Source organism: Pseudoalteromonas rubra, from assembly GCF_000967655.1.
GTDB lineage: Bacteria > Pseudomonadota > Gammaproteobacteria > Enterobacterales > Alteromonadaceae > Pseudoalteromonas > Pseudoalteromonas rubra_A.
Genome location: NZ_JXYA01000007.1, coordinates 1 through 57,671, shown reverse-complemented (window position 1 = coordinate 57,671; position 57,671 = coordinate 1). Strand labels below are relative to the sequence as shown.

Here is a 57,671-nt window from a genome sequence, read left to right as displayed (position 1 = left end):
GGCTGTATGACTGGCCTGTCCTGGTCGACAACTACATTTTTTATGCGGTCATCATGTGGTTTCCCGAAGCGATGCTGAACGGAATGGCCATTACCTTGCTGATCACTTACCGACCTCACTGGGTCAAAACCTTTTATGATAGGGATTACTTAGATAAATGACGCTGCATTATCGCTGCCCCATTTGCTCAGCACCTTTGACTGAACACAATAAAACACTGCATTGTGAGCATAACCATCAGTTTGATGTGGCCAAAGAAGGCTATGTTAACCTGCTGCCCGTCCAGTTTAAAAAGTCTCGCCAGCCAGGCGACAATCTGGATATGGTGCAGGCCCGTCGGGCCTTTTTCGCTACCGACCACTACCAGTTTTTACAATCTCACCTGGCTCAGGCCATTGCCGCTTTGCCCTGTCATGCGGTCATTGATATGGGCTGTGGAGAAGGCTTTTATACGCAGGCTATTGCCAATTCACTGCCCGCAACAAGCCAGGTGTTCGGTGTCGATATTTCAAAACCAGCTATCCGCTACGCGGCAAAACGCTACCCGCAGGTCCACTTTAGTGTGGCTTCTATTAAAGACACGCCCTTTGTTGCCGCTCAGGCAGATGTACTGCTAAGTGTGTTTGCTCCGGTATTTGCCGATGAAATGGCGCGCTTGCTCAAACCGCAAGGCCAGTTGTTGGTTGTAAGCCCGGGTCCCAGACATTTATATGAGCTGAAAACCCATATTTACGATGAAGTACGACTTCATGACGCCCCGGATTGCCCGCAAGGTTTTGTCGAAGCAGAGCAAACCCACCTTGAGCAGACCCAGCAGGTGCCCACCGACGTCATCAAGCACTTGATCAAAATGACGCCTTTTGCATGGAAGTTTAAAGAAAGTCACTACGAGGCACTAGACCAGGCCAGCCATCATGAAGTGACCTTTTCTTTTCTGATCACGCGCTACCAAAAAGCCTGAGCTGCTTGCCTACCGCGCGTAGCGAATAAAAGAAAACCTCTGATTTATCAGAGGTTTTCTTTTGCAAATGCTTTGTCCATTTTTTCAAACATATCTTTGAGCAATTTAGCCAGCTCACGATACTTAGGATCCCGGGAGGCATCGGCCTGATAGCCATTGGCCACCATTTTGTGATAGAGCTCTTTGTACCAGCTATTGAGGGCTGGATTAAGACGAGTGTCCGCCCGCTTTCCGAGCCATAGCAGGCCCTGCACTGGCAAAGACAAGAAGAATAAAGCGATGGTGATAGCCTGGGGTAAGTACGCCATTCCCAAGTACGTTGTTTGGACAAAAACCGAAATAATCGCCAACGCAGGCATCATCTGAAGGGCAAATTCAGTCGCTTTGATCACTCTGAATTCGGGAAATAACAGCGTCAATTCCTTGCGCATTGGCCACTCTTTGGCGTACTGACGTCCAAGTTGCACTTGTGAAATAAGACTTTTCTGCATCATAACTCCCGGGTGCAAGGGCAAATTGTTTACTCATTTATTATTGACCAAAATCGGCAACGGACAACTTACATTTAGTCCATTGAAGAACACCAGGCAACACCATTAACGCGTTGCTTACCTGCTATCAGCCAGCAGCCGTTTTGTGATCAATAAAACACTCAATAAAATACGATAAACCAATCGAGACGGCCTAACGTTTCTCAAAAAAATCGGGTAAAATTAACTTTATACTCGTCAATTACACCTTAGTCTAATATGTAGCTAAATGCGCCTTTTCATTTAGCTTAATACGCAATAACAGTTATTGTCAAAACGGATAGTCATTATGTCATCTACCCATGTTCTGGTACTCAATTGTGGCAGCTCCAGCCTCAAATTCGCAATCATAGACCCAAACACCGCTCAGGAACACCTGTCTGGGCTTGCTGAACGCCTTGGCGAAAGCAATCCTCAGATCAAATACAAGCACCAAGGTCAAAAGCACACCGTCGCGCTTAATGCCGGTGAAGCCCACCAGATTGCCATCGACAAACTGGTCGAGCTGGTTAAATCCCTTGGCCTGGACAAAGAGCTGGTTGCAGTCGGTCACCGCGTAGTGCATGGGGGTGAACACTTCACACAATCGGTCCTGATAGATGACACAGTACACCAGGCCATTGTCAAAACCGCTGACCTGGCACCGCTACACAACCCGGCCAACCTGCTTGGCATAGACGCCGCCACAAAGGCCTTTAGTCACTTGCCTCAGGTTGCGGTATTCGACACCGCCTTCCATCAAAGCATGTCGCCTACTGCGTATCTATATGCACTGCCCTACGAGCTGTACAAATCTCATGGGATCCGCCGTTATGGCTTCCATGGCACCAGTCACTATTTTGTATCGACTCAGGCTATCAAAGCATTAGGCCTTGAGCAAAAAAGTTCTCGCATTATTACCGCGCATCTCGGTAACGGCTGCTCTGTTTGTGCAATCAAAGATGGTAAGTCGGTCGATACCAGTATGGGACTGACGCCACTGGAAGGCCTGATCATGGGCACTCGCAGCGGTGATATCGATCCGGGCCTGTTCTCCTACCTGGTTAACCAACTGGGTTATAGCGTAGAGCAAGTTGATACTTTACTGAATAAGCAAAGTGGTTTGCAGGGGATCAGTGAGCTGTCGAATGACTGCCGTACCATCGAAGAAGCCGCCGCAGACGGACACCCGCAGGCAACCTTAGCGCTGGACATGTTCTGTTATCGCCTGGCTAAGCAAATTGCCAGCTTTGCCGTGCCTCTGGGTGGCGTGGATGCGCTGGTATTTACTGGTGGCATTGGCGAAAACTCAGATGTTATCCGCGCAAAAGTGGTTGAGCAACTTAGCTTTTTGGGTATGGAGATTGATGCGCAGGCAAACCTGGATGCCCGTTTTGGTAAAGAGGGAGAAATTACCCGCTCAGGTAACACGACCAAAGCACTGGTGATCCCGACCAACGAAGAATGGGTCATCGCCCATGATGCCGCGCAACTGGCACAGGAGCAATAAGCTATGAGCCGTCGTATTATGTTGATCCCCATCTCAACCGGCGTAGGCTTAACGTCCGTGTCGGTTGGCCTGGTGCGCGCGCTGGAGCAAAAAGCCGTTGCGGTTAATTTTTTCAAACCCATCGCACAGCCTCGCAAAGAAGATACCGGCCCGGAGAAATCAACCCTAGTCGTACAGCAAGGCTCATCCATTTCACCGCCGACGCCTTTTGAGCTGAGCTATGCGGAGCAAATGATAGGCGATGGCAAAGGCGATGATTTGCTCGAAGAAATTGTCGAACGGTTTGAAAGCGCCATCAATCCGGGTGAAGTGGCCATCATCGAAGGCATGGTGCCAACGCGCCGTCAGCCTTATGCTGGGCGTGTTAACCGGGAAATCGCTCAAACACTGGGTGCGGATATTGTGTTTGTGCTGACCCCGGGCAACGATAGCAATGATCAGCTCGAAGATCGTCTGGAAATTGCCGCCGGTAACTATGGGGGTGTTGACCATGCGCGGGTATTGGGCTGTATCTTTAACAAGGTCAATGCACCGCTTGATGAAGATGGTCGCGCACGTGCCGATCTGGTCGATCAACACGAGCCGGAACAACTGGAAAACGAACTCAACCGATTGGCCTCTTTGCCTATCTTCCGCAAGCATCCATTTATGTTACTGGGCGCCATTCCCTGGGATTTTGATCTGGTTGCGCCGCGTGTAGTTGACCTGAGTAACTATCTGGGCGCGGAAGTGATCAATGCCGGAGACATGGCACACCGTCGTTTAAGACGGGTCACCTTTTGTGCCAGAACCGTGTCAAATATCCTGAACCATTTTACGCCCGGCGCCCTGCTCGTCACGCCAGGCGATCGCTCCGATATTCTGGTTGCGGGCTGCCTGAGTGCCATGAACGGCACTAAGCTAGGCGCGATTTTGCTCACCGGCGGTTTTAAACCCGAAGCCAAGATCATGGAGCTGTGCGAGCAAGCGATGGCAACTGGCCTGCCGATTTTGGCAACCACAGCAGATACCTGGCGAACCTCTTTGTTGCTGCACAACTTCAACATGGAAGTACCAGCAGACGACGAACAACGTATCGACAAAGTCAAACAGCATAACGCCGATCATATTGACGCCGACTGGTTAGACTCGCTAGCTCAGGGCGTAGCAAAAACGCGCAAGTTATCACCTCCGGCATTTCGTTATTTGCTGACCGATTCTGCGCGTAAAGCCAACAAAACCATTGTACTGCCAGAGGGCAACGAACCTCGTACGATTAAAGCCGCAGCCATTTGTGGCGAGCGAGGCATTGCCAAAACCGTGCTGCTGGGAGAGCGCGAAGAAATCGAACGTATTGCCGCCCAACAAGGTGTGGAGCTTAACGACAACGTCACTATCCTCGACCCCCATGAAGAGGTTGAAAAGTACATAGCGCCTATGGTTGAGCTGCGTAAAAACAAAGGTCTGACCGAAGTCGTCGCGGCAGAGCAATTGCAGGACAACGTCGTGCTGGGCACTATGATGCTGGCCGAAGATAAAGTAGACGGTCTGGTGTCCGGTGCTGTCAACACGACCGCCAACACCATTCGCCCGCCGCTTCAGCTGATAAAAACAGCGCCGGATTCCTCTTTGGTCAGTTCGGTGTTCTTTATGCTGCTGCCCGATCAGGTGCTGGTATATGGCGACTGTGCCATTAACCCAGATCCAACTGCTGAGCAGCTGGCCGATATCGCGATTCAATCTGCTGAATCAGCCGCTGCATTTGGTATTGAGCCGAAAGTGGCGATGATCAGCTACAGCACCGGCACATCGGGCCAGGGGGCTGACGTTGATAAAGTCCGCGAAGCGACGCGCATTGCGCAAGAAAAGCGCCCGGATCTGGATATTGACGGACCACTGCAATACGACGCCGCCATCATGGAAAATGTTGCACGTAAAAAGGCGCCAAACAGTAAAGTGGCTGGTAAAGCAACAGTGTTTGTATTCCCGGACCTCAATACCGGCAACACCACCTATAAAGCGGTTCAGCGAAGCGCCGATCTGATCAGTATCGGGCCTATGCTGCAAGGTATGCGCAAGCCTGTTAACGACCTCAGCCGCGGTGCACTGGTTGATGATATTGTCTATACCATCGCACTGACAGCTATCCAGGCAGGACAAAACGACCAGTAATCAACCAGGCTTATCTGTCGCCCAATACGGGAAGCACGCACGCTTCCCGTATTACAACTTAGCAGAGTGTGCAGCCAACGGAAAAAGGTTTATTTTGACCATGCTTGGCTATACTATGAAAGAGTCACAAGTGTCAGGACTCGGATATGTCGAAGCAAACATTGCAGGTATTGCCGCACAATTTTACCATCCATAGTCTGGATAGTGATCAGGCTGTGCCCGCAGCAGTGATGTCTGCCGAGATATTTTTTATTGCAAAAACCTCCGAAGAACTTTCAATTGTCTGCCCAAGCGACCTCAAGTTTGACAGTTTCGCCACCGAGCCACATTGGCGCGCATTGGAGGTGATTGGGCCGCTGGGTTTTTCGCTGACCGGTATTATGGCCAATATTTCTGGCGTGCTGGCCGCAGCGAATGTGTCTATTTTTTCTATTTCCACCTACGACACTGACTATATTTTGGTTAAAGAAGCACAACTTCCTGATGCCATTAAAGCACTCAAAAAAGACGGATACTTGTTTGTCTGATGCACTTATCACAGCAGATTAATTACGCACCGATTGCGCAAATTGCCAATCCCATTATGCACATTGCCAGTCCCTTTACCGGCAAAGTACACCCCCTGAGCCAGCACCCGGAGCCTTTGTTTGCCAGCGGCATGCTGGGGCCAGGCGTCTGTGTGAAATTAAATACCGCGATGATGCTGGCTCCCTGCCCGGCCAGGGTTGAAAAAATCAGCCAGCAGGGCTGCGAATTTATACTGCGGGCAAAATCCGGGCTGTTAATGCTGCTCCACCTGCTATTGCCAACTGAATATCGCAAAACCGAGCACCTCATCCAGCACAGTTATGGTAAAAAGCAGGTCGCGATGAACGACGTCTTATGTTATTTCGATGTGCCGGGCGATATTGAGATCCTGGGTACCCTGATACTGCTTAATGCAGATAAGCTGGGACCCTGTTACTATCCATTGAATCAAGTCACTGCGGGCAAAGATCCGCTTATTACACTATCCAGGGCATGTAATTTATGACCACTATTATGTACGGTATCAGCAACTGCGATACCATTAAAAAAGCCAAGAAATTCCTCGAACAACACGACATCAGCTATACCTTTCATGACTACCGCAAAGACGGGCTGGACGCGCAAATGCTGGCCGAGTTTGTCGAAGCGCTGGGCTGGGAAAATGTACTGAACAAACGCGGCACAACGTACCGGGCACTGAGTGATGAGGACAAGCAAAACCTTGACGCAGACAGTGCGCAAAAGCACATGTTAGCTGCACCGGCAATGATCAAGCGCCCTATTTTGCTGCATGCAGGCCAGTATCACCTGGGCTTTAAAGCACCGCAATATCAGGATATTTTCTCGCTATGAGTGAGACTCACAGTGAAGTAGTGGCGCTCGCAAGAGCGCTCATTCAGCGCCCTTCGGTGACACCTGAAGACGCCGGATGTCAGGCCATGATCAACGCGCGCCTGAGTGCGCTGGGGTTTAACGTCGAAGAGCACTTCTTTGTTGACACCCTCAACACCTGGGCACGCAAAGGCAGTGAAGGCCCGCATTTTTGCTTTGCCGGTCACACCGATGTGGTGCCCGTCGGTAACGAGCGAGACTGGCGTTATCCACCATTTTCAGGTGAGATACACGACGGCATGTTGCATGGCCGGGGTGCAGCCGACATGAAAGGTTCTCTGGCTGCCATGGTAGTAGCCACTGAGCGTTTTATCGCGCGTTTTCCAAATCACAAAGGCTCGATCAGTTTTTTGATCACCTCAGATGAAGAAGGCCCATTTATCAACGGCACCACTAAAGTGGTTGATTTACTTGAAGCCAGAGATGAAAAAATAGACATGTGTCTGGTGGGCGAGCCCTCATCGCGGGACAGCCTGGGTGATGTAGTTAAAAATGGACGCCGTGGTTCACTGACCGGGCACCTGACCATCAAGGGTATCCAGGGCCATGTTGCCTACCCCCACCTGGCCAGAAACCCAATCCACCAGAGCACGCCGGCACTGACCGAGCTCAGTACAACACAATGGGACCAGGGTAACGCGTTTTTCCCTGCCACCAGCTTCCAGATCTCAAATATCCATGGCGGTACCGGTGCTGGCAATGTGATCCCAGGCAGCCTGGATGTTCAGTTTAACTTCCGCTTTAGTACCGAAGTAACCGCTGAGCAGTTAAAAGTTCGTGTCTGTGAGATACTCGACAAGCATGGTCTGGATTATGACTTACACTGGACACTCAACGGCCTGCCGTTTTTAACCGAGCCCGGGCCGTTATTAAATGTGACTCTGGATGCCATCAAAACGGTGACGGGCATTGATGCCAACCCGGAGACAACCGGCGGCACCTCTGACGGGCGATTTATCGCACAAACCGGCTGTAAGGTGATCGAACTGGGGCCAGTGAATGCCACTATCCACCAGGTGAATGAATGCGTAAGCACAGAATCACTCGACCAGCTTGCTGAAATCTACGAACTGATTTTGGAAAAGTTGCTTACATGAGCCAACTCAGCACACTTGCATCCCAGGCCAGTGGCCTCTGTGACAGCCATTTAGTCCCATTTGGGGGCTATGCGGTTCACCGCGCCATCCAGCGTGATCTCAGTGCGCTGAGTGAGGCCGCTGAGCGAGCCGGGTTTAGTTTCAGCATAGCCTCGGCCCATCGCGACTTTCATCGTCAGTGCCTGATTTGGAATAACAAGTTTCTGGGGGTGCGCCCGGTGTTAAACGCTCAGAATGAAGCTGTAGACTTATCTGTGCTGACACCAGAGGCCTGTGTGCACGCAATTATGCTCTACTCAGCCCTGCCCGGTGCTAGCCGTCATCACTTTGGTACCGACCTGGATGTTTATGCCCGCAATTGCCTGCCAGATGGACAACATTTGCAGCTCGAACCCTGGGAGTATGAGCAAGGCGGACCTTTTGCTGAGTTTAATGCCTGGCTGAGTGAGCACCTTGGCGAATTTGGTTTTTTTCGGCCCTACCAGCGCTATCAGGGCGGTGTTGCCGCCGAGCCCTGGCATATCAGCCATAGGCTCTGTGCAATAAAAATGATGGAAGCGGTTTCGGTGGAAACGCTGGCTGCCGTGATCCGCAGTCATGACGTGGCAGCCAAACACACTATTTTGCAAATGTTGCCGACGCTTTACAGCCAGTACATCGACAACATTTGTGAGTAAGTCAGCAATAGGCGCTCCCTATTGCTGCCGGTAATGTTCAAAAAACCGCTGCATCCTGGCCATGGCGGGTTCCAGTTCATCCATGTGGGGTAAAAATACCAGTCGGAAATGATCCGGCTGAGGCCAGTTAAACGCCCTGCCATGCACCAGCAGTATTTTCTCTTCGCGCAACAAGTCCAGCATCATACGCTCATCGTTTTTTACATTGAAATGTTGCGTATCTATTTTGGCAAATGCGTACAATGCACCCATAGGTTTAACACAGGATACACCCTGCATATCATTCAGCCCCTGCCATGCAATCTGACGTTGCTCATACAAGCGCCCGCCAGGCTCGATTAGAGCATCGATAGACTGTACGCCACCCAATGCCTGCTGGATAGCAAACTGTGCCGGAACGTTAGCGCATAAACGCATAGACGCCAGCATGTTCAGGCCATCAATGAGATCTTTCATCGCCGCCACTTTGCCGCTGAGCACCATCCAGCCCATCCGCAAACCAGCTGCGCGATACGTTTTGGCAAGCCCGTTAAAGGTGATCACAGGTAAGTCGTCACATAAAGACGCAATTGACCAGTGTACGGCTCCATCGTAGAGGATCTTTTCATAGATTTCATCGCTGAGCAGCAACAGGTTGTGCTCTCTGGCAATGTCGATCAGCCCCTCCAGCAGCGCTTTGCTATACACGGCTCCGGTCGGATTGTTGGGATTGATTAGTACCAGAGCCCGGGTGTTAGGGGTAATTTTGGCACGAATATCGGCTAAGTCAGGAAACCAGTCGGCCGCTTCATCACATAAGTAATGAACCGGTTTACCACCTGACAACTTAACCGATGCCGTCCATAAGGGGTAATCCGGGGCCGGGATCAATACCTCATCACCGTCGTTAAGCAGCGCCTGCGTGACCATCTGGATAAGCTCGCTAACGCCATTACCAATGAAGATGTTATCTACACTGATATTTGGCAGGTTTTTCTGCTGGTAATGCTGATACACAGCGACCCGGGCAGAATATAGCCCTTTTGAATCACAATAGCCCTGAGCATCCGACAGATTGCGAATGATGTCTCGGTGCATATCTTCAGGCATATCAAAGCCAAATGCAGCCGGGTTGCCAATGTTAAGTTTGAGGACCTTAGTGCCCTCATCTTCCATTTTCTTTGCCTGTGATAACACAGGACCGCGAATATCGTAGCACACCCCGTTGAGTTTGCTGCTTTTAGTAATTTTTATCATTATTTCTCCCTATTCAGGCCACTAGAATAACGCTCCAGCGACAGGAAGAAAAGCAGATTCCGAACAGAGAATGAAAGGAAGATTTTAGAAAAGAGTAACACTGAGGGCGCCACAGAAATGTAACGCCTGCAAAGCGAAAAACAGCTCATAACACGCTGAGCTGTATTGAACAATTACACTTGCAAACGAATACCAACCTACGCGTTGGCCATCAGCCATTGTTGCAGCTTAGCAGTAGAGCCAATCACTTGCTGAGATAAACTGCCCAACGCGTCTTTAGCAGCGTTAACATCACCCTGAAGCAACAACATTTCTACTTCACGGGCACTATCGGACAAACTCATCGCACCAAACTGGGCCGCATTCGACTTAAGACTATGCGCGTTGCGCGTCGCCGCCTCCAGATCAACCGGCAAAGACTCTCTTACTTCGCGCTCCAACCGCTCGAACTCGCTGATGCAAAATACCAGGGTGTCTGAAAATTGCTCACCTAACAGGGACTGCATCGTATCCAGGCAAGCTTCATCAATCGTTACATTCATATTAGTCCTTTCACTATATTGGCTAACAAACCCACCAACAGCCTCACTTACAGTTAATGCTAGCTAAGAGGGCCCTAAACTGCAAACTATGATATGATCTGTGACAGAAAAAACAGTAAAATAATGCGATGAAACGTCCCCTTTGCAATCACTGCCAGTTTCCTGAGCAGACTTGTGTCTGCAAGTTCCTTGGCAAGCCGCTCAAAAACCACTGCAAGATACTGGTGTTACAGCACCCCAGTGAAGTCAAAGTCGCTAAGAATACGGTTCGCCTGTTATCACTGCAACTTAGTAACCTTGAGGTCGTTGTCGGTGAGTCTGAAGCCGATTTTGCGCAAGTGCGCGAGCAACTTCAGTCAGTTCAATGCGCACTGCTTTACCCTTCTGAAAACGCTATGGCGCTCTCTCCCTCCCAGGAACAAGCAAATCGGCCAATCATAGAGACCTTGGTGGTACTGGATGGCACCTGGAAAAAAGTGCACAAAATGCTGATGCTCAACCCCTGGCTGATGACACTGCCCCATGTCTCATTCGCTCAACTGCCTGAAAATCAGTACCATATACGCAAAGCAGAGCAAGCCTTTAGCCTCTCAACACTGGAAGCAACCGCACACTTTTTACATCTGTATGAGCAAGTCTCACCCGCACCACTTTATCAGGCGCTGGCCGGCATGATTGAACAACAAACCAGGCAGATGCCTGAGCATGTAAAACAAAGGTACTTACGTGACGAATAATCGGTCGAATAATCGATTAAAGCGGCAGTTTTTTCGTGACGGGCCGGATTATCGCTTTGGCGACCAGGCCAGCTTTGATGAGATCAAAGCCACCTTTGGCTTCAAGACCATTACCTTAGGTGCCTGGGTCAATAAAGACGAGCAACACATAGCCGCAAACTTACTCTACGATGCGCTGGCCGACCTCACCCAACTCCTGTCACTGCCCCCTTTTGCAATTGGCCTCAGAGGCACTTTAAATTTAGCTTTTGGCAGTGGCGGACAGGCCGGCGTGCAGGCGCATTACGACAGCAACAGGCGCACTCTGGCAATGGCAAAAAATGCAGGGGGTGGTGCTCTTGCACACGAGTGGTGGCATGCTTTCGATCATTACATTGCCAGGCACATGTTCAGTGAAGTGGGAGCACACGACTTTGCATCGGCGCTGTGGCTCGTGCAACCGCCGTTGCTGAGCCACCCGCTTAATCAACAGCTTGATGATCTCTTTCGCATTTTGTTTCTGGATAGCAGCACACAGGAGCCGAGTGATTATTTCAAACGTGCCGCGTTACTGGATAAGGCGCGTGGCAGTCAGTATTACGCCCGGCCTCAGGAGCTCACTGCTCGTGCTTTTGAATGGGTCATAGCCAGCCAGCCTCAGATCCGCAATGCTTTTTTAGTGGATGATGTACTCGGCTCGGAACTCCAACATCAGGGCGGCTTTCCCGATGCAGCGATTGCAGCAGCAACCGTAGACTCGACTATAAACTACTTTCAGATGCTAGGTGCTGCGTTATATCGTCAAGCGCAATAAACTGCGCTAACCAGTCCTGATACTGGGCAAATGGCAAGGGCCGGGAAATATAAAAGCCCTGACCAATATCACAGCCAAAGGCCTGCAACATCTGATAACAGTGCACACTTTCAACCCCCTCGGCAACCACCATTGACCCCAGGCTGTGCGCCATATCACAGGTGGCCTTACAGATCGTCTGATTGGTTGCAGAGCTGGCTATATTCATCACAAAGCTTTTATCAATTTTTATCTCATCAACACCCAGCTGACTGAGATAAGCCAATGATGAGTAGCCGGTACCAAAGTCGTCAATGGCCATTTTAACGCCCAGGCGCTTAAAGCCATCAATGATCTCATTGAGATCCGCCTCATTGGCTAAAGTCGCAGATTCAGTGATTTCCAGCATCAGTTGCGAAGGCGCCAGATTAAGTTGGCTGATCAGGGTGATCAGTTGCACCGCCAACTCCTTTCTGCCAATGTCTTTACCTGATACATTCAGTGATAACACGTGCTGTGGATAGAGACGACACAACTCAGCCTGGGCAGATAGCGCCTGCTCCACAACCCAATCCGTTATCTCAGGGATCATGCCCGACGCTTCAGCAATGGGGATAAATTCATCGGGCGGTATTACGCCTAATTCTGGATGATGCCAGCGCAACAACACCTCTGCACCGAACACTTCTCCCTGTTGCAGCTTGACCTGAGGCTGAAAATACAAGGTAAACTGGTTTTGTGATATCGCATACTTCAACGACGATGCCACTTTGATCCTTCGCTCCAAAGACAAGGAGTCGTTATGATCGAATAGCTGCCACTTTTGAGTACCAAGCGGGCGTGCCGATATTGCCTGTAAAGCGCGCTGCATCAGCGCTTCTGTGGATTGTGCATGAATAGGATTACTCGCCACACCAATTTCGAGCTGATCGACCAGCAGCTCGCCTTTAAAGTTTACACCCTCTTCAAAAATGGAGGCCAACAAACAGGCATATTGCTCTACCTGGCTCAGCTCAAGTTTACCACGCAGTATAATGGCAAACAGGGCGTCATCTAATCGGTAAATTTGGGTCTTACTGTTTGGCTCAGCCGCAATCGTCACCCGGCCATAGGTATCCAGTTGAAACTGCACTTTTTTTAACAAAGATTTCAACTGCATAGCCGCATAATCCCAGCCCATGTTCAGCCTGATCACCGTCAGTACTTTAGGTCGGAACATAATCAAAGTATGGTGCTGATGGGTGCTATGCAGACCGTCTAAGGCCTTTTGTAGCATGTGCCGGTTAGGCAGCCCTGTTTCTTTATCATGATTGGCATAGCGAAGGAGTAGCAGTTTTTTCTGTCTCTCATGCCAGTAAACATAGTAACCGAGCAGCAATATATGGCCCGTCAACAAAGCATGATTAAGCACATAGTAATATGAACTGGCAAACACACCTAACTGCCCCAACATCAAGATCACCAGCAAAATCAGCGCAGGCATAAAAGCCAACGCCAGTAATCGGGCTTCGTATTGATATTGTCTAGGCTGCATCCACAGTAAGTACGCGACATAGGCCGTAACCACCAACCCGGCCATCACCTGAAACAATAACTGATAGCTGGCATGCAATGGTGCACTGACACACACAACCAGCAACAAGGCCCACAATAATCGCCACACATAGTGCTTATGCTGTTCATTCAGCCGTTTTTGTGCGACAAAATAATGGAAGAAGCATAAAGCACACGCCAATGACAGCAAGAAAAACTGGCTACTGTACGTCGCCAGTGCACCACTCAACACAGCAGGGAATAGCATTGTATTGATACCACTTTGTGCACCACTGATAAAAGCAACTAACAATACGTATACCGCGAGCGCCAATAACCCCGGCCTGAATTGGGAAACTGCCATCACCAACAGAAACAATGCCAAAAAGTAAATGCTGCCCGCTTCAACACCAAATAAAAAGACTCGGCGACTAAAGCGTTGCGCAAAATCGGATTCATTCGCTGCACTTATCAAGAGCCACTGAGGGTGGCTCCCTTGCGCCTGAATATAAAGCTGCGCGCTGTGTTCACTTCTTGGCACTTTAACATGTGGTAATACTGCCTGAGCTGGCGATACCAGCTCTTTGGCAGGCGCAACCAATGTGTATTGAATTAGCTTATCGTTGCGTTCCAGGTAGAATTTAAGGACGCCCTGAATGGGCTGAGTGTAAATCACTTGCTCGTGTTGTACGTCAGGGGGAATGTCAATCCGTACCCAGGTTGAGATCCCGCGTTGCAGCTTGACGCTCTGCTCTGCTTCTGTCATTTGTGCTGTTATCTGACGGACCTCAGCCAGGCTCAGCTGATTGGTTGCATCATTATAAGCTTTAAGTGACATTACCGCCTGCTCGCCTGCCAACAACGCATCAGCACGAGCATGGCTTTCCAACAGCAAGCCTGTCATCATAACCAAGATTACCGCCATCACGCGTATCACGCCTGACCACATCCCAACCTCCTTGAGCAAGTGGCATAGTTCGATCAATCAGCGGGCCGGTTATACCAATTTCACTTAATACCTGTTCAATTTGACGGAGCAAATTGGTATTACAACAGTGCCCAGTGTTACTGGTTTCAGGGATTGCCAACATCAAGCGAACATATTCAATAATTCACGGTGCGATGTAGCTTTGATGTTAAGTATGGAAGCTGAAGTTTGAATTGCCAGTATCAAGTTAAAAAATCATCATTTTTGCTGGCAATTGAAAGGGAGGGTTGGGTGCTGTACGGCACGTACTTTCCCGGTACATGCCATACTGTTTATTCGGTGCAATATAAGCTTTTTTATTAGCGATTGTCGTCGCTTATCCGGCTCGCGATGGCGCTGTTCTGACCTTTGTATTTCGCATCTTTACGCATATTATAAGGTGCCTCAGCCGGGCTGCTCAGCGTCTCAAAGCTCAGCGCGCCAATCTTCATTTTTGGTCTCAAAGCCAATGGCAGTTTGCCTGAGTTATAGAATTCCAGCACAATATTCCCTGACCAGCCCGGATCAATGCGATGTGCGGTCACATGGACCATCAAGCCCAATCTGGCGAGCGAGGAGCGGCCATCCAGCCAGCCAACCAGATCGGCTGGCAAAGTCACAGATTCATAGGTCATGGCCAGCGCCAACTCACCCGGGTGAAGGAAAAAAGCCTGACCATCCTCAAGCACAATCTCGTCACTCATTATGGATTCCATCGCCTCGTTGATCTGCTCCTTAGGACCACTCAAATCAACATAAGGTGCGGCATGATCCTGAAACACCCGGAACTTATTACCCAGACGCAGGTCAACGGTTACCCCTGAGATCATCTCATCGCCCGGCGATGGCACAATTTGAATGTGTTGATTTTTTATTGCTTCTTTTATGTCTCTGTCGGAGAGTCTCATTGCTTAGTCATCCGTTATTAGAATTTCGACTCCTTGAGTCGATTTCGATTGTAAATACAGCATACTGCTCACCAACTGCGCGCAGTAAATATAATGATCTTTTATCGCCAGCGCCTGAGCTGTGATGTTAGCCCCTTGCTCTGAGTTTTCCCGAATACCCGTATCCAGTGGAATTTCAGCAAGTAACGGGACACCATGGCGAGCCGCCAACTTTGCTCCCCCTTCACTGCCAAATATTGCATTTTTGCCATCGCAATGCTGACACGTAAAGTAGCTCATATTTTCGATAAGGCCGATGATCGGCAGATTAACTTTGTTGAACATCGCAATGCCCTTTTGGGCATCAGCAAGGGCCAGGTCCTGTGGCGTTGTTACCACAATAGCGCCGCTGGCAGGGACTTTTTGCGTCATGGTCAGTTGAATGTCGCCTGTACCCGGAGGCATATCTACTATCAGGTAGTCCAGCTCACCCCATGCGGTCTCATTTAGTAACTGAGCAAGCGCCTGTGACGCCATCGGGCCACGCCACACAGTTGCGTCGTCCTGAGCGACTAAAAAGCCGATGGACATCGCCCTGATCCCATCTTTCTCAAACGGCTTTAGGGTCTTTTCGTCTAGTGCTTCAGGCTGTTGTCCTGTCAGTCCCAATAATGAAGGAATAGAAGGACCATAAATATCGGCATCCAGAATCCCAACCTGAGCGCCCTGAGATGCCAATCCCGCAGCCAGATTCACGGCGGTTGTTGACTTGCCAACGCCGCCTTTGCCCGAAGCCACCAACACAATATGCTTGATTTGCTTAAACTGGGTTGTACCGGCCACGGCTGTGTGGCAGGTAACGCGAATGTCGGTGTTCAAGGAATCACTCAAATGTGAGGCCAGTATCTCGCCTTGCCCGGAGGCTGCAAAGGGTAAGGTCAATGACACTTGCCAGCTCGTGCCTTTCGCTTGCCCCTCTACTATCTCCGTTATCCACTGCGTATCGATCCCCATTGGAAAAATCGCACTACGGTAGTGTTGCAGGTGAGTTTTAATCTGTTCTTTGATGGGGTCCTTCCTCGTAAATAGTTTTTCAATACCAAACATACAAATAAAACGCCTTGAGGTGATGAAATGGGCGCTGGAATTATGTAACATTCACCTCATTAAAACCAGTCAAATTCGCGTCTGCCGGGATTTTCCCGGCCGTTCTGGTCAGTCTTTTAGCAATAATCGACGCACAGACCGGGCCGAAGTTTTTGTGCTCTGTATAGATGAGGTTAAAAATCAGCACCGAGTCAGGTGTCAGTCAGCCTATCTGCAAAGCCAAACTGAGCCGCTCTATTTTCATGGAATAACTATGACAAAGAGAAAAATTCTCATAACGAGTGCACTGCCCTATGCCAATGGACCGACTCACCTGGGTCACCTGTTGGAATATATTCAAACTGATATCTGGGCACGCTTCCAGAAGCAACAAGGCCACGAAACCTATTATGTGTGCGCCGACGATGCACACGGCACCCCGATTATGCTCAATGCACAAAAGCAGGGCATTACACCGGAAGAAATGGTTCAGCAAGTCAGTATTGAAAGACAGCGAGACTTTGCCGACTTCAATATTGAATTTGACAACTACCATAGCACCCACAGCGATGAAAACCGCGAGCTCAGTGAGTTGATCTATACGCGTCTGAACGACAAAGGTCACATCAAAAAGCGCACTATCTCTCAGCTGTTTGATCCTGAAAAGAGCATTTTCCTGCCGGATCGCTTTGTTACCGGTACTTGCCCAACCTGTAAAGCAGAAGACCAAAATGGCGATAGCTGTGATGCCTGCGGCGCGACATATAGCCCAACTGAGTTGATTGACCCTAAGTCTGTGATGTCGGGCGCGACACCTGTGCTGAAAGATTCCGAGCACTTTTTCTTCGACCTGCCCGCATTTGAAGACATGCTGAAAACCTGGCTGCACTCTGGCAGTCTGCAGGCTGAAATGGCCAATAAGCTGGATGAATGGTTTGCAGATGGCTTGCAGCAATGGGACATCAGCCGCGATGCGCCATACTTTGGCTTTGAAATTCCAGGGGCGCCTGGTAAATACTTCTATGTTTGGCTGGATGCGCCGATTGGCTACATGGCCAGCTTTAAAAACCTCTGTGACAAGAAGGGCCTGAACTTTGATGAGTTCTGGACTGAAGGCTCTGACGCTGAGCTTTATCATTTTATTGGTAAAGACATCATCTACTTCCACAGCCTGTTCTGGCCGGCTATGCTGGACGGTGCAAACTTCCGTAAGCCAAACAACGTCTTCGCTCACGGCTTTGTCACCGTAAACGGCGCGAAAATGTCGAAGTCAAAGGGCACTTTCGTCAAGGCACGCACCTACTTGGAGCACCTGGACCCTGAGTATTTGCGTTATTACTACGCCGCTAAATTGAACAGCGGTGTTACTGACCTGGATCTGAACCTGGAAGATTTCGCCCAGCGCGTTAACTCAGACCTGGTCGGTAAAGTCGTCAACATCGCCAGCCGCTGTGCCGGCTTCATCACCAAAAAGTTCGGTGGCAAACTAAGCAGTACCGTAATGGATGAAGCGCTTCTGGGTAGCTTTGTGGCAGCCAAAGACAGCATTGCAGGTCATTATGAAAACCGCGAATACAGCCGCGCTGTACGCGAGATCATGACGCTTGCCGACAAAGCCAACCAGTTTATCGACGCCGAAGCGCCGTGGGTCTTGGCTAAAAATGAAGACACCTTAGAGCGCGCCCACCAGGTGTGTTCAATGGGTCTGAACCTGTTCCGCGCATTGCTGACTTATCTTAAGCCGATACTGCCGGGCATGGCAGCCAATGTTGAAGCCTTTTTAAATACCGAGCTCAGCTGGGATAGCCTGGAAACCCCACTTGTTGACCATGAAATCAACAAGTTTAAGGCACTGATGCAACGTGTTGAGCTGGATAAAGTCAATGCCATGATTGACGCTTCGAAAGAAAGCCTGGAGAAGAAAGTGGGCGGTCAAAGTACTCAGCCAGCCGCTGACAGCCCGCTGGCTAAAGAGCCCATCGCCGACGAAATCGAGTTCGATGATTTTGCTAAAGTTGACTTACGCGTGGCAAAAATTGCCAATGCTGAGCACGTCGAAGGCGCAGACAAATTACTGAAGCTGACACTGGACTTGGGCGGTGAAACCCGTCAGGTATTTGCTGGCATTAAATCGGCCTATGCACCGGAAGATTTAATCGGCAAGCTCACTGTAATGGTTGCCAACCTGAAGCCACGTAAAATGCGCTTTGGTATGTCACAAGGCATGGTACTGGCCGCAGGCCCAGGTGGTAAAGAGATCTACATTCTTAATCCGGATGAAGGCTCACAGCCTGGCATGCGTGTAATGTAAACCACCATCCGGTTAAAATGGATAAACGGGCCACAAGGCCCGTTTTTTGTTTTGATAAAACTGTTTAGGCGTCCTGTGACAACTGGTCGCGTACTGTCATCAGGGCATAGCCCAACAGATTGAGCCCTTTCCACTTTTGAGGCACGCTTGCAAACTCGTGATCCTCAGCCAGACCAATCCCCCAAATTTTATCCACCGGACTGGCCTCGACCAGAACCCTCTCGCCAGTTGAAAACAAGAATTCCTTCAGTTCAGGATTTTGGGCAAACTTCAGCATGTTTGCACTGACAACAATATCGAATCGCTTAGCATTCCAGGTGGCTTCATCAAAACCGGTGACAGCTCTGCCCAACTTTTTGGCCTCATCGGGGTGGCCACATTGTAAAATACGCTGCGCCACGTCATGGCTATCAAATAGCATCGCCTTGTGATACATCATATAGTGCTCGGCGGTTTTGAAGACCAGTCCATCCTGCTCAAAGCGCGCCGGATACCATTGACTGAAACAAGATTTAGAGACACCTGACTTGGCTTTTTGGTGGCCCCAGAAAAAGACAAATTTTGGCTTTTTTGCTTTCGCAATCTGCTCGATTAACTGCGCGTTACTCGTTACTGCCACAAAGACTCCCTATGTGTGATTTTAATACTCAGGGGCTTATCAGCGCCCCTCTGTTTCCAATTGCTCAGTGGGTTAATGCATGGACCATAATGAACTTGTGCTCGTCCATATCAACGACACTAAATCCATGTGGCTCATATAACTTTACCAAATGCGCTTCACAGCAAAGATACAATGCGGGCCAGTTTAAGTTTTTCGCCTTAGCAATCGCAAACTCAACCAAAGCCGTTGAGATGCCTTTGCCACGCTGTTCTGTCGGCACATACACGCCATCCAGCCAGTATTGATAGTCTGGGTGTTTGGGAAATATTTGGTGCTTAATTTCACCTGCACCAACCAGCTCATCGTCAATATAGGCGGCAAACCCTGTGCGGGAATCAGAGGAAGATATTTTATCAATCACACTCTGTATTGTGGCATGGGGGTCTTTACTGTCCCATTGCTGGTAATACCAGTTGGCGATGGCTCCTAAGTCCGGATGGTTGCACGCTAATTCTGAAACTTTCACTTGGGCTGTCCTTTATTGTTCTCTTGATATCCAATTTTTAAACTCAAAGCCTTCAGAGCACAGACATAATATGCACTCATTTAAGCCTTTGCTCTACTTAGTGTAACCATGTGCCTACAAATGGATGAGCCATATAGTACAGCAATATGGTCTATGTTGCTTTTACAAACGAACGGTACTTCTCATTGTGCATGGACCTTAAGCGCGGCTTTGTTCCTCAAGCTCGTCGCCTTTAGGTGGGGTATATGGCACCTTAATGGTGACTTCAATGCCTTCTCCCGGGGTTGAACTCGCCGAGATCTCGCCTTTGAGCAGCTGCGTGACCAGGTTATACACTATGTGCATGCCCAAACCGCACCCCCCCTGGCTTCTTTTGGTGGTGACAAACGGGTCAAACAGGGTTTTCAACCCCGTTTTTGACATCCCTATCCCGTCATCGCGATAGGTCAGCAACCAGTGCGTTTCAGCCATATGGGTTGATACGTCGACCTTGCCTTTTGGATGCTTTTCAAAGCCATGGATCATTGAATTATTAAACAGGTTAGTCATGATCTGGTAGATAGCGCCCGGGTAGGTGTTTACCAGCATGTCGTCGTCTCCTGTGATGGACAAGCTGATCTCTTTGCCTTTGCTGAGCGGTAACAAAGAACTGAACACATCGGCAATATAGTCTTTCACATTGATATCCCGCTCTACCTCACTGGATTGATCTACGGCAACCTGCTTAAAGTTGCTGATCAGCATCTGGGCCCGGTCCAGATTACGCAGGATCAGTCGGTACCCCTCTTGCTGCTCGGCGTTTGAGCGCTCTAAATCTGTTTGGCGTAACTGCTTCTTCTGCAACTTTTCGTCGATATTATGCAGACACTCCTGATTGTGTGTCAGCGCCGTTATGGCCACCCCCAACGGCGTATTTATCTCATGCGCAATTCCGGCTACCACGTTACCCAAAGACGCCATTTTCTCGCTTTCTATCAGCTCTTGCTGGGTGCGCTTAAGCTCCATCATCGCCTGCTCGAGTTTCTGATTTTTCTTATACAGTTCATCCGTGCGCATCGCCACTTTGATTTCGAGCTGCTCGTTCAGCGTTTGTAGCGCATTTTGATGTGCTTTTAATTCTGCTATGTCTTTTAGTGCCCCCACAATACGTTGTGGCCGACCATGATGGTCACGACTTACGACCTTGCCGCGCTCCAGCACCCAGCTCCAATGATCTTTTAGTGTTTTAACCCGCATGGCGATTTCATAGGTATCCTGCTCACCTTCGAGGCATGATTCGATCTTTTCCTCCCACGCAATACAATCTTTTGGATGCACAAACTGATCAATGTCCTCAACCGTCATGGTGGTTTGGTTTCTGCCATAGTCAATGCGCGGCTTTACGCAGTAACGATAGACTTTTTTGTCTTCGAGGTGCCAGTCCCATAATTCGTCACCGCTGGCCCATAAGCTCAGCTCCAGGCGCTGTTGCAGCTCGTTCATCACCCGGTTGTCATTCACGACCTGACGGTAGCGGGCCTGACGCTGCCTGAGCCACAAAGCAAAGCTCAGAGTTAGTGCCACAATATAAAAAGTTTTTGAATACCAGTCCCACCACCAGGGCGCCTTAATATGAATAGTAAAGCGATGTACTGGTGACTTCTGGTTAAAGCGGTTTACGGTATAGGTCTGAACCTGATAATTACCGGGTTCCAGCTTGAGCAGGTTGATCTGCCTGACGCCATCGGCCAGCTTGAGCCATTTGTCACTCAGCCCGACAATCCGATAAAAAAAGTTCAACCGCTCTGAGCCATAATCCAGGCTGGAATAATGCAAAGAAACAATATCCTGATTGTGCGTGAGCTCCAGTTTTTCGGTCAACTCAGGTGCCAGCGTCAGTTCGCTGCTGGCCTCGGGATGTAAGACTTCACCCAGCAATTCGATATTAGAAATAAGTAATGGCCGGATCCCAAAGGCAATCCGGATCTGCTCCGGATAAAACTGATTAAACCCTTTGGCGCCACCAATAAACACCCGACCATCCGGTGCCAGCCAGGCGGCGTTATAGTTAAACTCGTTATCCTGTACACCATCAACCACCAGGAAGTTGTCGATGTTGTGGTCGTGAATATTCACCCGGCTCAGGCCACCACTGGTACCAAGCCAGACATGCTCCTGCTGGTCAAATACCATGGCCCAGATGGCTTCATTGGCCAGGCCATCCGCCACTTTTAATACCTTTTCGACCTCAAACTGCTGATTGATAATGCTGACACCAGACTCACTGGCAACCCACACAGCACCAAGCGAATCGCGGGACAACATAAAGACAATATCTGACGCCAGGCCATTATTGGTGGTGAGTGATTTGATATTCTGGCCATCGTAATGATATAAGCCATCACCAACACTGCCAAAATAGAAGCCGTCGCCATCCACCAGCACCGACGACACATGGTTAGGCACCGACACAGATGGCGCAAAAAAAGGCATCAATTGGTTCTGGGCTTCGTCATAATAGAGTAAACCTAAGGTGCGGGAGCTAAGCAGTACCAGCTGTTTGAACACCGTGATGTCGTTAAAGCTCAGTTCCGGCCCGTTACCGAAGTCGGGGGTAAAGTAGGTGACCTCGCCGCTTATCAGGTTAAGCCTGGCCACCCCGGCGCCGCGTGACGTCAGCCAGGCATGATCGCCGACAATCTGCACCTTAGTGATAAAACTGTTAGCAAAACGCGCAAGCTGCGGATAGAGCTGCTCCGCTTTGACAAACCTTTGCTGCTCAAAAATATAACCGCCGTTGGAGGTTGCCACCCATAGCCTGTCAGAGGCATCCAACGCAAAGCTACGTACATCTGAGTTAGTCAAAGGGGCGTGTGGGTAGTTATATTCGCCCACGTGGCCAAAGGTTTCACTCAGCTGGCTGATAAAGTGTAACCCCCGGGTTTCCGTTCCAATCCACAGGTCACTGTTACTATCGCGAAACACCGAAAGAATACTACTATCCTGTAAACCCGATTTATTGTTGCCCCGTTTGTACCAGCGCTTTTTAATGTCGCCCTTCATATTGAGCAAATACACGCCATGACTGGTTGCAACAAATAGCTCCCCGGCCGATGCAAACACCGAATGCAGTACCAGGTTTGTATCCCGCGCAATGTTACTTTGCCACAACGCTCGCTCAAACAGCGTATCATAGGCGGTGAGCTGATTATCTTTGCCAATCAAAAAGGCACGCTCACCACTGACCGTTAAAGATTTAAAGTCACCCGCTAACAGCAATGTCGTGAGCCCGGTTTGGCGATTATTAACAACCAATCCCTGATCGGATAAGTAATACACCAGATTTTTATACACAGTCACATAGCGGATGAAGTCGCCTTCCAGCGCAAGCTCTCGCGGCTCTAACGTGGCTTTGTCTATGACGTAGTAAAAACCATCTTCGGTGGTCACAGAGATAGCAGCCCCCTGACAGCCAATGGATTGCACTCTGTCGGATGGGATAAGCGGGCTAAAATCACTCAAAAAGCTTTGGAAACGCCCCGTTACGGTATGATAAACACTGAGGCCGGTGCTGGTGCCAATCCACAACGACTCGCCACTGTGGCACAAGGCCGTAATAAAAGCGCCTGCCAGTGAAAAGGGATCTTGCTGACGACTGATAAACTGCTTAAAGGAGTGGCCGTCAAAACGATTGAGGCCCGCCTGAGTCCCTATCCAGATATAGCCGAGCTGATCTTCCTCAATTGCCGTAATACTGACCTGACTGAGGCCAGACTCATAGTCGTAATGACGCATTACCTGCGCGGTATCCGAAAACACTGGCACTGCCAAGAGGTTTGCAGAGCATAGCCACAGCACCACTGTGAGCAGGATGCAAAGCTTGGTTTGTTTTTTGTGTTGCTGATACAACCCGTTCACCTTTTATGCAGGCTCTTTGTTGTAACTATAGCAAAACTTTACAATCCGGCTGAGATGTTGCTTACCTTGCTAACAACACGTGTCATCGTGCTCTGTCAGCGCAAATTCTGTCATTTCACCATCGCCCCTTAACAGCCGGTAGCGGCTTAAGCGCCCCTGTTCTAATTCGACCAGACTGATTGCTGACGCGCTCACCAGGTAGCGTTTTTTAGGACTGTCACTGTGATGTTTGCGCACCGACAGTTGCCAGCGTTTTGTGAACAGGTTAAACGGGCTCCAGGGCGCAAACAGCCAGGTGTCCAGCTTTTCGAGCACATGCAGCAATCGCTTGGGAAACTCATTTTTAATCCCTGATGAAGTAAGCTGCCAGATGCGATTATCATGGCGGCCAAATCGAGCGGCCACTGAAAAACAAAACGAATAATGGACGTCACCCGAAAGAATAATGGTTTCTGAGGGCGTATCTTCGCGCTTAAAAATGTCGATCAGCTTTTTCGCGGCTCCCTCATGGGCCATCCAGTTCTCAACATCAACCACCAAAGGATGCCCACAAGCGTTGAATACCGCCTGTATGGTTTCAATGGCCTTAACCCCAAACACCGGCGCCGGACTGACCAGCAGCACGCTGTCCTGATCGAGCATTTGCTCCTGCAGTTCCATCAGGGTTTCCCAATCCATCAGTCCGCTTGGTTCGTTGAAGTCCTGCTCATTGCGCCAGCGGTGTGTGCGTGTATCCACTACCACCACTTTGGGTTGTGTTTCCAGGCAATAGTGCCACTGGGTAAAACGGTGTAGGGCTTTGTCAAAGCTGGTCAGCGCCCATTTATTGTGCGCAGTAAGGCTTTGTGTAAATCCGTCGAGCAACTTACCGGTTGCAGCCAGCGCATCATTTCCCATCCCCTGAAACAGCCAGTAGCTGATCAGTCCGTTGGCGATGATCCGACGGCTCGCCGGCGAATTGGCAATATTTTGCTCCCAGCGCGCGGTCAGGTTCCAGTCGTCGGTTACATCATGGTCGTCAAACATCATCAGGGTAGACACATTGGCAAACAAACGCTGTGCGGCGGGCAAAGTATCTATAAACCCTTCCAGTGCCCGCTTATCAGCGGCAAATTCCAGTGACTGTGCGTGGTTCAGCGACTGTCCGTGCAACTGCGGCAAGTCAACTAACTGCCAGGCCTGAGAACTGAAATTAAGCACATAGCAGGCAATAAATTCTTCCAGCGTAACCAGGTGATTACCGGCTTTGACACTGGAGAAATGGACTTCGTCTTTTTTCAACCAGTGGCCCAGCGTCCATTTACTGCGCTCCTGCCAGGGCGTTTTTGGCAACCAATGATGGCGCTGATAGAGCTGCTGCTGCAGCGAGTCAGGCAAGCTCAGCGCAACATTGTCCTCGGGATAGATCTCAAGCTGCGCGATCAGTGAATGCGCCGCCATCAGCATAGGCCCTGCCACATCATCTGCATAAATCTGGTCGCCGGACATAATTAACAGCGCGGGCCGTTTAGCGCTATCGTGCAAAGTATCACTCAGGTAATCGTCTGCGCTTGCCAGACTGTCCCGACTGTGATGATGGGGATTACGGCAGGAGCCATGCAACACACTATGCAAGGTATTGGGGATCATTAACTGAGGCGCCTCAGTATAGCTGAGCTCACTTAAGTCCAGCCATTGACCGTCCGCCTTTACGCGATAGCTTAAATTGGTATCGCACGCAAAGCGGCCTGCTTTTGGCGTGACCAACACAAAGCAAAGATACAGGTAAGTCCCGAGGCGTATTTCGCTCAGCTGAGACTCCACTTCAGTGCCCTCAACCTCTATCTCAAAGTCGGGCGCTGCCGTAGTCACAAACTGCAGGCAAAATTGCGTGGGTTCTGCCCGTCGCACCATAGGGCCGAGCAGCACATAAGGTAAATGGGCGCGGTTAGCTGGCATTACCACGCTGAGCAAGGCCAAACAAACGGTAGAAGTTGTCCGTTGTGGCGCAAGCTAACTCCTTGTAACTAATCCCTTTTAAATCCGCAATAAAATAAGCAACATCCTGTACGTAGGCAGGCTGATTGGTTTTACCACGATGCGGTACCGGTGCCAGATACGGCGAGTCCGTTTCAATAAGCAGTCTGTCGAGTGGTAAACGTTTTACGACATCTTGCAACTCAACAGCATTCTTAAAGGTCACAATCCCGGAAATAGAGATATAAAATCCCATATCAATGGCTTGCTTAGCCATTTCCCAGTTTTCGGTGAAACAATGCAAAACACCGCCACACTGCTGCGCGTTATGCGCACGCATAATATCCAGGGTGTCCTGCCTGGCGTCGCGGGTGTGGATAATCAATGGCTTGCTCAGCTCATTGGCAATATCAATGTGCTGTGCAAAACTGTCTCTTTGCACCTGGTGGGTGTCTTTTGAATAGTAGTAATCCAGGCCCGTTTCGCCGATTGCCACCACCTTAGGATGTTGCGCCAGCTCCCTGAGCAATGCAGGGTCCAGTGCATCGTCCTGGTTAAGCGGGTGTACGCCACAAGATGCAGACACATCGTCAAAAGGTAAAATCTTTTCCAGCATGGCTGGAAATTGCGCCAGGGTCACGCTCACACACAAAAAGTGCTCCACCTGTTTGGCTCGGGCATCGGTCAGGATCTCTGGCAGATCTTTGCCTATTTTATCAAAGTCCAGCCTGTCCAGGTGGCAATGAGAATCTACAATCATAACAACTCTTACATGGTGTAGGTGGGCTTGCCGGAATTCAGCTTAGTGCCCAGTATTTTTACTATTTTATCGTTCAGCAATTCGTCTTCGGCTTCAAATCCCACGCCAATGCCAGGCGGATTGGAGTTTTGCGCCCCTTGTGGTGTGATCCAGACGACTTTACCGGTAACAACGTCTTCTTCCAGCGCATCGGGTAAAGTAATGCGCAGCGTCAGTGCCTGCCCCATCTCATAGCGACTATTGGTTTGCACAAACAAACCGCCACTTTTCTGATACGGCATATAACTGCGATATAGTTCGTCATTGTCTTCAAAATCAACGAGTATTTCTTGCACCTTGACTCCTATCTTAAGGTTTGCTGCAACTGATAGCACAATCGTGACAGACTCAGGGCCAAGTTTAAGCCTAACACAGTTTGCTGGTCTACTGAAAACCGCCTTACGCTGGTGATAGCCGCCTGCGCTTTGATGAAATCCAGCTGACCCGAAGCCATTTTAGCGTTGATGGCAGCCACAGCAAACCCGCAAAATATTTTGACCAAGCTGGTGTCTGCCTGCAAAGCCTTGCTCAGTGTGTCACTATTTACACCTTCTCCAAGACGCTGCGCCTGCTGCCACAAAGCATCGATATCACCCAGCTGCTGTGCCTGCGCCCATCTGAGCAATAATAGCGGCTGCGAGATAAACTGACTGACCCAGGGATATTGCCCGGTATGGACCCCCTGCTCTGCCAGCCATTGCTCAACCCCCCTGCCATCGACTACCGCCACATTCATCTTGTTGCAGCGACTCAATACTGTGGCTGTCACGCGGGCGGTATCATTACACAGTAGCAGTAAATAGCGGCCTTTGGCGGGCTCTTCCAGGGTTTTTAGTAATGCATTGGCTGCAGACTCGGTGAGTTTTTCTATGCCATCGATCACCACCACTTTATTGCCACCCTGCTGTGCTGAGTGAAAGATAAAGTCGTTCAGACTGCGTATCGCATCAACACTGATGCTTTGCGACTCAGCGGCGATCAGTAGCTTGTCCGGATGATTGTCAGCTTCCAGTAACAAACAGCTTTTGCATTGCCCGCAGGCAACCAGTGATGTGCCTGCTTGCTTACATAGTAATGCCGCAGCGAGCGTGTGTGCAAACTCCAGCTTTCCCACTCCCGCCATGCCATACAGCATCTGCGCATGATGGAAACGCTGTTGCTGATAACTGGTCTGCAATTGGGTAAAAACCGATTCTAGCCAAGGATACATCTGGACACTCGCTAATCGTTTTTACGGTTACGATTTGTTGCAATCAGAGCATCAACCACTTTGAGGCAATCCGACAGCACCGATTGTTTGTCCTGGGATGCATCAATCACACAAAAACGCGCGGGGTCGGCCTTAGCCTGAGCCAGGTAGCCCTCACGGGCACGATGTAAAAACTCCATTTTTTCATCTTCGAGGCGATCCAGCCCTTCACCGCGCTGACTGACGCGTTGCAGGCCCAGCTGAGGGTCTAAATCCAGGATAAGGTTCATATCTGGCTTGAAGCCACCCAACGCCAACTCATTAATGGTTGTGATCGTCTCAAGGTCGATGCCACGTGCGTAATGCTGAAAGCTGAATGTTGCGGCGTCAAAGCGATCAGAGATCACCACTTTGCCAGCTTCAAGGGCCGGACGGATTTTTTCCTCGACGTGTTGCGCACGGGCCGCGCCAAATAACATCAACTCAGTCATTGACCCCATTTCTGGAGTACTGGGATCGAGGATAACGCTACGGACTTTTTCACCGATTGGCGTACCACCCGGTTCGCGGGTTAGTACCACGTCATACCCTTGTTGCTCAAGATAATCGGCAATGCCCTGGATCACTGTTGTTTTGCCCGCACCGTTACTGCCATCACAAACCAACATAAAACCTTTACTCATACACACTCTCTGCGGTACCACGCGATACCGTATACAATTACCTGAAAATGGCTGCCATTATAGCGGTTTCGTGTCGCTATCAGTAGGATTAATTCATTGAATAGTGTACCGTTTAGTGCATTAATCGATTTTCGCAGGGATAAACAATGCAAATTGATCTTCATCACGCTATGACCTGGGTGGTAGCCCGGGATGCCGGATTCTTGCCTGCTCAGGCCAGCACCATTGCCCATGCGGCACAATATGTGGATGATGCCACCAACTATGGCCACATTGAATTTAGCAATGGCGCAGCCTATGAGCGTATTGCGACCGCCCATAAAATGCTTGAATATCGCAACCTGGACAGCCTGAAAAATATGAAAGTCTGGGTGCCATTTCATTTTTTACCGGGCAATGGCGGACTACCGGCGGGACAAAACCCCAGTGGCAGCTTTATTCAAAAGCTCATTTGTCAGCCTCACTCATATGTGGCCAAAGACATGGTCGCAGAGGTGTTAGCGGACAAAGACCGCCCTTATTCACTGCACCGGCTGGGTATCACGGCACACGTGTTTATTGACACTTGGGGTCACCGGGGCTTTGCCGGTGTTGACCACCCGGTCAATCATGTGCGCGATATCAAAGATCACAATGGTCAGACACATCACTCGCTGATCGCAAAAGTCAGCGGGTATTTTGCCAATATCCTGCAAGACAACATTCCCAGCCTGGGCCATGGTCAGGCGTTGTCTCATCCGGACTTGCCCCACCAGCACTGGTCTTATCAAAATGGTTTAGGGGAGCACATTGAGCGCAATAACCCGATTGACTTTTTGCAAGCCGCAGACGAGCTGTGCAAGGTTTTTCAGACTTACCTGGTCAAGCCCATCACCGGGCTATCGCCGAATGTAAAGCAACATATTGCACAGTGTTTTGCTCAGTTCACCAGTGATGATCCTGAGCTGCGACACCAGCAGTGGTTGGATGCCATTGCCGCCGACCGCTTTGGTCTGGGTGCCCACCGGCTCAGTTATATCGCCAAAGGTCCGGGCTCCTGGAAACATCAGGCCCTTGGCACCACACTGGCACAGGGCGATGAGGCTTACTACGAGTACCACCCGGATTTTATGCACAGTGACTGGAAGCACTTTCATGATGCGGCGAAAAAACATCGTCAAAGTATCATTGTGGATATTCTGCCCAGATATGGGATCTGTGTCAGTTAAACCCGCTTGCACCGCCATCTGGCTCTGAAGCGGTGCAGCCAAAGCTATTGTTTTTTGAGGGTCACCGGCTGATCTTTAACGCCGGCATAAAACACCACTATCTGCGCGGCTTCTTTACCTACGCTTTTACCCCAGTGCCAGGTATCGACGACCTCAACCAGGGTATCACCCGCTTTAATGTGGATGATATCCCCGCTTTGTGTTTCGACCTGCAACTCGCCGCTTAACAACAGTCCGGCATTAATATACGGGTGCTTATGCGTTGGCAGCGTCTGTCCCGCGGGAATGGTAAAACGCATGATCTGCACCTCTGGCTGGCCTTCAGGATAGGCAGGTAAAACTGCACCATTCCAGCTGTGCTGCTGTTTTGTCAGGGTTTCAACCTGAATTTTTCCGCTGTGCGCTTGCTCAGCACTGACACTCATAAAACTCAGCAGCAACAGGGTCGAAAAGGAAAAAGCGATATTGTTCATAGGTGTTGTTCCGTCGTTATTTTCCCCACCCTAACGCATTAATGTGGGTTAATTGTGAAGTACCGTCTCGGTGATCTGGCGCTGCGGTGAGAGCCTGAGCATGATGTCGCATTGCTCTGGCAAAGTTGCTAATCCCCACTGTGTCAGACGCTGAAAAAACTGCACAAAATGCGCCACTTCCGACTGTGACATGCGGCGCGCCTGAGCGCCAGACAGACTAAGCTTTTGCTCCTGTTCAAAGCGCCAGCGGGCAACATGAGTAAACGCCTGCGCGTTGAGGAAAATGAGCTTGTCCAGCTGTGCAAACAGCGGCTGATAATCTGCTTTAAGAAAGTGATTAACCGCATGGCGATAGCGCTCATCTGGATCCTGGCTTTGCTCTAGTGGATTAACCGGAACACTGAGTTGTTGCTCAGTTTGTGGCCCGACGCCCAGGCACCAGCCCTCGACAATAAGGACATCCAGCACATTAGTCTTTGTCCATTTTGCCGGCTCAAATGGTTCATCCATAGACTTGTCGAAGCGGGGTAAGGTAAGCGGCCGACGAGCCCGAAATTGCGCGAATACATCCGTTGCCAATTCAGTGTTATGTGTGCCGGGGACGCCGCGAGTTTGAAACAAAGGGTGAATATCTGCAGCACGTTTTGCACGCTCGGCCCGGCTCAGATAAAAGTCATCCAGCGATACACATTCAGCGTTGAGGCCGAGCTGTATCAGACAGGTTTTTAAATACGTCGCCAGAGTTGATTTGCCACTGCCCTGTGAGCCACTGATCCCAAAGCACAAAGGCACCTGTTGTTCAACCTGCTGCGCCAGCCAGCGCGTAACCGGTGCCAGTGGCTGGATATACTGCGCATCCAGGCCCTGATTGTCACAAAATGCCTGCTGCCAGGGCGACAGAGTCCGAGATTTATCCATACGAAACTGAGCTAGTTAATCAGCTCATATTTGTAACCCGCACCATAAATGGAGTGAATAAACTCGCTGTCAGGAGACAACTGCGACAGCTTTTTGCGGATCTTTTTAATATGGCTGTCTATGGTACGGTCACTGACGATGCGGTCGTCGTCGTAAATGTTATCCATCAGTCGCGAGCGATTATAAATACGCCCCGGATGTGCAACCAGCGTTTGCAGCAACACAAATTCAACCTGAGTCAGTTCAACAGAGTTATTCTGATAACTCACGAACAAGGTGTTTTCGTCCAGCGTCAATTGCTCAGACTGAGGCACGCTCGACCCGACCCGGCGTAAAATGGCTTTAACCCGGGCAACCACTTCTCGCGGACTGTAGGGCTTGCAAACATAATCATCGGCCCCGACTTCAAGGCCCAGCAGCCTGTCTATTTCTTCGACTTTGGCGGTTGTCATGATGATCGGTACCATAGAATGACGGCGCACTTCCCGACAGATCACGATACCGTCGACATTGGGTAACATCAGGTCGAGCAAAATAATATCGGGTTTAAAGCTTTCCACGGTGGCCAGGGCATCGGCGCCATCATGCACCATGTGGAGCTCATAGCCTGCCTGGGTAACGTACTTGCCCAAAATGGTCGCAAGTTTTTGCTCGTCTTCTATGATCAGTACTTTTTGCATCTTCGGCGTTCACTTTCACCTTGGGTCTTCTCTTACCCAAAGCTAAGTGAAATCGCTTGAATTTACAACCCTTTTAAGTAAAACGCATCACCACAGCCAAGCCTCCTAACTCACTCTCGCGCGCTGAAATTGTGCCATTATGGGCCTGAACTATGCTGGTACAAATGGCCAGCCCAAGACCTGAGCCGCCCGAGACCCGATCTCGGGCCTGTTTAACGCGAAACAACCGGTCGAACAATTTATCCAGCAGCTTGGGGTCCACGCCGGGAGAGCTATCTTCCCACACGATCTCGGTTTGTGCGCCCTGCTGTTTAATGGTCACCCGAATTTGCCCTGGATTGTGCAGCTCTGAATCGGTATAGCGCAGCGTATTTTGCATCAGATTACTAAACAGCTGCGTCATTCTTCTGTCGTCACACGTCATCAGGCTCTGTGCGTCTCCTTTAAGCTGGTACTCAAAGCCGCGGTTGGTTAGCTGCGCCTGATGATTGCCAAAGGTTTGCTCGACCAGTTCGCCGAGACAGTGTGATGACATCTGGTAGCTTAGTGAACCTCTGTCCGACATAGAGAGCTGGTGCAAGTCATCCACCAGCTGAGTCAGGCGACTGATTTCTTCATGTAAGGACTGTAACTGCGCGGGATCTGTGTCAATCACACCATCGATCATGCCCTCCAGCTCAGCTTTAAACACAGCGATTGGCGTGCGCAGTTCATGGGAAATATCGGCAATCCATTGTTGTCGGGCTTGCTGGTTTTCCCGCAAGGTCTCGGACAGCGTATTCAAGTCTCTTGCCAGCATACCCAGCTCGTCGTTACTGTCGGGGTTTAGACTGCTCTGATAATCGCCTCTAGCCAGGTTTTGCGCGGCGCGGCGCAGCGCCAGTACCGGTGCTACCAGAAAGTGACTGAACGGAATGGCCAGTAAGCTCGACGCTATCAGGGCCACAATGGCGATGTACATAAACCAGTTTTTTTGTCGCTCTGCAAATAAGCTGTCAAAGCGATTGCTGATAACCAGGCCATCTTCCAGGCCCACGTACCCCAGCACTGGTGACGATGGGGAATCCGACTGATGTACAGGCTCCCATAAAGTGGTTCTGGTTGTCGTCAAAGAACCAATCACCTGCTCACCTGCGGCGTTTTTAAATACCAGGCGACCACCCATACTATCAGAGCGTCCTCTGGGGGGTCTGCGCTTTTGATGAGGGTGATCTCCGCGCTCGCCTCTGGGCGGGCGATCAGCGCCGGGCTTTGGACGTCTGTCAGTGTGATATTGCGCCTGAGGGTCTTGCTCATTGCGCATGCCACGACCATCCCGACCCGGTTCCGGACCCCGCTCAGTGAGATCTGATGGTCTGCGCGGGCGCTGCATGCTAGGACTGTCATAACTGTCATAGGACGGAGTCGCAGCGGCCGAAGTGGCACTTCTGCCGTTCCCTCTTAGTTCGCTTACCAGCTTATGCCATGCAGGATGACGAGGATATACCCAGTCGTCGCCATAGCGAGCAAAGTTGTCACGAATGCTTGGCATCAACGCAACCAGTCTGGCGCGGCTGTTTTGCTGAATATAATCGCGAAAGCTCTTTTCAAATGCAGCCTGATTAGCAAAGTAAATCGCCATGATCAATACGGTGTTGACCAACAGCAAAATAGCCAGCAGCTTGTGCCGTATTGTCAGTTTCATGGTGTAGCTACCTCTGTGAATGGAATTCAGAACATGTAAGACCAGATGCTAATCAGTATGTAAGGTCAATGTGCAAATAGTGTGGAAGTGGTGACAAAATTTACCAAAGCAGGAACACATCTGCGTGCCTGCTTGGGTGGCTGGCTTGTCAGATGCCAGACAAGCCAGGTTGCTAAGGAGATGAAGACGGCTAATTAAACTGCACGATTTCCAGGCCCAGAATATAGCCATCGCCTTCGCTGTTATTACCGCACCGGATGACTTTCACATGGGCATTCAAAGGAGGAATAGAGCCACCATGGCTGTCGATAAATACCTCCAGCATTTCATTCATTTCCAGAGGCTCGTCCACAATGATTGAGAGCCCCGTGGCACTTAAGTCGTGGCAGATGCCTTGCAGTTTATGACCCGTGGACAACACCGTTAACTGTGCCTGGGTATTGACCATCATGCGCATAAAGCGCCGTTTATCCTCGTGTATCATGGCGTGCTCCACTCTTTATTATCATTGCTTGCCTGCAAAAAATTACCTGGGAATAATTTGCACCATATTTTTTATTTTTTCCGATAAGGATTGCATAGAAAAAGGTTTAACCACATACGCATCGCAGCCTGCATCAAAGCCTGCTTGCTTCTCCTGCTCCGATTCAAGGCCTGACACCATAAGCACCGGAATGTCTCTGGTCTCTGGCGTATTTTTTAGCATCCGGCACGTGTCGTAGCCATCCAGCCCGGGCATGCACACATCCAGCAAAATCACATCCGGCGGATCGGCTATCGCATTAGACAGGCAGCTCTTGCCCGACTCAGCATAACTGAACTTAAATGCATCCGACAAAGCCATAGAGAGCATTTCAAAATTGAAATACTCATCGTCAACCACTAACACATGCGGCGTTTTCATCCTGCTCCCCTGTGTGGACATAGTCAATGCCGCTTCCTTTTCACAATCCAAAAATAGTTTCCTCTTAATAAGGTAATTGCCCCAATGCAAATTGCAAGTCAAAACACACTATTCGATCTCATTTAACGCATTGGTGATCCGTTTGGCCGAAATCGGATAAGGCGTACCTAGTGTTTGAGCGAATAAAGACACCCGAAGTTCCTGCTGCATCCAGAAAATCTCGTCAAGTGCCGCAGGCATAGGGATCCCTTTTGGCTGTTTGTTACATTTATCGTTATACGCCGCCGCCACTTTCTCCAGCTCCAGCACACATAAACGGTCGCGGTTAGGATCAACTGGCAGTTTTTCCAGCCGTTTTTCAATGGCTTTCATATAGCGCAGTAAGTCAGGCAATTTATGCGCCCCGTGCTGACTGACAAACCCTTTGAAGATCAGGCTTTCCAGCTGAGACTTGATATCTCCGTGCGCGGTGATCATGGTTAAATCAACCCGCCCTTTCATGCGCTTGTTAATGCCATGCGCAATACTCAGCACCTGCTCAACCGCCGACGCAATATCTACCACTTTGTCTCCCAGTTCAGCACGGACATATTCTTTGGCTTTTTCAAAGTCCTGCTCAGAGCGGATCGCTGTGTAATCTCCCAGTAAGGCATCTATTCCCGCTGCGGTACAATCGTCGATCAGGTCGTTAATTTTACCAAACGGATTAAAATACAGTCCCAGCTTGGCTTTGTTCGGCAAATGCTGCTGTAAATATTTCACCGGTGAGGGTACGTTCAGCATCACCAGTCGACGTAAACCGAGGCGGTGGGCCTGTTGTGCCTTGAGCGGATGATCAAATAAACTGATTGAGGTGCTTTGCTTGTTGTCTACCAGCGCCGGGAAAGCTTTGATCTCATAGCCGCCCTGCTTTTTGGTGTATTCCTCAGGCAGGTCACCAAACGACCACTGCGTCAGCCCTTCCTGCTCTATGCCCTCTTCGGCTACTTTTGACAGCGTTTGCGTGACCTTACCTTGTAATTTGGCTTTGAGTACATCCAGGTCATAGCCATGCGCAATCACCTTATTGTGTTCATCCAATACCTGAAACTGCATTTTTAAGTGCGATTCCAGTGCCCCGAGATCGAACGCCTCAGCATCAACTTTAACGCCAGTCATACGTAATAAGCGATTGGTCAGGGCTTCAAGAAAATTGCCCTGCATCGGCTCTATGGCAGCAAGTACCGCATCGGCATAGTTGGGTGCCGGGACAAAGTTACGTCGCAGACTTTTTGGCAGGCTCTTGATCAAAGAGCAGATCAATTCATGGCGCAGTGCCGGAATATGCCAGTCAAATCCCTCATTAGCCACCTGGTTAAGCAGTGGTAAGGGGATGTTCACCATCACGCCGTCAACTGGCTGACCAGGTTCAAAATGATAGCTCAATGGCAACATCAGATTGCCCTGCTGCCACACGTCTGGATAATCCAGCGCCGTAATGTGTGACGCTTCGTGCTGCATCAGAGCGTCTCTGTCCATATGCAAAAAGCGTTTGTCGGTTTTTTTCTTCTCTTTCCACCAGTGGCTGAAAGCAGCCCGGTTATTGACATCGGCCGGGATCCGCTGCTCGTAAAACGCCTGCATCATATGCTCATCGACCAGAATATCCCGGCGACGCGCTTTGTTTTCCAGATCCTGAATATCTTCAATCAGGGCCTGATTGTGCTTTAAAAAGGCCTCATTTTGACCCAGTTGCTGGGCAACCAAAGCTTCTTTAATAAACAGTTCACGACACAGCGCCGGTTCAATCTGGCTGTAAACCGTACGCTTTTTGCCAACTATGATCAGGCCGTACAGGGTTTGCTGTTCAAAGGCGATGACACAGCCCTGCTTCTTTTCCCAGTGTGGTTCACTGTAACTACGCTTAACCAGATGCTCCGCCAGCGGGGCAACCCAGTTAACATCAATTCTGGCATTAATGCGGGCATAAAGCTTACTGGTTTCTACCAGTTCAGCCGCCATCACCCACTTGGGACTTTTCTTAAACAGGCCAGAGCCCGGGAAAATATGGAACTGGCTGTTGCGCGCCCCTTTGTAGAATTTTTTCTCGTCTTTTTGACCTATGTGGCTCAGCATGCCGCTGAGCAGCGCCTGGTGAATGGCTTCGAAGCTGGCGTCGTTGCCTGAGGCTTTGAGGCCCATTTCGGTGCACACTGTGGTGAGCTGATAAACAATATCCTGCCACTCTCTGACCCGCATATAGGCTAAAAAGTCTTTCTGACATTGCTTTCTGAACTGGCTGCGACTGAGCGCTTCCTGCTGCTCCTCCAGATATTGCCAGAGGTTCAAAAACGCCATAAAATCCGAGTCCGGATCTTCAAACCGACCATGCTTTTCATCCGCAGCACCGCGTTTTTCCTGCGGTCTTTCTCTGGGGTCCTGAATCGACAGTGCCGCTGCGATAATGATCACCTCACGCAATGCACCCAAAGGAGCTGATGCCAGTACCATGCGGGCCAGGCGCGGATCTATCGGTAAGCGGCTGAGCTTGCGCCCGGTCTGGGTCAGCGTAGTTTGTTCACGTCTGGCGGCAGGTTTAACGGCCCCCAACTCCTCAAGCAGCGTAACACCATCTGTGATGTTGCGATTATCGGGTGCTTGCACAAACGGAAACTGTTTGATGTCGCCCAGGCCCAGCGCCAGCATTTGCAAAATAACCGATGCCAGGTTGGTGCGCAGAATTTCCGGATCGGTAAATTCAGGTCGGCCAAGGAAATCTTCTTCTGAGTACAGTCGGATACACACGCCCGCAGCAACCCGGCCACAACGGCCCATACGCTGATTGGCACTGGCCTGAGAAACGGCCTCAATCGGCAATCGCTGAACCTTAGTACGGGCACTGTAACGGCTGATCCGCGCCGTGCCCGGATCAATAACATAGCGGATCCCAGGTACCGTCAGTGAGGTTTCGGCCACGTTGGTTGACAGCACAATACGACGGTGACTGTGGGCGGAAAAAATACGATTTTGCTCAGCATTCGACAAACGGGCATACAAAGGCAGGATCTCAACCCCTTTGAGGTTACGTTTACTCAGCGCATCGGCCGTATCGCGAATTTCCCGCTCGCCATTCATAAAGATCAGAATGTCTCCGGGGCCTTCTGCACACAGCTCGTCTACGGCATCGAAGATCCCCTGTAGCTGGTCGTTTTCGGCTTCACTTTCATCCCCACTGGCATCAATCACGGGGCGATAGCGCACTTCTACCGGATAGGTACGGCCCGATACTTCAATGATGGGGGCGTTATTAAAGTGCTTGGAAAAACGCTCCGGATCGATTGTCGCTGAGGTAATGATCACCTTCAGATCTGGGCGCTTAGGAAGCAGGTTTTTCAGATAACCAAGGATAAAGTCGATATTCAGACTGCGCTCGTGGGCTTCATCTATGATGATGGTATCGTACTGGTTCAGGTATCTGTCTTGCTGGATCTCTGCCAGCAAGATACCGTCGGTCATTAATTTGATATAGCTCTTATCAGACACCTGATCGCTGAAACGGATCTTAAAGCCCACTTCCTGACCAAGCTCACAATTAAGCTCTTCGGCAATCCGGTTTGACACGCTGCGTGCGGCCAGACGTCGTGGCTGAGTGTGACCAATATAGCCATCAACACCACGGCCCAATTCCAGACAGATCTTAGGTAGCTGAGTGGTTTTACCAGAGCCGGTTTCACCCGCGACTATCACCACCTGGTTCTCGGCAATGGCTTTTTTAATGTCGTCTTTTTTCTGGCTAACCGGCAGCGACTCGGGATATTGCACCTTCGGCAGTTCAGCCAGGCGCTTCACTCTAAGCGTTTTACTGTGCTCTATGTCACGCGTTATCTGAGTAAGTACCTTTTGTTGTTTCGCTTCGTCTTTTATTTTTTTGACGCCCTGAAGACGTTTTTTAAAGAGAAACTGATCCTTTTTGAGGCAATCCGCTATGCTCGAATACAACGACTGCAAATCCACTACACGACACCTTGTTACTGAGAAAATCGTCGCGTAGTCTAACAAAAAGCATGCAGTCAGCCCAGTCCCTTTGACGGGGGCTGTGTACTAAATTAGCGCAGGTAAAGTCGTCTATACAACGAGTGGGCCGAACAGCGCACCAGGCGCACTCGCCGACAGGTCTGGCGAGTAGTTCAACACTCAGACAAAGCGATGTCCCGATTCATAGGTATCGTGGAGGTGCTTATCAATGGCATAAAGCACATGAGTACGGCTGATCACTCCAACCAGCCGACAATCACTGTCACAGACCGGATAAATTTTCGGCTTGTCCGCCGTCATTCTGTCTGCCAATTTTAAAATGCTGTCATCCGGGCTGACACACAATGGCTCAGCATTCATTACATCAGCCACAATGCTGTGTGATTCGTTCTGATAAGTAGCTTCGAGCATAGTGCGGATACAATCTTGCTCGGATAAAAAGCCCACCACGCGTTGCATGTCATCAATCACCGGGCCTCCGGACTGACCACTTTGCAGTAATTTTTCCACTGCCGATTCGATGCGCATGTCCGCTTTAAAGGTCACCGGACGATGATTCAGATAGTCTGCTACTTTGACAGATTGCATATTTCATTCCCCTAAAAAAACACCAGCTTCATATTAAATAGTAGCTGGCGTTACAAAAATTGCCTAAGTTTGCAAACCTTAAGCACACTATTTAGAGGTGTCTTTGTCCTCAAAAATACCCACATAGGTAGGCTGAGTCTTCGACTTGCTGGCCCGATACATGCCCTTGGTGTTAAATGGCATGCTGATGTTACCCCTGGCATCTAAAATAATCACACCGCCGGTTCCGCCCGCGCGTAACATCGGGCCAAAAATCACGTCCTGCCCGGCTTGCGCCACAGATTTGTCCTGATACTGTACCCGCGCGCAGATATCAGCGGCAACGTTATAGCGAATAAAGTACTCACCATGCCCGGTTGCTGACACCGCACAAGACTCATTGTCTGCAAAGGTCCCCGCGCCAATAATCGGCGAGTCACCAACACGACCAAATCGTTTTGCTGTCATACCGCCGGTCGATGTGCCCGCGGCCAGGTTGCCCTGTTTGTCCAGCGCAACGGCGCCCACTGTGCCCATTTTATATTGCTGCGGTAACTGTTGATGCTGTGCCTGATAGTCTTTGTTGCTCTGTTCGGCTTGCTCCAGTTTCTTGCGTGCTTTTTGCCAGGCTTCATAGCGATGCGGCGTGTCAAAATAGTCATTGTTAACAAACGACATACCTTCACGCTTGGCAAACTCCTCGGCGCCTTCGCCACTGAGCATCACGTGCACCGATTTCTCCATGACCGCTCTAGCCAGCTCGATGGGATTTTTAATATGTTTAACACCGGCAACCGCGCCGGCCTGACGGTCTCGTCCATCCATGATCGATGCGTCCAGCTCATGCGCCCCTTCATAAGTATAAACTGCGCCTTTTCCGGCATTAAAGAATGGCGAGTTTTCAAGCACTGTAATTGCCGCAGTGATGGCATCCAGGCTTTCACCACCTTGCTCTAACACGGCGTAGCCCTGCTCAACGGCCACTTTAAGCGTCTGTCTATAGGCTTTTTCCTGCTCAGGTGTGAAGCGTGATTTTTCAATCGTGCCGGCACCACCATGAATAGCAATCGCGATGGGTGTCTCAGGTTTGGCTGCAAAAGCAGAATGTGCCACGCTCAGAGCGGCGAATAAGGATGAGGTGATTAGAATACGGCGCATGTTGAGTTCCTGTTGTACTTTTATTATGGAACCAAGTTGCCGGAATTGAATTTCGAATACAAAAAAAAGCGATAAAAAAAGCGCCCTCAGGCGCTTTTTAACAATAGATAGTCATTACTGACTTAGCTTGCCTGACGCTTTGCTTTCAGACGAGCCAGACGGCCAACCTGATGTGTAGAAGTCAGGAAAGAGAAGATAGGTGCCAGGTAACCACGCTTACGCAGTTCCAGGTAAGCTTCGTCGCTCAGCTCGTTCAGCTTACGCTCGTCTACCAGGTAAATACCGTTGATGTCTTTCTTCTCACCAGCGATTTCAACTGTCAGAGTTTGCTGAACCAGTAGCTCTTTTTCAGCCAGATACTGAGTGAAAGCTTCAGTAACACGAGAAAACTCGATGTAGTTAACCAGTGCTTCTTTGCGGCGCTCCAGGTACTCAGTTTCTTTGCCATCTGCGAACAAGGCGTTGCCTTCTTCTTCGCCTACCAGCGGGCTTGCTTCGTCAATAACGATGCCGTACTGATCTTGCTCTGGGTGCTTAACCAGACCAAACGGGTAACGAGATGCTGCCAGTGGTGCGATACCCGCAGTCCACTCGCCATCTTGTACAAACAGGTTTTCACCTGGCTCAAGACCAAACAGGGCAACAGCCTGGAACTGGCCGCTTTCAGTGTTCTTAACAAATGCCATCGGGAATTCAGTCGCAACACGTGCAAACTCGTGTGCAACAACCGGGATCAAGTGCTGAGATTTCAAAAATTCTACGTTAATGCCATTTTTTACTTTGATGTTGGCATGTTTTTCGTTGTGTAAAGGCTGCACTTGTTGCTCCGCCATAATACTGCTCCGTTTTAAATGTAATTATAATCAAATATAGCCATAGGCTAATGGTTTTGACGGCAAAAGGAAAGCACTAGTTGATAACAATTTTGTTTCTTTCGTTCCCACAATTTGTTTTTCTCATACCTTAATTTGGCACATCGCTTTGCCGGTTAAAATAAGTACTTTTCGACTTGAATAAGTGGCTTTAAAAAAGCACACAAAAGTTACGCTGCCATGGGCTCTGAACGGTTGCATTTCAAAATCTTAGATAAGCTAATTTACTCTCACCGTACGACCATGTAGGCTATTGCGGTACTCCTGCGTTTATTGTACGCAAACAGACAATAATCATTCCGTCCGCAAAGGTTAAAGTAAATGAAGCCCGTACTTAATGCGCATCTTAAGATTGAAAAAATCACCCTCGATGAATGTCATTGTGACGTTTATGTCGTTGATGATTTTTTGGAAAACCCGGAAGAGGTGCAAGCATTTGCACAAAAGTCAGCCTACTTTAATCCGATAGGTAAAGATGGCACCCTCTACCCCGGGATCCGAGATGCACTACCTCTGCCCTATCACAGAGTACTAAGCGCTTTGCTCACAGCACTGTTTGAGGGTGTTGAGCCTGAGATCCATCGTTGTATGCTGTCACTGATCACTCAGCAGCCTGAACAACTTCTGAGTGTTCAAAAGATGCCGCACATCGACTCTACAGACAACCAGGAATATGCCAGCGTTCATTATTTATGTGGTCCACAGATGGGCGGCACCTCCATCTACCGATTTAAACCTGCAAATAGAGTCCGTTTCGACCAGGACAGTCAGGACGAGATCATGGCGATGGTTAATATGGTGGAGTCTCAACAACAAGATCCCGATGGCTACCTCAATGGCTCCAACCAGCTCTTTGAGCAAGTGCTGAATATAGAAGCCAAGTTTAATCGCCTGGTGCTTTATCCAAGTAATATTTTGCACAGCGCCAATGTGCACCCTCACAGTATCAGTGCTCACCCGAGTAATGGCCGTCTTACCGTAGCTTCTTTTTTCAGGCTAGCACCCAATAGCTAAACTTTGTGCATACCGTGGCGCTGTATCAGCGCCAGCAGCTGATTATGTGACGGAAGAGACTGACATTGCTGTAACGCAACTTCACGTACCTGCGCCACTTGTTGTGAGAGCCGCATAATCTCAGCCTCAGACAGCGCCTTGCTACGCGTACCATATTTCATGCCGTATAATACATAAAGGTAGTTCTCCACATCAAACACCTCGAACTTGGTCATAAAGTCGTCGCCGCCAGGGGGGGCGTAGCGCCATAATTCAAGTCGCTGCTTCAGGGAGTCTGGAATACTGTCAGCAGATCGGTTTTTACGCCAAAACTCGCTGTCCTGTCGATCCGAAATACAATAATGTAACTTCACAAAATCGAGTACTCTTAGCCAGGCATGTGCCACACGCTCGTTAAACTGTGTGGCGATAGCGGGCAGTTCATCAGCAAACCGGGGCAACTTATTACACAGCAAGTTGGCTGAAAAATCAGCCAGCAAGATTGCCGTTGCCTCTAGCGGCTCAACAAATCCCTGTGACAAGCCAATGGCCACGCAATTATTGACCCACACTTTTTCTCTGACACCCACCGGCATAGGAATATCTCTGACCGTGTATTGTTCGGGGTCACAGCCTAAATAACGGGCGAGTTTTGCGTATGCAATCTCTTTATTGATCAAAGAATCATCGTATACCAGGCCCACGCCTCTTCGGGTCGTCAGTCCGATATCCCAAATCCAGCCGTACTGATGGGCTGTCGATATTGTATAAGGGGGTAGTGATACCTCTGAAGTGTATGGCACCTGCACTGTCAGTGCGCGATTAATAAATAGCTGATCAGACTTAGAAATAAATGGCACTGCAAGCTGCTGTCCCAGTATGTATGATGAAAAGCCGCTGCAATCTATGACCATGTCAAGGTCAACCACAGCGCCGTTATCCAGCACCAGCTGTTCTATATTGCCACATACAGATTGCTTAAGATTGGTTACATTCGCCCGAATGTGCTCTACACCAAAGGTTTCTTTGGCATGTTTGGCAAGCACACCGGCAAACTTATGCGCATCAAAATGATAAGCGTAATCGGACACCCCCTGATATTCAGGATGTGTGATGAGCTTAGGGGCTTTGTGCTCATCACAGCACATCCCCTGAAATGAAACCATATCGGCAAAGTGCTCGCCCTTACCCTCAGCCAGCCAATAATCGGCCAGGTTTTCACCGAATGGAAAGGGATAATCAAACAAATGATGATAGGCATTATTTTGCCCATGGCGATGCTTATCCAGCCAATTTACAAACTTGATTGACTGTTTAAACGTTGCATCGCATTCCTGAAATAGTGTGGTTTCCGGCAAGCCAATTTTTTGTAATGTCTTGCGAATTGACGGGACGGTTCCCTCCCCCACACCGATAATCGGGATAGTCGGAGACTCAATCAAAGTGACCGAATGAGTCGGCATGTCTTTAAGCTGTGCAGCAAGTAGATTGGCCGAAAGCCAGCCTGCAGTTCCGCCACCCACTACCACATATTTCTTGATTTCTTTCACAGGTAACCCATATTTACTTCATTTTTACAGTAACCAAATTGCCATTTGATTGTAAAGTGTCTAAAAAATCAGTATGACGTATTGCCACTCTGGTGACTTCTTTTTGCCACTTCGCAATTTGCGCAAACACATCCGTAAACTCTCCCGCTCGACTGGGTAAATTTAACTTGGGATAGTATTCCATGCCATAAAGAATGTAACGATAGCTGGCGTCACTGAACATATGAGACGCGCTATTGCAGACATCAAAGTACTCACACACTTTATAACGCCACAGTTCAAGCTGCGCTTTAAGTGACGGTGTATGTGCTAAAGTCCCTTTTACATCTCGCCAGAACGGGCTATCTTCTCTGTCAGAAAGCACATAATGCATCACAATAAAGTCTCTCAGCTCATCATAAGTCTGGCCCATCTGGCGATTGAAATTGTCTCTGATCACCTGGTTTGTATGGCTAAAGTTATGATGCAAAGCAATCGCCCGTGCAGCAAGATAAATCAGGTGGATCCCGGTTGATTCAAGCGGCTCAATAAAACCACTGGACAGGCCAACCGCGACACAGTTTCCGACCCATTGTTGTTTGCGTCGGCCTATTTGCATATCGAGGTGTCTGACGGTGACCTCGGGGGGCAATCCCAGGTATGCCCTGAACTCTTTTTCAGCCTCAGTTTTATCGAGGTGACGGCTACTATAGACGTACCCCGCACCTTGCCTGTTCTGTAGATCTATGCGCCAGGCCCAGCCACTGCTTAGCGCTTCTGAGACCGTATAAGGTTTGGGCTTATACCTCGGCTCATGGGGCTGTTGTACCGTGACTGCTTTATCGCACAGCAGTGAATCTCGATACGACATCCAGTTCCCCTGAGGCTCAACCTCATTGATTAACAGTCCTTTGAAACCACTGCAATCAACAAACAAGTCAGCCTGGAATGAACCATGCTCAGTCTCCAGCCGAACAATCTTGCCCTGTTCAGTAACCACCTTGCTGACATGTGCCTCCGTTCGTTTTACGCCGCGTGCCTGAGCAAAGTTCCTGAGATAATGTCCAAATAGCCGCGCGTCAAGGTGATAGCTGTAACGAAACAGGCCCTCATATTCCTTGCCTGATAGCGTTTTTGGCGCAAGCTCTTGTGATACCAAAGCTGAAACCAGGGATACCGATTGGTCGTAGGGTAATTCACGTTCGCTCAGCAACCAGGAAGTCGAAATATCCAGTCGCTTTTCTATTCTTTGCTGCTCAAACGGGTGCAAATATTCGTGAGTACGGCCGTTTTTTGCGGTACGCCAGTTTCTAAATAGAATGCCGTTTTTTATTGTCGCATTGGTATGGCGAAGAAATTCGTATTCACTGATCCCCACCGCCTGAAGAAAATCCTTGATAGCTGGTACGGTCGCTTCACCAACGCCGACGATATCCACTTCCGGGCTTTCTATGACATGTATCTCTACTTGTTGCCCGAGTTTGTTATAGCTGTGGTTTAACATGACCGCGGTCAGCCAGCCAGCCGTACCACCGCCAACGATTATGATAGATTGCATAAATATCAACAGTTTAATTTTTAGAAAAAAAAACCCAGCAAAAGCTGGGTTTTTTAATTAATACATATTAGAAGCGGAAGTTAACACCTGCTTTAATTCGTCTTTCACCTTCGAAAGACCAAGCCGGGTAGTTATTCTTCAGTTCATTCTTCACTGAGGCACCATCACTGGCTGCACCATACTGAACGCTGTCTTCTTCAAGCAGGTTCACAACTTCAAAAGAGAAACCAATGTAGTCGTTCAATGTGTAAGTTGCCGTAATATCTAACGTACCATAGTCGTCATGCATACGGTTGCCGTAGAACTTCGCGCCTTCACGGATCATATATTCTGAGCGCCAGTTGTACGCTGCACGAATCGTGTAATCATCCGCTTCATAGAAGCCTACCAGGTTAACCGTGTGCTCACTTGAATCAGAGAATTCAGGGATCAGGTCAGCGTAGTTTTCGCCTTCTGCATCTGCGTCAACAAAGGTGTAGTTAGTAACGTAACCAAAACCGTTATCGAACGAGTTTTGCCATTGCAATTCAACGCCGCGAATTTGACCACCGACCGCATTACGCTTAGTGCTCAGAGTCCAGTTATCGTTGCCAAAGTTATCGATAATACCCAACGACTGATCCTGGATTAGAGTCGCTGTGGTGAAGTTAGAAATATCTTTGATGAAGTAAGTAGCAGATAGTAACGCACTGTCACTGTAGTACCACTCAATGCTCAGATCTGCCTGCGTTGCTTTAAACGGCTTAAGCGCTGGCGAGCCTTTTGACAGCACTTCGTTTAGCTCCAGGTCGTCGTTAAAACCAGTTTGCTCCTGACGAGAGAACATATCAGCATAGTTTGGACGCGCAATTACCTGAGAGGCAGAAGTACGTAAAATTAAGTCGTCTGCCAGGTCGAAAACAACGTTAACACTTGGCAATACGTCGTTGTAATCGCCCTTTTCCGTAGTCAGTGTTCTTTCGTATGCCTGATAACCTGCAAGTGAACCACCTTCTTTATACTTGCCAGCTGCCAGACCATCAAAGTCGACCGCAAAGAAATCAGATTCAGCGTCAGTACTGATGTATCTTAGACCGAAGTTACCGCGGATACCGTCAGCAGAAAACTCAGCCATGACATACGCAGCGAAGTTCTCTTCTTCAACAGTACCGTAACCAGAGCGCAGTAATTCCCACTCGCCTAATGTATTTTGTGCGCGCGACAACATCGCATCATAATCTGCTTCAGGGAATAGCATGCCCTGAGAAAGTTCAAGCTGGCTTTCCTTATACAGTTTACTCGCGGTGCCATCTACATCATTTAACGCGACGCGCGGATTTGGCCAGAAAGTACGCTCTTCAACAAAGTGCTCTGCATACGAGAAACCCGTTTTAATCGACGTAATAGCGCCAAAGTCTACGAAGAACTTAATGTTACCCTGTACAAAATCTTCCTCGTCGGTATTTGGCTGACTGCGAATAGACCAGCCTGGAATATCTAATTTACCGTCACCAACAAAATCATCACGTGTCCAGGACTTCACAGCTGTGTCTACATGATAAATCTTACCTGTTGCGTCATAGACACCGGCAAAATCAGACGCCTGGCCAATACCTTCACGCTGCGCTGCGGTAAAGTTAGTACCACCATCAGACTTTGTTGTACCGATACGACCATCGATAACAAAGTTGTCTGTAGTGTATTTACCATTGATTTCAATGGTTTGAGAATCCATTTCTGCATCACGTACCCAGGTCTGACCCCAGCTACCACCAGCCATTGCATCTAAGGTGGTTTTAACACAGTCATTGGATGCATTCACTTGCTGACACTCAGGCATGTTACCCAGCGGACCATCTACCGGATTCTCGTCGACACCGCCGTTGCTGTATTTGTCACCAAATGGGATCCAACGAGCCGCATCTGCGCCCTGTGAGAACAAGAACAGAGAAGAGTTGATGTTGTCGGCCTGCAAATCAAGCCCTGTGTAATTCAGACCAAACTCCATTTCGTCTGTTGGTGCGTATTGCAGAGCAATGTTATAAGCGGTGCGCTCACGCTCTTGTTTGAATACTGTTGGTGCAACAGCGCCACCCCAGGCCAGAATCGTTTCTGTACCGCGGCGCTGATATTCAGTTTCTTTACGCGCCAGTGCAACCAATGCACCGAAGGTTTCGTCATCATTCTTCCAGCTGTATAAGCCAGAAACTTCAGGGTCCCACTGTTCAGCGATTGAGCCATAATCAAATTTTACGCTACCGAATACCGTATTGGCGTCAAGGTCAAGCGGTTTACGGGTCTTAACAATAATGACACCACCAACACCACCTTCAGGCAGGTCAGCTTGTGAAGACTTGTAGACCTCAATACCACCGACCATTTCCGCTGGCATAAGTGAATAGTTAAAGCTACGGTCGATAGACTGTTGATCGTACCAGTTTGTTGAAGAAACTGTGTGGCCATTCAACAAAGTACGCGTTAGTTGCGCTGAAGCACCACGAATTGAGACCTGCTGGCCCTGACCAAATTGTCTGCCAACCGACACACCTGAGATTCGGCCCAGGGCTTCACCGACATCACTGTCAGGAAATTTACCTACGTCTTCTGCAGAAACTGCATCAACGACAGAAGTCGCAAATCGCTTGGTATTCAGTGAAGCTTCCAGCGAGCGGCGAATACCACGCACTTCAATAACTTCAACATCTTCATTAACACCAGTCTGGTTTTCTTCAGCAAACGCCACGCCTGACACACCCGTGCCCAGGATTAGGCCAACCTTTGCTGCAAGTAAGCTTTTCTTAAAATTATTAGCTAACACAGGATTCCCCTTGAATCATTTTGTTGGTTTTTAAATCACTTCTGCCCAGTGATGATGACAACGCTGTCATCTAATAACAAACCATACACCCAAAATTACAGATTCGCTACATCTTTTTGTGTGGCTAACATAAGATTTTTTCAACAAAAATCTAACCCACTGATATAGAAAGAATAAATAATTAATTGGTTATAGTTTGTTACAAACGAGGTGAATATATCACAAGCTATGCGCTTTTTTACAGTGATTGCGATGAGTTATGTAGAAGATTTGGACCTAATTAATAAACTAATCTAATTTAGGTGAACTGTGCTATCTGATTATTCTATCAAACGTTCGGGCAGAAGCGTATTCAAGGTGATAATAGATCTCAATGACAACGCTGTCATTTTATCTTTTTCATACTTAATTTGTCCAGTGTATTTATATGACAAATTCGCGACTAGGCCTGTAAATATAGGAAGAACCTCTGCCAGACCCCGGCAAAACAAGCAGATAACGGCTTTTACCCCGGATGAAAATTTATCACGCGGTTGTCTCTTACATTGAAATCTGCGCTGCACCCACCTGGGACACTCGGACAGTCTTGTCTAACCAAAGCTGTCCTGCAAACTGGACCATTCCGGGCCCGGACCACTATGCGCCAGGTGGTGTCTATGTGCACCAGCATAATAGCTACTTTACTCAGCAGGAGCAGCAGCGCGTGCCATACAACTGTCGCTGGGAAACGCGCTCTGTGTGGGTACCTAATAGTGGCAACTACTGCCCTATCGCGCCGCAACAATAGTCAGACACAAAAAAGCCCGGTCGAATTATTCGCCGGGCTTTTCAACACAATCAGGCTGTGTTCGATTTATTTGCTCAAATCAAGCATCAGCTTGTTCAGGCGAGCCACAAAGCCAGCCGGATCTTTCAGACTGCCACGCTCTGCAAGCAGCGCCTGGTCCAGCAATACTTCTGACCACTGTGCAAACTTGTCTTCGTCCTGTTCAACATTCAGGTGTTTAACCAGCTGGTGCTCAGGGTTCAGCTCAAAAATTGGCTTAGATTCTGGCGCAGACTGACCGATCGATTCCATCAGCTTTTGCATCTGTGAACTCATGTCGTGGTCATCTACCACCACACACGCCGGAGAGTCGGTCAGTCGGTGCGTAAAGCGTACTTCTTTCACTTTATCGCCCAGCGCTTCTTTGATGCGCTCTACCAGACCTTCGACCTGCTTCTCGCTCTCTTCCTGTGCTTTTTTGCTCTCTTCGTCTTCCATATCGCCAAGATCAAGATCACCACGGGTGATTGACTGGAATGACTTTTCCGCAAACTCTGTCAGGTGGCTCATCATCCACTCATCAACACGGTCCGACAGCAACAGGACTTCAATGCCTTTCTTACGGAAGATCTCCAGGTGCGGTGAGCTCTTCGCCGCTTCAAAGCTGTCTGCAACTACGTAGTAAATCTTGTCCTGACCTTCGGCCATGCGCTCAATATACTGCTCAAGCGACACATTTTGTACGCTCTCATCAGTGTGAGTAGAGCTGAAGCGCAGTAGCTTAGCAATCGCTTCTTTGTTTGCAGCGTCTTCAGCCGGGCCTTCTTTGATCACCTGGCCAAACTCGTTCCAGAAAGTCTGATAATCTTCTGGCTTGTTCTTGCCCATGCGGTCAAGCATTTTCAGGATACGAGACGTACACCCTTTACGGATAGCCTGAGTTACTTTGTTGTCCTGCAGAATTTCACGCGATACGTTCAGTGGTAAGTCGTTTGAATCCAGCAAACCTTTAACAAAGCGCAGGTAGCTTGGCATAAACTGCTCAGCGTCATCCATAATGAATACGCGTTGTACGTACAACTTCAGACCAGTCTGGCGGTCACGGTTCCACATATCGAAAGGCGCTTTTTTAGGAATGTACAGCAAGCTGGTGTATTCCGTTTTACCTTCTACTTTGTTGTGTGCCCAGGTCAGTGGCTCTTCCCAGTCATGACCAACGTGCTTATAGAATTCTTTATATTCTTCGTCGCTGATCTCTGACTTATCGCGCGTCCACAGTGCGGTGGCACGGTTAATACCTTCCCACTCGCCCGGTTGTGCTTCGATTTTTTCACCATCCGGCCCTTCAGACTCTGGCACTGGTGCTTTGTACATTTCAACCGGAATTGAGATGTGATCTGAGTATTTAGTGACGATTGAACGCAGGCGGAAATCATCCGCAAATTCCAGCTCTTCTTCACGCAGGTGAAGAATGATCTCAGTGCCGCGCTCGGCTTTTTCAATGTCCGCCAGAGTGTATTCACCCTCGCCTTTTGACTGCCATTCTACTGCCTGAGTCTCGCCCGCTTTACGCGTGCGTACAGTCACTTCATCAGCAACGATAAAGGCAGAATAAAAACCCACACCAAACTGGCCGATCAGCTGAGAATCTTTCGCTTCATCACCTGTCAGATTCTTGAAAAACTCAGCAGTGCCCGACTTGGCAATTGTGCCCAGAGAGCTGATCACTTCGTCGCGGGTCATACCGATACCATTATCAGAAATGGTCACGGTTTTGGCGTCTTTATCGGCGCTGATACGCACGCGCAGTTCAGCATCCCCCTCGTACAGGTCGCCATTTTGCAGCGCTAAAAAGCGCAGCTTGTCTGCGGCATCCGACGCGTTGGAAACCAGCTCACGTAAAAAGATCTCTTTGTTTGAGTATAAACTGTGGATCATCAGCTGGAGCAATTGCTTAGTGTTGGCACTAAATGAATGATTTTCTTTAGTATTTTCTGTAGTCATTTGGTACACCCTAACTTATTTGGTACACATAGTAGTACATGGTTAATCAGTTAACTTGCGTTATGTTCAGGTATATTGTGCTGGGTAAGCGTTTTTCAAGGGTGGTAAAAGAAAAAAGTTGCGGATGGTGTGGTTTTGCTGAAAAGGTAACCAAAAAAGCCCTTTCGGGCTTGTACTAAATCGCTTTTCTGCCGCTAAAGGCATGCATCAGGGTCATGCCGTCTACCAGTTCAAGCTCGCCACCGACAGGCATACCGTGGGCAATTCGCGAGGCGGTTACGTTATGCTGATGGCACATTTCACCGATAAAGTGAGCAGTAGCCTCCCCTTCAACCGTCGGGTTGGTGGCCAGAATGACTTCATTGATGTTGCCATTGGCGAGTGTTCTTTCCAGTACATCCATGCCGATTTCGTTCGGACCAATGCCATCAAGCGGCGATAAATGCCCCATCAATACAAAATACAGGCCCTGGTACTGACCGGTTTGTTCTATGGCCAACACATCGCTTGGGGATTCCACCACACACAACAGCCCGGTGTCCTGGCGTTTTATATTGCTACAGATATCGCACACCGGCGTTTCTGAAAAAGTACGGCAGGATTCACAGTGGCCGATTTTATCCATGGCGTTGAGCAGGCTCTGACCCAGCTGAGTGCCGCCACTGCGGTCTCTTTCTAGCAGGTGAAAGGCAATCCGCTGTGCCGATTTAGGCCCAATGCCAGGTAAACAACGCAAGGCTTCAACCAAAGCTGAAAGTGAGGGAGATAATTGCATAATAAAGCATTCTTAATTTACTGACAGCGTACGATGAACTGACTGATATCTGTACATCAGTAGCTTGTTGCCGGTTACGCTGTGCTGATCCGAACAATGGTCGTCATCTTACTATGGCTGACACGATAGCGACAAGCCAAAGATAGAGGGTACAGCAATGCCCCGACGGGCAAGAAAAAAGGCGGGCAATCGGAGAGTGTTGGATCTCATGGGTAAGGGTGAGTACCCGCCTGAAGGACGTAAATCGTGTTTTGTGGTGCTGGCTTAGCTCTTAGCCACCAGCTCTTTGGTTACCTGATCTATACCAACTTCGCTGATCCGCGCTGTGATCTCTTTTTGCTTAGCGCTAAGCAGTGAGATGCTCTCGGCAACCAAGTCGTACACCTGCCACTCACCCGCTTTGTTTTTGCGGAATTTGAATACAATGTCGATGGTAGGCGCATTAGGCTCAACGATTTCGGATTTCACCGACGCGAATTTGCTGTCGTCGCTCACAACCGGCTCAATGAAATTAACCTGCTGGCCTTTATAGCTCATCAGCGCATTGGCATAAGTGTTGGCCAGGTATTGCTCGACCGCATCAATAAAGGTCACGGCCTGATCCCGGTTGATCTCGCGTACGTGCTTACCAAGCAATTTAAAAGACACATATTTAATGTCGATGTGTGGCATCAGTTGCTCACGTACCAGCTTTTTCAGCTGCGCTTTTTTCTGGACTTCTTCCAGCGTATTCAGTTTGCTGATATCCACAAACAACTGGTCGCCAACCGATTTTATCAGGCCATACGGGTTGCTTTGTGTGTCTGGTGCAGCAAGCCCCGGTACGCTGCTAAACGCCAGTACTGTTACCAGTATAAGTTGCATTAGTCTTTTCATGATCCACTCCCATAACGGTTAATGGGGCAAGTTTAGCGCTAACTTTGCAGATGAAAAACACACAAATTTGCACCATATTAATGCCACTTTGGCACCAATGATATTTGTCATATAAATCAACAACCTAACCTTTTGGTGCCAAATCAACATCAATACTGTGCCATTTGATGCCTTTTTAATGGCAAGTTCTACCCCGACAATAGCCATATTCCTTTATATACTCGGTGAGTATTCATTATGATCAGATTAACCACACTTGCGCTGCTTCTGCTAAGCGCACTGGCCATGCCGGTAGCGGCACAACAACATGGCTATGCTATTCATTACATTCATGGTGAAGGCAGTGTCGACGGCATTAAATTAGCGTACCAGTACCACCCAGAGCTGGCATTGCCTCAAGCCTGGCGCCACTTTGACGTGCACTTTGAAAGTAGTATCAATTTCTGGCGTTACGGAGATCAAAACCGCCACGACACGAATTTTGTACTGGCGGTTTCGCCGGTGATCCGATATCCCTTCACCACCTTTAATGGCCACCCGGTTGCAGTGGAATTTGGGATCGGCATTGCCCTGCTGGATGATACGCAATTTGCAGGTAAAAACGTCAGTACGCATTACCAATTTGAAGACAGATTGGGGCTGGTTTATCAGCTGGACGACGCCAATATCGCCATTCGCTATATGCACTATTCCAACGCCGGGTTTAAAAGCCCTAACCCCGGGCTGGATTTCTTATCCCTATCCTATTCGGCATATTTTTAGCCAGTTTAACGCTCTGCCCGGTTAGCCGGGCGAGACATCAACCCATTAATGCAAAAATCTTTAGCCCTGGACTGTAATAACTCAGACCAAAATTAATTTCTGCGTTCCTTTATCAGTCCCTCACAGCTTGACAATCAAGCAGTTTATTCTAGTCTCCAAAGACTAGAATAAGTTTCTCACCGACTATGGTATATCAGCGTTTTGCCAGAGCAACAGGTCATCGGAGCGCTACAGCTTGTAGAGCCAGGGGGAACTTATGACCAGCAAACAGTCCTGTCAAACTACAGCAGCATCTTTGCTCTTTTCAATGATTTTATTCAGCTCACACAGCGCGGCACAAGGTGATGAACTTGATACATTTATGGAGCTGAGTTTAGAGGACTTGCTTGATGTCACGGTGTCATCAGCCTCCGGCGTTGAGGAAACGTTGCGCGATGCCCCGGCGGCTATGGTGATCGTTACCGCAGCGGATATCCGCCAGCGCGGTTACACCAGTATTGATGAAGTGATTTTGGATCTGCCCGGCTTTGATAGCACCGTCACCAATGGTAATGGTGGCGTTATCACCTACCAGCGCGGCTACCGCACGCCCCTCACCCAGCGCACGTTAATGCTGGTCAATGGCATAGCCGATAACCATTTGTGGTATCACGAAGCCACTTTGTCAAAAAATTATCCGTTGTCGAACATAGCGCGGATAGAAGTACTTTATGGCCCGGTGGGCGCTGTGTATGGCCCCAATGCATTTTTAGGGATAATCAACCTGGTTACGTCCGATGCCAAAGAGACTCACCAGAATGATGATTTTTTTAAAGTGAACGTTCAGTCGGGCAGCTACGACACACAAAGCATTGATATCGCTGCGGGCGGCAATCATAACAAGCTGACCTACAACCTGTCCGCTAAATACTATTCAAGTGATGAAGCCGACATCGACGATCTGGCCCCCTGGGGCTTTGTCAGTAACGAACTGCTGAGTAACCGGGATATCTGGGGGCCCGTGATTTATGACACCGCATTATCGGCCAATTGTGCAGCCGATGGTTGTCCTCACGGTTCTAAATACAATGATTTTGGCGCCTACCACGACCCACAACGGGAATGGGGTATTTTGGCCGATGTCGGGTTCAAAAACCTGACGTTAGGCGTTATTGAATGGGATATGCGTCATGGCTGGGGGCCGCAATACCCCCACGACAGAGCGCAACCTGCTGCGCAGTGGTATCGCAACTCAGAGCAATATTATCTGCGACATGCAGGGACTTTAAAAAATAAAGTACAGGTAGATACCCTGCTGCTGAGCAGAAAAAGCGGCAATGGCGGTTACTGGGTCGAGTCCTTTCCCGGCTCCACCGCCTTGAGCGGCCCGGATGTGGTCTCTACCTTAACCATTTCACACTGGCGAACCAGCAACAAAAGCTGGTTATTTAAGCAAGATTACGAGTTCGATTACACTGAGCAGTTAAAGATCAGCGGCGGCATCAAATTTGAAGACAAAGAGCTCACCAAAGCATACGATGCTTGCGGTTATTTTGCCGAAACCTTTTGCTCATCAGATACACCCGAAACTGCCGGAGATGGCGTTGCACTCAATACAGACAGCACAATCAATATTCAACCAGATACGCTCAGCCGGATGCCGGATGAAAACCTGGCCAGCCTGACTGACCGAGGCGCGTATATTCAGGCCATCTGGAACATCAATAAATGGCGAGTGAATGCCGGCGTAAGGTACGACAAAAACAGCCTATATGGCAGTACCACCAACCCCAGGGCCTCTGCTATTTATTTTTTGTCAGACAAATCAACCATCAAAATGCTCTATGGCACGGCATTTCAGGAGCCAGCCCCGATACAACTTTGGGGTGGCTGGAGCGGCCGCTCTGCCAACCCTGATCTGAAACCCGAAAAGGCGGAAAACTTTGAGTTCATTTATATGTACCAGCAAGACAACTGGCTACATGATTTGTCTTTGTTTACGGCCAGGTACGACAACGTTGTAAAAGAAGAGGCCGAAAACGCCGGAAAACGCAGCATCTACGGCCTGGAATATCGCGGTAAATTTGAGTTTAACAACTTTATAACAGGCGCTGCAAATATCTCCGGCTATCTATATTACACTCACACAAAAACCAAAAGCAGCGTAAGCTACGATCACACGCAGGGCCTGTGGGTGGGCGAAGGGATCGAAAACTGCCGGGACATCGCAAACACTAATACGCTCACCTACAACCCCTGCCAGGATATGGATGCAGAGCTTGGCGATATCGCACCACATAAAATCAACGCAGGGCTTAATGTACCTGTCAGTGATGCGCTTAATGTTAATGTCAGAGCTAACTGGTTCTCAAGTAAACCGCTATATTTGAGAAACACATTGCGTGCCAGGGACAGAAAAAATGACGCCTATTTAACGGTAGACGCTAATATCATTTACCGGTTCGAATCGTTCGAAGTGGCCTTTAAGATCAAAAACCTCTTTGATGAAATCTATTACCACTCAGGCGCGGAAGCCGCAGCCAGTGGTGATGATTTTGAACAGCGCTCAGTGGGCTGGGCAAACTCCCTTATCCCTCAGCCTAAGCGCAGTTTTATGCTGTCGGTGAGTATGCAGTTTTAATTAAGTTCGCTTTGATAAGTAATTCAACTGTAAATCTGAGTTTTGTGATTCGGGATACTGATTTGCCAATTTTGGCGCTCTGCTTCACGTCAGTTCAGGGCAACAAAGGCATGCCATTTTTTGGTGGGTGTCGCTTATTTCTTTTCTAAGCGTTTGTTAGGTAACATTTATGACTTTAGGTGGTTGATTAGTTAAAACATGCACGAATTCATTGGTTGTCATTAACGACCAATGTTCAAGTGCTCCAACTGTAGTATCAAAAACAATTGTATCTGACTTAGCATGCTCCAATAAACGTGAAGCGTTGTACTTAGCTAGAACACCTTCTTGCCGATCAGCATGAAAGTCATTCCTGTGATCACATTCATCATAAACTTGAAACATTACAGTAAAAGAGAATATAACTAAATAACGTTGCGGCTCTCGTAACAGTTCTTCTTTTGTAAGCATTTCCTCAACTGTAAGAGTTAATAGTCTGTCCCTATACTGAAAGTTTTCGAGAAACCATTTTTGATAATTGTGTATATCAAGCTCAGTTTTCATTTAGTTACCTAACGTTTGCCATAAACGGCGAGCGTATTTTGCAAGTCCAGCGCCCGGAGGACGTGGTGTTTAATGGCCTTATTATAAGGCACTTTCTACCCAATATTTGTCGGCCGTTACGCATATGCAGCCCATGTCGCCCTCCAGAACGTGATAAGAGAGGATAAGAGAGGATAAGGAGAGGATAAGAGAGACACCCACCAGTAAATTTGGAACATAGCAAGGAGAGGATAAGGGTGACACCCACCAGTAATCTCTTAGTCCAACAATGAAGATAACGCTTACATAAATTGACGGACACGCACAGCATGGCTTGTCGTAAAACGCTTACTATAAATTGATTAGTAAACACCCAAAGACAAAACATATTGTTGCAATCAGAATGCCCAAAAACGGAATTCTAAACCAGTATTTTTGAGCCAAAAGCAAATATGAAAAACCGAAAATAGAAGGCAGCACTGAAAACCACGCGTTATTTATAATAAGCGGCATGTGTAAAATTGCTAAAGGAATATAGATTGCTGCAAAAAAAATTGCTCCTAAACTATGACTTGCATTAAAGCCAACCCAGGCCCGCCAAACTGTAGTTTCCTTCGTTATGACTGGAGATGTACTTTTCATTGCAACGACAACTTCTGCATTATATGCATCAAACTTGTTAGAAAAGAACGTAAAAATCAGATGGATTAAGCCTAAACCGCCAAATATTGCTGCCCCGATAATAAATAGGATTTGTGAAATCACTCTTAACTCCATTAAGAAACATAGTAATTTGCTCCCTCCCAAAATATCAAAACATAAACCGACAAACTGGGCTGTATTGCGAAGCTTTATAGTCCCACGGAACTAACAAAAAGTAAACAAGGTGTTGCATTTGACGCGGGGTAAGGTTCATGATGATGGGACACCCACCGGTAAATTTTGAATCCACAAGGGGGCAAGTTCAACTTAAATTTGAAAGATTACTGATCCTCGTGTTCCAATGAGAAATGAGCAGCTAGGCTCTCACATTTATCCGCAAATTATTGGCAAGTAGCCCGGCTTAGACAAAATCATAGCATCCCCATACCAGGGCTGAATAAGTAGTGATGATATTTATGAAACGGTGTTAACACAATAACCGTTCAGACTGCGCCAGATTAGCGCGCCGCTTTTTGTGAAGGTGCTCACAGTAATCGGTTATTGCTTGCTTTCGCCCCACCGCACCATGAAATATCTTGGTAAATCGGGTGGTGAGCTTTAGCCAGTTGTCTGGCTCTATTTGCAACCTTGCTAACAGAGGCTCAGTATCACTGATGCAACCCCGTTTACCTGCACGCATACATCGGCCCGTAAGCTCAACCAACTGAATGTAATAGGTCAGATCAAACGGAAGACCACTTGGCATGTTCGTTCTAGGGTTTCCTGCAAAACGCCGCAAGCTTTTGGGTTGTTTGCCCTGCCGCGCGCGCTCAATACGCTTTTTGATACTGGCATAATCAGAGGATTCTGGTGTATCTGCCACTTTGGCTCTGATTGGATTCAGGTCAACATAAGCCATACAAGCTGCCAGTGCAGCAGTATCAAGTAAAGCTTGTGACTTGAATCGCCCCTCCCAAAAACGCCCCGTACAACCATCTTCTTCATTAGCTCTGCGAGCAATGCTCTCATTAAGTACTCGCATAAACCAACTGATGCTTGCAAGCCGAAGTCTGAATTCAGTAATATCAGCCGCCAGCATACTGCGCTCTGACTCGCTCAGCTCATCACCATTGATGTATTTTTGTGTCAGCCAGTTGCCTTTAAACAGCTTGTGCCAACGAATGACTATCGCTTTATCTGATAACCTTTCAGCTTTTTTATCATCGACATACAGCACAATATGCGTATGGTTGCTCATGACCGCGTAGCCACATACCTCAATGCAAAACACTTTTGCCAGCGT

50 protein-coding genes (1 of these 50 running past the window's edge) are annotated in these 57,671 nt (G+C 48.9%); 17 read left to right on the top strand and 33 right to left on the bottom strand.

Going from position 1 to position 57,671, the window contains the following annotated elements; translation table 11 throughout:
• On the top strand, positions 1 to 161 hold the final stretch of the coding sequence (locus tag TW77_RS04395; protein WP_046003758.1) for an energy-coupling factor ABC transporter permease. It extends 466 nt beyond the left edge of the window; the window shows 161 of its 627 coding nt (coding positions 467–627); its start codon lies off the left edge, out of view; the stop codon is at positions 159 to 161.
• Positions 158 to 961: a 23S rRNA (guanine(745)-N(1))-methyltransferase gene (gene rlmA / locus TW77_RS04390; protein WP_046003757.1), complete on the top strand. Its 804-nt coding sequence runs from the start codon at positions 158 to 160 to the stop codon at positions 959 to 961. The genes TW77_RS04395 and rlmA overlap by 4 nt, the downstream gene beginning before the upstream one ends.
• A gap of 47 nt (positions 962 to 1,008) precedes the next feature.
• On the opposite strand, the gene yfbV is transcribed toward rlmA, so the two are convergent.
• Positions 1,009 to 1,452, bottom strand: a complete 444-nt coding sequence (yfbV, locus tag TW77_RS04385; protein WP_046003756.1) for a terminus macrodomain insulation protein YfbV — start codon at positions 1,450 to 1,452, stop codon at positions 1,009 to 1,011.
• A gap of 328 nt (positions 1,453 to 1,780) precedes the next feature.
• On the opposite strand from yfbV, the gene TW77_RS04380 reads away from it, so the two are divergent.
• The 7 genes from TW77_RS04380 to TW77_RS04350 all read left to right on the top strand — a co-directional run bounded on the left by TW77_RS04380 (position 1,781) and on the right by TW77_RS04350 (position 8,324).
• Positions 1,781 to 2,980, top strand: a complete 1,200-nt coding sequence (locus TW77_RS04380; RefSeq protein WP_046003755.1) for an acetate kinase — start codon at positions 1,781 to 1,783, stop codon at positions 2,978 to 2,980.
• A gap of 3 nt (positions 2,981 to 2,983) precedes the next feature.
• A complete protein-coding gene (gene pta, locus TW77_RS04375) occupies positions 2,984 to 5,131 on the top strand; it encodes a phosphate acetyltransferase (RefSeq protein ID WP_046003754.1) in 2,148 nt (715 codons plus the stop codon).
• 146 nt (positions 5,132 to 5,277) lie between these two features.
• On the top strand, positions 5,278 to 5,658 hold the full coding sequence (locus TW77_RS04370; RefSeq protein WP_046003753.1) for an ACT domain-containing protein: 381 nt from the start codon (positions 5,278 to 5,280) through the stop codon (positions 5,656 to 5,658).
• Positions 5,658 to 6,164: a PTS glucose transporter subunit IIA gene (locus TW77_RS04365; RefSeq protein WP_082078830.1), complete on the top strand. Its 507-nt coding sequence runs from the start codon at positions 5,658 to 5,660 to the stop codon at positions 6,162 to 6,164. Before TW77_RS04370 ends, TW77_RS04365 begins: the two co-directional genes overlap by 1 nt.
• Positions 6,161 to 6,511: an ArsC family reductase gene (locus TW77_RS04360; protein WP_046003751.1), complete on the top strand. Its 351-nt coding sequence runs from the start codon at positions 6,161 to 6,163 to the stop codon at positions 6,509 to 6,511. The genes TW77_RS04365 and TW77_RS04360 overlap by 4 nt, the downstream gene beginning before the upstream one ends.
• A complete protein-coding gene (gene dapE / locus TW77_RS04355; protein ID WP_046003750.1) occupies positions 6,508 to 7,647 on the top strand; it encodes a succinyl-diaminopimelate desuccinylase in 1,140 nt (379 codons plus the stop codon). The genes TW77_RS04360 and dapE overlap by 4 nt, the downstream gene beginning before the upstream one ends.
• Complete coding sequence (locus tag TW77_RS04350) at positions 7,644 to 8,324, top strand: M15 family metallopeptidase (protein WP_046003749.1); 681 nt, start codon at positions 7,644 to 7,646, stop codon at positions 8,322 to 8,324. Before dapE ends, TW77_RS04350 begins: the two co-directional genes overlap by 4 nt.
• An 18-nt stretch (positions 8,325 to 8,342) precedes the next feature.
• On the opposite strand, the gene TW77_RS04345 is transcribed toward TW77_RS04350, so the two are convergent.
• Together TW77_RS04345 and TW77_RS04340 are read right to left on the bottom strand one after the other, a co-directional pair.
• Complete coding sequence (locus tag TW77_RS04345) at positions 8,343 to 9,560, bottom strand: pyridoxal phosphate-dependent aminotransferase (RefSeq protein ID WP_046003748.1); 1,218 nt, start codon at positions 9,558 to 9,560, stop codon at positions 8,343 to 8,345.
• A 197-nt stretch (positions 9,561 to 9,757) separates the two neighbouring features.
• Positions 9,758 to 10,102 carry an Hpt domain-containing protein gene (locus tag TW77_RS04340; protein ID WP_046003747.1) on the bottom strand — a complete coding sequence of 115 codons (345 nt, stop codon included), beginning with the start codon at positions 10,100 to 10,102 and terminating at the stop codon, positions 9,758 to 9,760.
• A gap of 128 nt (positions 10,103 to 10,230) precedes the next feature.
• On the opposite strand from TW77_RS04340, the gene TW77_RS04335 reads away from it, so the two are divergent.
• Together TW77_RS04335 and TW77_RS04330 are read left to right on the top strand one after the other, a co-directional pair.
• Positions 10,231 to 10,839 (top strand): tRNA-uridine aminocarboxypropyltransferase, encoded by a 609-nt coding sequence (locus TW77_RS04335; protein ID WP_046003746.1) that lies wholly within the window; start codon positions 10,231 to 10,233, stop codon positions 10,837 to 10,839.
• Positions 10,829 to 11,632, top strand: coding sequence for a CLCA_X family protein (locus TW77_RS04330; protein WP_046003745.1), 804 nt, complete (start codon positions 10,829 to 10,831; stop codon positions 11,630 to 11,632). The genes TW77_RS04335 and TW77_RS04330 overlap by 11 nt, the downstream gene beginning before the upstream one ends.
• On the opposite strand, the gene TW77_RS04325 is transcribed toward TW77_RS04330, so the two are convergent.
• The 3 genes from TW77_RS04325 to TW77_RS04315 form a co-directional block, all read right to left on the bottom strand.
• Positions 11,580 to 14,093, bottom strand: coding sequence for a putative bifunctional diguanylate cyclase/phosphodiesterase (locus TW77_RS04325; RefSeq protein ID WP_052713038.1), 2,514 nt, complete (start codon positions 14,091 to 14,093; stop codon positions 11,580 to 11,582). The genes TW77_RS04330 and TW77_RS04325 overlap by 53 nt on opposite strands.
• Before the next feature lie 338 nt (positions 14,094 to 14,431).
• Positions 14,432 to 15,019, bottom strand: a complete 588-nt coding sequence (dcd, locus tag TW77_RS04320) for a dCTP deaminase (protein WP_046003744.1) — start codon at positions 15,017 to 15,019, stop codon at positions 14,432 to 14,434.
• 3 nt (positions 15,020 to 15,022) lie between these two features.
• Complete coding sequence (locus tag TW77_RS04315) at positions 15,023 to 16,105, bottom strand: Mrp/NBP35 family ATP-binding protein (RefSeq protein WP_046003743.1); 1,083 nt, start codon at positions 16,103 to 16,105, stop codon at positions 15,023 to 15,025.
• A 253-nt stretch (positions 16,106 to 16,358) separates the two neighbouring features.
• On the opposite strand from TW77_RS04315, the gene metG reads away from it, so the two are divergent.
• Positions 16,359 to 18,395, top strand: a complete 2,037-nt coding sequence (gene metG, locus TW77_RS04310) for a methionine--tRNA ligase (protein WP_046003829.1) — start codon at positions 16,359 to 16,361, stop codon at positions 18,393 to 18,395.
• A 64-nt stretch (positions 18,396 to 18,459) separates the two neighbouring features.
• On the opposite strand, the gene TW77_RS04305 is transcribed toward metG, so the two are convergent.
• The 8 genes from TW77_RS04305 to tmk all read right to left on the bottom strand — a co-directional run bounded on the left by TW77_RS04305 (position 18,460) and on the right by tmk (position 28,046).
• The gene (locus tag TW77_RS04305) at positions 18,460 to 19,014 is read right to left on the bottom strand and encodes an NADAR family protein (RefSeq protein ID WP_046003742.1); all 555 of its coding nucleotides are present in this window, start codon (positions 19,012 to 19,014) and stop codon (positions 18,460 to 18,462) included.
• 64 nt (positions 19,015 to 19,078) lie between these two features.
• A complete protein-coding gene (locus tag TW77_RS04300) occupies positions 19,079 to 19,522 on the bottom strand; it encodes a GNAT family N-acetyltransferase (RefSeq protein ID WP_046003741.1) in 444 nt (147 codons plus the stop codon).
• A 198-nt stretch (positions 19,523 to 19,720) separates the two neighbouring features.
• Positions 19,721 to 23,410, bottom strand: a complete 3,690-nt coding sequence (locus tag TW77_RS04295; RefSeq protein ID WP_046003740.1) for a two-component regulator propeller domain-containing protein — start codon at positions 23,408 to 23,410, stop codon at positions 19,721 to 19,723.
• Between the two features lie 78 nt (positions 23,411 to 23,488).
• The gene (locus tag TW77_RS04290; protein WP_046003739.1) at positions 23,489 to 25,357 is read right to left on the bottom strand and encodes a metallophosphatase; all 1,869 of its coding nucleotides are present in this window, start codon (positions 25,355 to 25,357) and stop codon (positions 23,489 to 23,491) included.
• On the bottom strand, positions 25,347 to 26,135 hold the full coding sequence (locus TW77_RS04285) for a TatD family hydrolase (RefSeq protein WP_046003738.1): 789 nt from the start codon (positions 26,133 to 26,135) through the stop codon (positions 25,347 to 25,349). The genes TW77_RS04290 and TW77_RS04285 overlap by 11 nt, the downstream gene beginning before the upstream one ends.
• Positions 26,136 to 26,143: 8 nt before the next feature.
• The gene (locus tag TW77_RS04280) at positions 26,144 to 26,470 is read right to left on the bottom strand and encodes a PilZ domain-containing protein (RefSeq protein ID WP_046003737.1); all 327 of its coding nucleotides are present in this window, start codon (positions 26,468 to 26,470) and stop codon (positions 26,144 to 26,146) included.
• Positions 26,471 to 26,478: 8 nt separating this feature from the next.
• Positions 26,479 to 27,384, bottom strand: a complete 906-nt coding sequence (gene holB / locus TW77_RS04275; protein ID WP_046003736.1) for a DNA polymerase III subunit delta' — start codon at positions 27,382 to 27,384, stop codon at positions 26,479 to 26,481.
• A gap of 11 nt (positions 27,385 to 27,395) precedes the next feature.
• Positions 27,396 to 28,046 (bottom strand): dTMP kinase, encoded by a 651-nt coding sequence (gene tmk, locus TW77_RS04270; RefSeq protein ID WP_046003735.1) that lies wholly within the window; start codon positions 28,044 to 28,046, stop codon positions 27,396 to 27,398.
• A 146-nt stretch (positions 28,047 to 28,192) separates the two neighbouring features.
• On the opposite strand from tmk, the gene TW77_RS04265 reads away from it, so the two are divergent.
• Complete coding sequence (locus TW77_RS04265) at positions 28,193 to 29,254, top strand: DUF6765 family protein (RefSeq protein ID WP_046003734.1); 1,062 nt, start codon at positions 28,193 to 28,195, stop codon at positions 29,252 to 29,254.
• 44 nt (positions 29,255 to 29,298) lie between these two features.
• Here the strand turns inward: TW77_RS04265 and TW77_RS04260 are convergent, their stop codons facing one another.
• From TW77_RS04260 to TW77_RS04215, 10 genes are all read right to left on the bottom strand, one after another.
• Positions 29,299 to 29,727: a cupin domain-containing protein gene (locus tag TW77_RS04260; protein ID WP_052713037.1), complete on the bottom strand. Its 429-nt coding sequence runs from the start codon at positions 29,725 to 29,727 to the stop codon at positions 29,299 to 29,301.
• A gap of 48 nt (positions 29,728 to 29,775) precedes the next feature.
• Positions 29,776 to 30,645 carry a hypothetical protein gene (locus TW77_RS04255; RefSeq protein WP_052713036.1) on the bottom strand — a complete coding sequence of 290 codons (870 nt, stop codon included), beginning with the start codon at positions 30,643 to 30,645 and terminating at the stop codon, positions 29,776 to 29,778.
• An 11-nt stretch (positions 30,646 to 30,656) separates the two neighbouring features.
• Complete coding sequence (locus tag TW77_RS04250; RefSeq protein WP_046003733.1) at positions 30,657 to 31,325, bottom strand: response regulator; 669 nt, start codon at positions 31,323 to 31,325, stop codon at positions 30,657 to 30,659.
• A 73-nt stretch (positions 31,326 to 31,398) separates the two neighbouring features.
• Positions 31,399 to 33,009, bottom strand: coding sequence for an ATP-binding protein (locus TW77_RS04245; protein WP_046003732.1), 1,611 nt, complete (start codon positions 33,007 to 33,009; stop codon positions 31,399 to 31,401).
• Positions 33,010 to 33,199: 190 nt separating this feature from the next.
• Positions 33,200 to 33,493, bottom strand: a complete 294-nt coding sequence (locus TW77_RS04240; protein ID WP_046003731.1) for a PilZ domain-containing protein — start codon at positions 33,491 to 33,493, stop codon at positions 33,200 to 33,202.
• A 42-nt stretch (positions 33,494 to 33,535) separates the two neighbouring features.
• On the bottom strand, positions 33,536 to 33,934 hold the full coding sequence (locus tag TW77_RS04235) for a response regulator (protein ID WP_010381687.1): 399 nt from the start codon (positions 33,932 to 33,934) through the stop codon (positions 33,536 to 33,538).
• A gap of 87 nt (positions 33,935 to 34,021) precedes the next feature.
• Complete coding sequence (gene hrpA, locus TW77_RS04230) at positions 34,022 to 37,906, bottom strand: ATP-dependent RNA helicase HrpA (protein ID WP_046003730.1); 3,885 nt, start codon at positions 37,904 to 37,906, stop codon at positions 34,022 to 34,024.
• Positions 37,907 to 38,086: 180 nt separating this feature from the next.
• Entirely contained in the window at positions 38,087 to 38,515 is a 429-nt protein-coding gene (locus TW77_RS04225) for a CBS domain-containing protein (RefSeq protein WP_046003729.1), read from the bottom strand.
• A gap of 87 nt (positions 38,516 to 38,602) precedes the next feature.
• Entirely contained in the window at positions 38,603 to 39,652 is a 1,050-nt protein-coding gene (locus TW77_RS04220) for an isoaspartyl peptidase/L-asparaginase family protein (protein ID WP_046003728.1), read from the bottom strand.
• 122 nt (positions 39,653 to 39,774) lie between these two features.
• Positions 39,775 to 40,485: a SapC family protein gene (locus tag TW77_RS04215; protein WP_046003727.1), complete on the bottom strand. Its 711-nt coding sequence runs from the start codon at positions 40,483 to 40,485 to the stop codon at positions 39,775 to 39,777.
• A gap of 360 nt (positions 40,486 to 40,845) precedes the next feature.
• Here TW77_RS04215 and TW77_RS04210 point away from each other — a divergent pair, with 360 nt between their 5' ends.
• A complete protein-coding gene (locus tag TW77_RS04210; protein ID WP_046003726.1) occupies positions 40,846 to 41,538 on the top strand; it encodes a DUF6445 family protein in 693 nt (230 codons plus the stop codon).
• Here the strand turns inward: TW77_RS04210 and TW77_RS04205 are convergent.
• The 3 genes from TW77_RS04205 to TW77_RS04195 form a co-directional block, all read right to left on the bottom strand.
• Positions 41,535 to 43,067 carry a tryptophan halogenase family protein gene (locus TW77_RS04205; protein ID WP_046003725.1) on the bottom strand — a complete coding sequence of 511 codons (1,533 nt, stop codon included), beginning with the start codon at positions 43,065 to 43,067 and terminating at the stop codon, positions 41,535 to 41,537. The two genes, TW77_RS04210 and TW77_RS04205, sit on opposite strands and share 4 nt — an antisense overlap.
• A 13-nt stretch (positions 43,068 to 43,080) precedes the next feature.
• Entirely contained in the window at positions 43,081 to 44,604 is a 1,524-nt protein-coding gene (locus tag TW77_RS04200; RefSeq protein ID WP_046003724.1) for a tryptophan halogenase family protein, read from the bottom strand.
• A 67-nt stretch (positions 44,605 to 44,671) separates the two neighbouring features.
• On the bottom strand, positions 44,672 to 47,401 hold the full coding sequence (locus TW77_RS04195) for a TonB-dependent receptor (protein WP_046003723.1): 2,730 nt from the start codon (positions 47,399 to 47,401) through the stop codon (positions 44,672 to 44,674).
• A 514-nt stretch (positions 47,402 to 47,915) separates the two neighbouring features.
• Between TW77_RS04195 and TW77_RS04190 the strand changes: the two genes are divergently transcribed.
• Complete coding sequence (locus TW77_RS04190) at positions 47,916 to 48,188, top strand: hypothetical protein (RefSeq protein WP_052713035.1); 273 nt, start codon at positions 47,916 to 47,918, stop codon at positions 48,186 to 48,188.
• 66 nt (positions 48,189 to 48,254) lie between these two features.
• Here the strand turns inward: TW77_RS04190 and htpG are convergent, their stop codons facing one another.
• The 3 genes from htpG to TW77_RS04175 form a co-directional block, all read right to left on the bottom strand.
• Positions 48,255 to 50,171: a molecular chaperone HtpG gene (gene htpG, locus TW77_RS04185; protein ID WP_046003722.1), complete on the bottom strand. Its 1,917-nt coding sequence runs from the start codon at positions 50,169 to 50,171 to the stop codon at positions 48,255 to 48,257.
• Between the two features lie 175 nt (positions 50,172 to 50,346).
• Positions 50,347 to 50,946, bottom strand: coding sequence for a recombination mediator RecR (recR, locus tag TW77_RS04180; RefSeq protein ID WP_046003721.1), 600 nt, complete (start codon positions 50,944 to 50,946; stop codon positions 50,347 to 50,349).
• A gap of 264 nt (positions 50,947 to 51,210) precedes the next feature.
• Complete coding sequence (locus tag TW77_RS04175) at positions 51,211 to 51,822, bottom strand: MlaC/ttg2D family ABC transporter substrate-binding protein (protein ID WP_046003720.1); 612 nt, start codon at positions 51,820 to 51,822, stop codon at positions 51,211 to 51,213.
• 237 nt (positions 51,823 to 52,059) lie between these two features.
• On the opposite strand from TW77_RS04175, the gene TW77_RS04165 reads away from it, so the two are divergent.
• Together TW77_RS04165 and TW77_RS04160 are read left to right on the top strand one after the other, a co-directional pair.
• Complete coding sequence (locus TW77_RS04165) at positions 52,060 to 52,584, top strand: acyloxyacyl hydrolase (protein WP_046003718.1); 525 nt, start codon at positions 52,060 to 52,062, stop codon at positions 52,582 to 52,584.
• Between the two features lie 256 nt (positions 52,585 to 52,840).
• Entirely contained in the window at positions 52,841 to 55,204 is a 2,364-nt protein-coding gene (locus TW77_RS04160; protein WP_046003717.1) for a TonB-dependent receptor plug domain-containing protein, read from the top strand.
• A gap of 156 nt (positions 55,205 to 55,360) precedes the next feature.
• Here the strand turns inward: TW77_RS04160 and TW77_RS04155 are convergent, their stop codons facing one another.
• From TW77_RS04155 to TW77_RS25390, 3 genes are all read right to left on the bottom strand, one after another.
• The gene (locus TW77_RS04155; protein WP_046003716.1) at positions 55,361 to 55,747 is read right to left on the bottom strand and encodes a hypothetical protein; all 387 of its coding nucleotides are present in this window, start codon (positions 55,745 to 55,747) and stop codon (positions 55,361 to 55,363) included.
• A 330-nt stretch (positions 55,748 to 56,077) separates the two neighbouring features.
• A complete protein-coding gene (locus TW77_RS25625) occupies positions 56,078 to 56,491 on the bottom strand; it encodes an LIC_13387 family protein (RefSeq protein ID WP_046003825.1) in 414 nt (137 codons plus the stop codon).
• Between the two features lie 364 nt (positions 56,492 to 56,855).
• Positions 56,856 to 57,668 carry a transposase gene (locus TW77_RS25390; RefSeq protein WP_240479457.1) on the bottom strand — a complete coding sequence of 271 codons (813 nt, stop codon included), beginning with the start codon at positions 57,666 to 57,668 and terminating at the stop codon, positions 56,856 to 56,858.
• Between the last annotated feature and the right edge of the window lie 3 nt (positions 57,669 to 57,671).

Excerpts from the sequence above, each read along its gene's own strand:
- TW77_RS04245 (WP_046003732.1), bottom strand. The coding sequence starts at position 33,009 with ATGAAACTGACAATACGGCACAAGCTGCTGGCTATTTTGCTGTTGGTC.
- dapE (WP_046003750.1), top strand. The coding sequence starts at position 6,508 with ATGAGTGAGACTCACAGTGAAGTAGTGGCGCTCGCAAGAGCGCTCATT.
- yfbV (WP_046003756.1), bottom strand. The coding sequence starts at position 1,452 with ATGCAGAAAAGTCTTATTTCACAAGTGCAACTTGGACGTCAGTACGCC.
- TW77_RS04175 (WP_046003720.1), bottom strand. The coding sequence starts at position 51,822 with ATGAAAAGACTAATGCAACTTATACTGGTAACAGTACTGGCGTTTAGC.
- TW77_RS04155 (WP_046003716.1), bottom strand. The coding sequence starts at position 55,747 with ATGAAAACTGAGCTTGATATACACAATTATCAAAAATGGTTTCTCGAA.
- TW77_RS04255 (WP_052713036.1), bottom strand. The coding sequence starts at position 30,645 with ATGGATAAATCTCGGACTCTGTCGCCCTGGCAGCAGGCATTTTGTGAC.
- TW77_RS04235 (WP_010381687.1), bottom strand. The coding sequence starts at position 33,934 with ATGTCCACACAGGGGAGCAGGATGAAAACGCCGCATGTGTTAGTGGTT.
- tmk (WP_046003735.1), bottom strand. The coding sequence starts at position 28,046 with ATGAGTAAAGGTTTTATGTTGGTTTGTGATGGCAGTAACGGTGCGGGC.
- pta (WP_046003754.1), top strand. The coding sequence starts at position 2,984 with ATGAGCCGTCGTATTATGTTGATCCCCATCTCAACCGGCGTAGGCTTA.
- rlmA (WP_046003757.1), top strand. The coding sequence starts at position 158 with ATGACGCTGCATTATCGCTGCCCCATTTGCTCAGCACCTTTGACTGAA.
- TW77_RS04160 (WP_046003717.1), top strand. The coding sequence starts at position 52,841 with ATGACCAGCAAACAGTCCTGTCAAACTACAGCAGCATCTTTGCTCTTT.
- TW77_RS04340 (WP_046003747.1), bottom strand. The coding sequence starts at position 10,102 with ATGAATGTAACGATTGATGAAGCTTGCCTGGATACGATGCAGTCCCTG.
- TW77_RS04190 (WP_052713035.1), top strand. The coding sequence starts at position 47,916 with ATGAAAATTTATCACGCGGTTGTCTCTTACATTGAAATCTGCGCTGCA.
- TW77_RS04325 (WP_052713038.1), bottom strand. The coding sequence starts at position 14,093 with ATGTGGTCAGGCGTGATACGCGTGATGGCGGTAATCTTGGTTATGATG.
- TW77_RS04200 (WP_046003724.1), bottom strand. The coding sequence starts at position 44,604 with ATGCAATCTATCATAATCGTTGGCGGTGGTACGGCTGGCTGGCTGACC.
- recR (WP_046003721.1), bottom strand. The coding sequence starts at position 50,946 with ATGCAATTATCTCCCTCACTTTCAGCTTTGGTTGAAGCCTTGCGTTGT.
- TW77_RS04260 (WP_052713037.1), bottom strand. The coding sequence starts at position 29,727 with ATGAACAATATCGCTTTTTCCTTTTCGACCCTGTTGCTGCTGAGTTTT.
- TW77_RS04225 (WP_046003729.1), bottom strand. The coding sequence starts at position 38,515 with ATGCAATCTGTCAAAGTAGCAGACTATCTGAATCATCGTCCGGTGACC.
- TW77_RS04250 (WP_046003733.1), bottom strand. The coding sequence starts at position 31,325 with ATGCAAAAAGTACTGATCATAGAAGACGAGCAAAAACTTGCGACCATT.
- TW77_RS04370 (WP_046003753.1), top strand. The coding sequence starts at position 5,278 with ATGTCGAAGCAAACATTGCAGGTATTGCCGCACAATTTTACCATCCAT.
- htpG (WP_046003722.1), bottom strand. The coding sequence starts at position 50,171 with ATGACTACAGAAAATACTAAAGAAAATCATTCATTTAGTGCCAACACT.
- TW77_RS04285 (WP_046003738.1), bottom strand. The coding sequence starts at position 26,135 with ATGATTGTAGATTCTCATTGCCACCTGGACAGGCTGGACTTTGATAAA.
- TW77_RS04315 (WP_046003743.1), bottom strand. The coding sequence starts at position 16,105 with ATGTTTGGTATTGAAAAACTATTTACGAGGAAGGACCCCATCAAAGAA.
- TW77_RS04360 (WP_046003751.1), top strand. The coding sequence starts at position 6,161 with ATGACCACTATTATGTACGGTATCAGCAACTGCGATACCATTAAAAAA.
- TW77_RS04290 (WP_046003739.1), bottom strand. The coding sequence starts at position 25,357 with ATGCCAGCTAACCGCGCCCATTTACCTTATGTGCTGCTCGGCCCTATG.
- TW77_RS04380 (WP_046003755.1), top strand. The coding sequence starts at position 1,781 with ATGTCATCTACCCATGTTCTGGTACTCAATTGTGGCAGCTCCAGCCTC.
- TW77_RS04345 (WP_046003748.1), bottom strand. The coding sequence starts at position 9,560 with ATGATAAAAATTACTAAAAGCAGCAAACTCAACGGGGTGTGCTACGAT.
- TW77_RS04365 (WP_082078830.1), top strand. The coding sequence starts at position 5,658 with ATGCACTTATCACAGCAGATTAATTACGCACCGATTGCGCAAATTGCC.
- TW77_RS04335 (WP_046003746.1), top strand. The coding sequence starts at position 10,231 with ATGAAACGTCCCCTTTGCAATCACTGCCAGTTTCCTGAGCAGACTTGT.
- TW77_RS04240 (WP_046003731.1), bottom strand. The coding sequence starts at position 33,493 with ATGATACACGAGGATAAACGGCGCTTTATGCGCATGATGGTCAATACC.
- TW77_RS04265 (WP_046003734.1), top strand. The coding sequence starts at position 28,193 with ATGCAAATTGATCTTCATCACGCTATGACCTGGGTGGTAGCCCGGGAT.
- TW77_RS04215 (WP_046003727.1), bottom strand. The coding sequence starts at position 40,485 with ATGGCGGAGCAACAAGTGCAGCCTTTACACAACGAAAAACATGCCAAC.
- TW77_RS04210 (WP_046003726.1), top strand. The coding sequence starts at position 40,846 with ATGAAGCCCGTACTTAATGCGCATCTTAAGATTGAAAAAATCACCCTC.
- TW77_RS04220 (WP_046003728.1), bottom strand. The coding sequence starts at position 39,652 with ATGCGCCGTATTCTAATCACCTCATCCTTATTCGCCGCTCTGAGCGTG.
- holB (WP_046003736.1), bottom strand. The coding sequence starts at position 27,384 with ATGTATCCTTGGCTAGAATCGGTTTTTACCCAATTGCAGACCAGTTAT.
- metG (WP_046003829.1), top strand. The coding sequence starts at position 16,359 with ATGACAAAGAGAAAAATTCTCATAACGAGTGCACTGCCCTATGCCAAT.
- TW77_RS04350 (WP_046003749.1), top strand. The coding sequence starts at position 7,644 with ATGAGCCAACTCAGCACACTTGCATCCCAGGCCAGTGGCCTCTGTGAC.
- TW77_RS04165 (WP_046003718.1), top strand. The coding sequence starts at position 52,060 with ATGATCAGATTAACCACACTTGCGCTGCTTCTGCTAAGCGCACTGGCC.
- dcd (WP_046003744.1), bottom strand. The coding sequence starts at position 15,019 with ATGAGACTCTCCGACAGAGACATAAAAGAAGCAATAAAAAATCAACAC.